The sequence below is a fragment of the Nostoc sp. FACHB-190 genome (assembly GCF_014696905.1).
GTDB lineage: Bacteria > Cyanobacteriota > Cyanobacteriia > Cyanobacteriales > Nostocaceae > Nostoc_B.
This window is the reverse complement of record NZ_JACJQW010000042.1, coordinates 1-57,671: the sequence shown is the minus strand read 5'-3', so window position 1 is coordinate 57,671 and position 57,671 is coordinate 1. Positions and strand designations below refer to the sequence as shown.

The 57,671-nt window shown below is 42.3% G+C and carries 46 protein-coding genes, 1 tRNA gene and 2 pseudogenes; 22 read left to right on the top strand and 27 right to left on the bottom strand.

What is annotated here, in order from left to right; translation table 11 throughout:
- Positions 1-130: 130 nt before the first annotated feature.
- The 3 genes and pseudogenes from H6G28_RS30020 to H6G28_RS30010 form a co-directional block, all read right to left on the bottom strand.
- Positions 131-465, bottom strand: a pseudogene (locus H6G28_RS30020) (XisI protein).
- Between the two features lie 34 nt (positions 466-499).
- Entirely contained in the window at positions 500-1,075 is a 576-nt protein-coding gene (locus H6G28_RS30015) for a Uma2 family endonuclease (RefSeq protein ID WP_190676381.1), read from the bottom strand.
- A 54-nt stretch (positions 1,076-1,129) separates the two neighbouring features.
- The gene (locus H6G28_RS30010) at positions 1,130-5,116 is read right to left on the bottom strand and encodes a magnesium chelatase subunit H (RefSeq protein ID WP_190676379.1); all 3,987 of its coding nucleotides are present in this window, start codon (positions 5,114-5,116) and stop codon (positions 1,130-1,132) included.
- Positions 5,117-5,572: 456 nt separating this feature from the next.
- Here H6G28_RS30010 and H6G28_RS30005 point away from each other — a divergent pair, with 456 nt between their 5' ends.
- On the top strand, positions 5,573-5,818 hold the full coding sequence (locus tag H6G28_RS30005; RefSeq protein WP_190676377.1) for a DUF2281 domain-containing protein: 246 nt from the start codon (positions 5,573-5,575) through the stop codon (positions 5,816-5,818).
- Positions 5,819-6,062: 244 nt separating this feature from the next.
- On the opposite strand, the gene H6G28_RS30000 is transcribed toward H6G28_RS30005, so the two are convergent.
- From H6G28_RS30000 to H6G28_RS29990, 3 genes are all read right to left on the bottom strand, one after another.
- Entirely contained in the window at positions 6,063-6,455 is a 393-nt protein-coding gene (locus H6G28_RS30000) for a DUF5615 family PIN-like protein (protein WP_190593244.1), read from the bottom strand.
- On the bottom strand, positions 6,452-6,826 hold the full coding sequence (locus tag H6G28_RS29995) for a DUF433 domain-containing protein (protein ID WP_190593243.1): 375 nt from the start codon (positions 6,824-6,826) through the stop codon (positions 6,452-6,454). The genes H6G28_RS30000 and H6G28_RS29995 overlap by 4 nt, the downstream gene beginning before the upstream one ends.
- A 128-nt stretch (positions 6,827-6,954) precedes the next feature.
- The gene (locus H6G28_RS29990) at positions 6,955-7,596 is read right to left on the bottom strand and encodes a hypothetical protein (protein WP_190676375.1); all 642 of its coding nucleotides are present in this window, start codon (positions 7,594-7,596) and stop codon (positions 6,955-6,957) included.
- 446 nt (positions 7,597-8,042) lie between these two features.
- Between H6G28_RS29990 and H6G28_RS29985 the strand changes: the two genes are divergently transcribed.
- Both H6G28_RS29985 and H6G28_RS29980 read left to right on the top strand, forming a co-directional pair.
- Entirely contained in the window at positions 8,043-12,011 is a 3,969-nt protein-coding gene (locus tag H6G28_RS29985; RefSeq protein ID WP_190676373.1) for a DUF2157 domain-containing protein, read from the top strand.
- Between the two features lie 666 nt (positions 12,012-12,677).
- Complete coding sequence (locus H6G28_RS29980) at positions 12,678-15,122, top strand: CHAT domain-containing protein (protein WP_190676371.1); 2,445 nt, start codon at positions 12,678-12,680, stop codon at positions 15,120-15,122.
- A 496-nt stretch (positions 15,123-15,618) separates the two neighbouring features.
- Here the strand turns inward: H6G28_RS29980 and H6G28_RS29975 are convergent, their stop codons facing one another.
- Positions 15,619-16,869: an HhoA/HhoB/HtrA family serine endopeptidase gene (locus H6G28_RS29975; RefSeq protein WP_190594648.1), complete on the bottom strand. Its 1,251-nt coding sequence runs from the start codon at positions 16,867-16,869 to the stop codon at positions 15,619-15,621.
- A 423-nt stretch (positions 16,870-17,292) separates the two neighbouring features.
- Here H6G28_RS29975 and H6G28_RS29970 point away from each other — a divergent pair, with 423 nt between their 5' ends.
- Complete coding sequence (locus tag H6G28_RS29970) at positions 17,293-18,036, top strand: hypothetical protein (protein WP_190676370.1); 744 nt, start codon at positions 17,293-17,295, stop codon at positions 18,034-18,036.
- A 199-nt stretch (positions 18,037-18,235) separates the two neighbouring features.
- On the opposite strand, the gene asnS is transcribed toward H6G28_RS29970, so the two are convergent.
- Both asnS and H6G28_RS29960 read right to left on the bottom strand, forming a co-directional pair.
- Complete coding sequence (asnS, locus tag H6G28_RS29965) at positions 18,236-19,627, bottom strand: asparagine--tRNA ligase (protein WP_190676368.1); 1,392 nt, start codon at positions 19,625-19,627, stop codon at positions 18,236-18,238.
- 2 nt (positions 19,628-19,629) lie between these two features.
- Positions 19,630-19,998 (bottom strand): sll0565 family protein, encoded by a 369-nt coding sequence (locus tag H6G28_RS29960; protein ID WP_190676366.1) that lies wholly within the window; start codon positions 19,996-19,998, stop codon positions 19,630-19,632.
- A 73-nt stretch (positions 19,999-20,071) separates the two neighbouring features.
- Between H6G28_RS29960 and H6G28_RS29955 the strand changes: the two genes are divergently transcribed.
- Positions 20,072-20,362, top strand: coding sequence for a DUF6439 family protein (locus H6G28_RS29955; protein ID WP_190676364.1), 291 nt, complete (start codon positions 20,072-20,074; stop codon positions 20,360-20,362).
- 105 nt (positions 20,363-20,467) lie between these two features.
- Here the strand turns inward: H6G28_RS29955 and H6G28_RS29950 are convergent, their stop codons facing one another.
- The 6 genes from H6G28_RS29950 to rlmD form a co-directional block, all read right to left on the bottom strand.
- Positions 20,468-20,872 carry a PIN domain-containing protein gene (locus H6G28_RS29950; RefSeq protein WP_190676362.1) on the bottom strand — a complete coding sequence of 135 codons (405 nt, stop codon included), beginning with the start codon at positions 20,870-20,872 and terminating at the stop codon, positions 20,468-20,470.
- On the bottom strand, positions 20,862-21,122 hold the full coding sequence (locus tag H6G28_RS29945) for a hypothetical protein (RefSeq protein WP_190676359.1): 261 nt from the start codon (positions 21,120-21,122) through the stop codon (positions 20,862-20,864). The genes H6G28_RS29950 and H6G28_RS29945 overlap by 11 nt, the downstream gene beginning before the upstream one ends.
- A gap of 100 nt (positions 21,123-21,222) precedes the next feature.
- Positions 21,223-21,519: a hypothetical protein gene (locus tag H6G28_RS29940; RefSeq protein WP_190676357.1), complete on the bottom strand. Its 297-nt coding sequence runs from the start codon at positions 21,517-21,519 to the stop codon at positions 21,223-21,225.
- A gap of 199 nt (positions 21,520-21,718) precedes the next feature.
- Positions 21,719-21,859, bottom strand: coding sequence for a hypothetical protein (locus tag H6G28_RS29935; protein ID WP_190589434.1), 141 nt, complete (start codon positions 21,857-21,859; stop codon positions 21,719-21,721).
- Between the two features lie 431 nt (positions 21,860-22,290).
- Positions 22,291-22,740 carry an ATP-binding protein gene (locus H6G28_RS29930; RefSeq protein ID WP_190594656.1) on the bottom strand — a complete coding sequence of 150 codons (450 nt, stop codon included), beginning with the start codon at positions 22,738-22,740 and terminating at the stop codon, positions 22,291-22,293.
- A gap of 432 nt (positions 22,741-23,172) precedes the next feature.
- Positions 23,173-24,534, bottom strand: coding sequence for a 23S rRNA (uracil(1939)-C(5))-methyltransferase RlmD (gene rlmD, locus H6G28_RS29925; RefSeq protein ID WP_190676356.1), 1,362 nt, complete (start codon positions 24,532-24,534; stop codon positions 23,173-23,175).
- 152 nt (positions 24,535-24,686) lie between these two features.
- On the opposite strand from rlmD, the gene H6G28_RS29920 reads away from it, so the two are divergent.
- Entirely contained in the window at positions 24,687-25,172 is a 486-nt protein-coding gene (locus H6G28_RS29920) for an allophycocyanin subunit alpha-B (RefSeq protein ID WP_190594658.1), read from the top strand.
- On the opposite strand, the gene H6G28_RS29915 is transcribed toward H6G28_RS29920, so the two are convergent.
- Together H6G28_RS29915 and H6G28_RS37525 are read right to left on the bottom strand one after the other, a co-directional pair.
- Positions 25,157-25,339 (bottom strand): hypothetical protein, encoded by a 183-nt coding sequence (locus H6G28_RS29915; RefSeq protein ID WP_190594659.1) that lies wholly within the window; start codon positions 25,337-25,339, stop codon positions 25,157-25,159. The genes H6G28_RS29920 and H6G28_RS29915 overlap by 16 nt on opposite strands.
- Before the next feature lie 165 nt (positions 25,340-25,504).
- A complete protein-coding gene (locus tag H6G28_RS37525) occupies positions 25,505-25,630 on the bottom strand; it encodes a hypothetical protein (protein WP_277883266.1) in 126 nt (41 codons plus the stop codon).
- A 628-nt stretch (positions 25,631-26,258) separates the two neighbouring features.
- Between H6G28_RS37525 and purL the strand changes: the two genes are divergently transcribed.
- Both purL and purF read left to right on the top strand, forming a co-directional pair.
- Positions 26,259-28,607 (top strand): phosphoribosylformylglycinamidine synthase subunit PurL, encoded by a 2,349-nt coding sequence (gene purL, locus H6G28_RS29910; RefSeq protein WP_190676354.1) that lies wholly within the window; start codon positions 26,259-26,261, stop codon positions 28,605-28,607.
- Between the two features lie 250 nt (positions 28,608-28,857).
- The gene (gene purF, locus H6G28_RS29905; RefSeq protein WP_190676351.1) at positions 28,858-30,348 is read left to right on the top strand and encodes an amidophosphoribosyltransferase; all 1,491 of its coding nucleotides are present in this window, start codon (positions 28,858-28,860) and stop codon (positions 30,346-30,348) included.
- Positions 30,349-30,706: 358 nt separating this feature from the next.
- On the opposite strand, the gene H6G28_RS29900 is transcribed toward purF, so the two are convergent.
- Together H6G28_RS29900 and H6G28_RS29895 are read right to left on the bottom strand one after the other, a co-directional pair.
- Positions 30,707-32,206 carry an MBOAT family O-acyltransferase gene (locus H6G28_RS29900; RefSeq protein WP_190676349.1) on the bottom strand — a complete coding sequence of 500 codons (1,500 nt, stop codon included), beginning with the start codon at positions 32,204-32,206 and terminating at the stop codon, positions 30,707-30,709.
- 120 nt (positions 32,207-32,326) lie between these two features.
- Positions 32,327-35,344, bottom strand: coding sequence for a DUF1574 family protein (locus H6G28_RS29895; protein WP_190676347.1), 3,018 nt, complete (start codon positions 35,342-35,344; stop codon positions 32,327-32,329).
- A gap of 217 nt (positions 35,345-35,561) precedes the next feature.
- On the opposite strand from H6G28_RS29895, the gene H6G28_RS29890 reads away from it, so the two are divergent.
- Together H6G28_RS29890 and ppc are read left to right on the top strand one after the other, a co-directional pair.
- Complete coding sequence (locus H6G28_RS29890; protein ID WP_190594663.1) at positions 35,562-35,801, top strand: hypothetical protein; 240 nt, start codon at positions 35,562-35,564, stop codon at positions 35,799-35,801.
- A gap of 100 nt (positions 35,802-35,901) precedes the next feature.
- Positions 35,902-38,955: a phosphoenolpyruvate carboxylase gene (gene ppc, locus H6G28_RS29885; RefSeq protein WP_190594664.1), complete on the top strand. Its 3,054-nt coding sequence runs from the start codon at positions 35,902-35,904 to the stop codon at positions 38,953-38,955.
- A 116-nt stretch (positions 38,956-39,071) separates the two neighbouring features.
- On the opposite strand, the gene H6G28_RS29880 is transcribed toward ppc, so the two are convergent.
- Complete coding sequence (locus H6G28_RS29880) at positions 39,072-39,443, bottom strand: hypothetical protein (RefSeq protein ID WP_190676345.1); 372 nt, start codon at positions 39,441-39,443, stop codon at positions 39,072-39,074.
- Between the two features lie 110 nt (positions 39,444-39,553).
- On the opposite strand from H6G28_RS29880, the pseudogene H6G28_RS37075 reads away from it, so the two are divergent.
- From H6G28_RS37075 to H6G28_RS29850, 6 genes and pseudogenes are all read left to right on the top strand, one after another.
- Positions 39,554-39,703 (top strand): annotated as a pseudogene (locus tag H6G28_RS37075) (DUF4090 family protein); the annotation flags it as partial.
- Between the two features lie 5 nt (positions 39,704-39,708).
- Complete coding sequence (locus H6G28_RS29870) at positions 39,709-40,620, top strand: Rpn family recombination-promoting nuclease/putative transposase (RefSeq protein WP_190594666.1); 912 nt, start codon at positions 39,709-39,711, stop codon at positions 40,618-40,620.
- A 39-nt stretch (positions 40,621-40,659) separates the two neighbouring features.
- A complete protein-coding gene (locus H6G28_RS29865; RefSeq protein WP_190676385.1) occupies positions 40,660-41,022 on the top strand; it encodes a four helix bundle protein in 363 nt (120 codons plus the stop codon).
- A 128-nt stretch (positions 41,023-41,150) separates the two neighbouring features.
- Entirely contained in the window at positions 41,151-41,456 is a 306-nt protein-coding gene (locus H6G28_RS29860) for a small RNA NsiR4-regulated ssr1528 family protein (protein ID WP_190676343.1), read from the top strand.
- Between the two features lie 302 nt (positions 41,457-41,758).
- A complete protein-coding gene (locus H6G28_RS29855) occupies positions 41,759-42,859 on the top strand; it encodes a glycolate oxidase (RefSeq protein ID WP_190594668.1) in 1,101 nt (366 codons plus the stop codon).
- Between the two features lie 60 nt (positions 42,860-42,919).
- A tRNA-Leu gene (locus H6G28_RS29850) sits at positions 42,920-43,003 on the top strand.
- Between the two features lie 855 nt (positions 43,004-43,858).
- On the opposite strand, the gene cas12k is transcribed toward H6G28_RS29850, so the two are convergent.
- A complete protein-coding gene (gene cas12k, locus H6G28_RS29845) occupies positions 43,859-45,778 on the bottom strand; it encodes a type V CRISPR-associated protein Cas12k (RefSeq protein WP_190676341.1) in 1,920 nt (639 codons plus the stop codon).
- Positions 45,779-45,859: 81 nt separating this feature from the next.
- Here cas12k and H6G28_RS29840 point away from each other — a divergent pair, with 81 nt between their 5' ends.
- Complete coding sequence (locus tag H6G28_RS29840) at positions 45,860-46,312, top strand: MerR family transcriptional regulator (RefSeq protein ID WP_190676339.1); 453 nt, start codon at positions 45,860-45,862, stop codon at positions 46,310-46,312.
- A 139-nt stretch (positions 46,313-46,451) separates the two neighbouring features.
- On the opposite strand, the gene H6G28_RS29835 is transcribed toward H6G28_RS29840, so the two are convergent.
- From H6G28_RS29835 to H6G28_RS29785, 6 genes are all read right to left on the bottom strand, one after another.
- Positions 46,452-47,123 carry a PEP-CTERM sorting domain-containing protein gene (locus H6G28_RS29835; RefSeq protein ID WP_190676337.1) on the bottom strand — a complete coding sequence of 224 codons (672 nt, stop codon included), beginning with the start codon at positions 47,121-47,123 and terminating at the stop codon, positions 46,452-46,454.
- Positions 47,124-47,251: 128 nt separating this feature from the next.
- A complete protein-coding gene (locus H6G28_RS37065; protein WP_277883265.1) occupies positions 47,252-52,174 on the bottom strand; it encodes a beta strand repeat-containing protein in 4,923 nt (1,640 codons plus the stop codon).
- Positions 52,175-52,313: 139 nt separating this feature from the next.
- Positions 52,314-53,414, bottom strand: coding sequence for an RNA-guided endonuclease InsQ/TnpB family protein (locus H6G28_RS29800; RefSeq protein ID WP_190592498.1), 1,101 nt, complete (start codon positions 53,412-53,414; stop codon positions 52,314-52,316).
- Positions 53,398-54,000: an IS607 family transposase gene (locus H6G28_RS29795; protein WP_190592499.1), complete on the bottom strand. Its 603-nt coding sequence runs from the start codon at positions 53,998-54,000 to the stop codon at positions 53,398-53,400. Before H6G28_RS29795 ends, H6G28_RS29800 begins: the two co-directional genes overlap by 17 nt.
- Positions 54,001-54,059: 59 nt before the next feature.
- Positions 54,060-54,530, bottom strand: a complete 471-nt coding sequence (locus tag H6G28_RS29790) for a hypothetical protein (RefSeq protein WP_190676335.1) — start codon at positions 54,528-54,530, stop codon at positions 54,060-54,062.
- A gap of 713 nt (positions 54,531-55,243) precedes the next feature.
- Positions 55,244-55,405 (bottom strand): ribbon-helix-helix domain-containing protein, encoded by a 162-nt coding sequence (locus H6G28_RS29785; RefSeq protein WP_190676332.1) that lies wholly within the window; start codon positions 55,403-55,405, stop codon positions 55,244-55,246.
- Between the two features lie 172 nt (positions 55,406-55,577).
- Between H6G28_RS29785 and H6G28_RS29780 the strand changes: the two genes are divergently transcribed.
- The 5 genes from H6G28_RS29780 to vapC all read left to right on the top strand — a co-directional run bounded on the left by H6G28_RS29780 (position 55,578) and on the right by vapC (position 57,447).
- Positions 55,578-56,135, top strand: coding sequence for a hypothetical protein (locus H6G28_RS29780; protein ID WP_190676330.1), 558 nt, complete (start codon positions 55,578-55,580; stop codon positions 56,133-56,135).
- Entirely contained in the window at positions 56,132-56,434 is a 303-nt protein-coding gene (locus tag H6G28_RS29775; protein ID WP_190676328.1) for a helix-turn-helix domain-containing protein, read from the top strand. The genes H6G28_RS29780 and H6G28_RS29775 overlap by 4 nt, the downstream gene beginning before the upstream one ends.
- Positions 56,435-56,523: 89 nt before the next feature.
- The gene (locus H6G28_RS29770) at positions 56,524-56,724 is read left to right on the top strand and encodes a hypothetical protein (RefSeq protein ID WP_190676327.1); all 201 of its coding nucleotides are present in this window, start codon (positions 56,524-56,526) and stop codon (positions 56,722-56,724) included.
- A 64-nt stretch (positions 56,725-56,788) separates the two neighbouring features.
- Positions 56,789-57,049 (top strand): hypothetical protein, encoded by a 261-nt coding sequence (locus tag H6G28_RS29765; RefSeq protein ID WP_190676387.1) that lies wholly within the window; start codon positions 56,789-56,791, stop codon positions 57,047-57,049.
- Complete coding sequence (gene vapC / locus H6G28_RS29760; RefSeq protein ID WP_190676324.1) at positions 57,046-57,447, top strand: type II toxin-antitoxin system tRNA(fMet)-specific endonuclease VapC; 402 nt, start codon at positions 57,046-57,048, stop codon at positions 57,445-57,447. Before H6G28_RS29765 ends, vapC begins: the two co-directional genes overlap by 4 nt.
- Positions 57,448-57,671: the final 224 nt, after the last annotated feature.

Here is a 57,671-nt window from a genome sequence, read left to right as displayed (position 1 = left end):
ACTGCTTGCTTGTTATATAATTTACTTTCTTACTTTCTCCGTATTTTCTCATAAGTAGTTTAGGATTGCTATATATTAATGTTATTAATATTTCAATTTAATTTTTACTTCAAGATTTACAAAACATCTCTTAACTCACTGCATAGTCTGTAAACTGCCTCATAAAAGGAGACTGAAAACCTAATACAATATCTTCCTTGGGAACTCCCGCAGCTACTAAATTAGCTGCGATATCCTCCTCTGTACCATTCCATTGCAGCCAAATTTTGCCACCTTTAATATCAATGTGAATGATACAAGTGTGTACCCAGTTTTGACCTTCTCAGCCTACATGAACTATTTGATAATGGTCGCGTTCTGTATCAGAAATTGTTTCAACCTCTATCTTTCCGTAAGCTGGTTTTTGCTCACTATATTCCCGTAATATTTGTGGACAAGCTGGCGATACCGAGTTAATTTATCCATTGGAAAATCACCTCTAGCTCTTCTACATACTAAATTACCAAATCATTGCTAGATTCAATACAAAACCATTTAAAATATCTTCCCCTGATACTGTAACAGGAGATTCCAAAACCTCAACTTCCTTACCTTGTCTATAAATTTCTACCTGACGAGATTTACGATTAATTAATAAACCTAACCGCACACCATTGTCTATATATTCCCTCATCTTTTCCTGTGCAACCTTCAAACTATCACTTGGGGAAAGTAACTCAATTACAAAATCAGGACAAATGGGGGGAAACTTTTCTTTTTGTTCGTCAGTTAAAGCATTCCATCTTGACAACTTTATCCAAGCAGCATCAGGAGAACGGTCTGCACCATTAGGCAATTTAAAACAAGTAGAAGAATCAAAAGCAATGCCAGTACCATCAGCATCAGTCCAATTCATTACTTGTTGAGTAATTCTAGCGTTTTTATTTCCCGTTTCTCCCCCCGTGGGTGGCATGATAATTAATTCTCCCGTAGCAGTGCGTTCAAATTTCAAGTCACGGTTTACTTGACATAGATTAAAAAACTGCTCATCTGTCAGTTCCAATACTGATTGAAGGTTGACGGTTAAAGCATTCATAGTGATATTCCAGACTGAAAGATTAAGGCAGGCTTTACGCCTGCCCATATCATCCTATTCTATGCCTTCAATTCGGTCTTCAACTTCTTGGTACAACTCGCGGAGGCGGTCTAAATTCTCCTCGCTAGTTTCCCAATAACCGCGACCATTTACTTCCAACAAAGTTGATACCATCTTGCGGAAAGAATGGGGGTTGAGGTTCATCAAACGTTTTTGCATTTCTTCATCTTTGATGAAGGTTTCGTTTGCATCCTCATAAATCCAGTTGTCCACTGCGCCGGCTGTGGCACTCCAACCCATTGTATTAACCAATCGCTTGGAAAGTTCGCGGACACCTTCGTAACCGTGAGACAGCATACCTTCATACCACTTGGGATTTAATAGTTTGGTACGGGCATCTAAGCGCACGGTTTCGGATAATGTGCGGACTTGGGCATTAGCTGTGGTGGTGTCTGCAATATAGGATGCTGGGGTTTTGCCATCGCCACGCAGACTTGAGACAACTTTGGTGGGGTCAGAGTCGAAGTAATGGGAAACGTCCGTTAAACTAATCTCGGAGGAATCCAGGTTTTGGAATGTTGCCTCAGCAGTTTTGAGGGTGCTTTCAAAAATCTTCCGAGATTGTTCCATAATGCCGGGGTTATCAGCACTGAAGGCGAAGGATTTACGGTTGAGGTACATTTCTTGTAACTCGGCTTCGCTATCCCAGGTGCTGTTTTCTACCGCCAAGTTGATATTTGACGAGTAAGAACCAGAAGCGTTAGAGAAAACGCGGGTGGCTGCTTGTCTGAGGTTAATTCCCATTTCCTCAGCTTGCTGCATAGCGTGTTTGCGGACGAAGTTCATTTCTGTGGGTTCATCTGCTTCCGCCGCCATCTTCACCCCTTGGTCTAGTAGGTTCATCTGGTTGATGAACAAGTCGCGGAATACACCAGAACAGTTAATGACTACATCTATTCTGGGTCGTCCTAACTCTTCTAAGGGGATTAACTCCAACTTGTTCACCCGTCCTAACGCGTCGGGAACCGGACGTACACCCACCATCCACATGATTTGCGCCAGTGATTCGCCGTAGGTTTTGATGTTATCTGTTCCCCAGAGAACACAGGCAATGGTTTCTGGCCAGTTACCGTTGTTTTCGGCTTTATTTCTTGCCAAAAGTCTATCAACAACGATTTTAGCTGATTGGACAGCCGCAGCCGTAGGGATTGATTGGGGGTCGAGGGCATGGATGTTTTTACCTGTGGGTAATACATCCGGGTTGCGGATGGGGTCGCCACCAGGGCCGGGAAGAATGTATTCGCCTTCTAAGCCTTTGAGTAATGCGCCGAGTTCGTTATCTGCACAAACTTGTTGTAAGCAGAATTCTAAATACTCGAACAGGGGTTTCAAGGCGGAAGCGTCAACTTTGGGATACCCGGCTTTGTGCAGTGCTTCTACCCAAGGTTCCTTTTTGCCCATGTTGAAGAAATTCAACTTGGAAACTAAGGAAACTCTGCCTTCTGCGTCTGTTTGTTCTTGTACTAAGGCGCGGACGGCGGCGCGAGTAGATAGGGTGATGTCTTGTAGGAGTTGGACATCTTCTAAGATACCGCGATCACTATTTTGGTAAATTTCGTCAATATCGCGCCCAATACTGCTGGCAATGATGCGAGGTAAGCTGAGGATTTCTTCTTCCTGACGGTCTAAGCTGGCGATATTAACTAGAGTTGCAATGGCTTCTTCTGCACTTGGCGGTTTACCAATGACGTGTAACCCACAAGGTAACAACCGCGATTCGATTTCCATCAACTTACGGTAAACGCTGCCGACAATATTATCCCGTTCTTCCGGGGTCATGTCTTTAGCATCGGTTTCTGGCAAATTAATATCTTTATCCAAATTAACGATACGGCATTTATCCATGATCGTGTTGACGATGGGGATACCGCGACCGCTATCTTTGAGGGTTTGGTAAGAAGCAATTAACTCGCTGAGTTCCTTCAAACCTTTGTACAAACCAGCGTTTTCTGCGGGTGGTGTGAGGTAAGAAATTGTCTCAGCGTAACTGCGGCGTTTGGCAATTGTCGCTTCGCTGGGGTTGTTGGCGGCGTAGTAGTAGAGGTTGGGAATTGTACCGATTAAGTTGTCGGGGTAACATTCACCCGACATCCCCATTTGCTTACCGGGCATGAATTCTAAGGAACCATGTGTACCAAAGTGGAGTACCGCATCCGCGCCCCAAACTCTTTCCAGGTAGGTGTAGTAAGCCGCAAAGCCGTGGTGAGGGCTGGCGGAACGGGAGAACAACAACCGCATGGGGTCGCCTTCATAACCGAAGGTAGGTTGAACACCAATGAAGACGTTACCGAATTGCTTACCGTAAATCAGCAAGTTTTGTCCGTCGCTGTTGAGGTTTCCTGGTGGTGGCCCCCAGTTTTCTTCTAGGCGTTGGGAATATGGTGTCAGTTCCTCGTATTCTGGGACTGACATCTTGTAAGCAATGTTGAGTTCGGGGCTGGCGTACTGTGCTTGTGCATCGTGGATGACTTGTTCCATCAACTCTTTCGCGTTTTCTGGGATGTCCTGCACGTCGTAGCCGTTGTTTCTCAACGCTTTCATGACTTCGTAGATAGAACCGAATACATCGAGGTATGCGGCTGTACCGACGTTGCCTTTGTCGGGGGGGAAACTGAAAACGGTGATGGCAACTTTTTTATTTAGTTTGGGTTTGCGGCGCAGGTTAGCCCATTTCAAAGCCCGTTGTGCGACGGCGGCGATACGGTCTTGGAGTGCGATCGCCTTTCCTGTTGCCCCATCTCTACCCGATAATATAATCGGTTCAATTGCTCCATCTAATTCAGGAATCGCAATTTGTAACGCTACTTGAATGGGATGTAAGCCTAAATCGCTATCTAACCACTCTTCCGTAGTTTGGAATACTAAAGGCAAAGCCACCATGTAAGGGCGATTCAGGCGTTTGAGTGAGTCAATTGCTTTGGGGTGGTCTTGTCTAGCAGGGCCGCCTACCAACGCAAAACCTGTTAAAGATATGACTGCATCAACTAACGGGGTTTTAGTTGTGGGTTCGTAGAAGTAAGCATCCACAGGTTTGGAGAAATCCAAACCACCTGCAAACACAGGTACTACCCTTGCGCCTAGTGCTTCCAGTTCCTGCACCATCGCCACGTAATGGGCATCATCGCCTGTGACTAGGTGAGTGCGTTGTAATACTAACCCGACACAGGGTGCTAAAGGATCTTTTAAATCTTGGGGGATATCCCGGCGGGCGCTATACCAGTTGAGATATTCTCGAACATCCTCATACATGGTTGTGGCTAAAGGATGCCAAATTCCCATGTCGGGATAAACTACTGGTGCTTGATATTCTAAAGATGCAGCTTTTTGTTTTTCGACATCTTTTAATACATATTTATCAGCCAGCATCAGCAAGAAGTTTTCCAGGTTTTCTGGAGAACCACCCAGCCAATACTGGAAACTCAGCATAAAATTGCGTGCGTCCTGTGCTTTATCTATCGGTAAGAACTTCAGGACTTGGGGCAGTGTCCGCAATAGTTTCAGCATTCCATCTTGGAATCCTGCACCGGATTTTTCTTTGCGTTTCTTCATGAATTGTGCGATCGCACTCTTCGATTGACCCAACTGTGCCAAGGAAAAACTGCCCATTTTATTTAGGCGCATTACCTCTGGCATCGAGGGAAACACAACAGCAACGTCTAGATTATCGCGGTGTGGTTCTACTGCTGCTACTACTTTCTGTGCTAAGTCTTCGATAAAAATCAGAGAGGCAATAAAAATATTGGCACTTTGTATATCGCGCTGGAACTCTTCGTAATTTTCAGGATCTCTGAGTTCCTCAATCAAGTACCCACTGATTTCAATCGCAAGGTCAGGATTGTTGGCGTTAATTGTACGAACCGCTTGCGACAATGCACTCTGGTACTGGGACTCAAGCACGACATAGACCACCTTAATGAAGTTACGTCCGCCCAGGTTATCAGGCGCAATGTGTCTAATGGTGGACTTGACGTGGGTGAACATGCTTCCTCTGCTCCTTTGATGCGTGTTCTCGACTGGAATTGCTTTGCGGCTAAGTTGCCCACAAAGTTTAACGATTTTTTTCGGCAATAAGAGTTTTTTATCAGAAAAACCTTACCAAATGGGCATTTTGTCGCTTAACTGACATAAATCGATATAAAAATCGCAAACTTTGTTAACAAACATTAATAGATAATAAAAGCAAATGCTCACTTAATGTAACAAAAACTTAATATTTTTCGATATATTCTGGCAAATTTGTACTTTTGAGGCGTGATATAGCCAAATATATAAATATGTAATTTTGTCAAGTATTATCTGGGAAGTTTAGGCGATGAGAATGAGGAGGTCAGGATTCGCGTAGTGTTTCCCCATATATTCATAGTAGTACCAAATCAAGAGCGATCGCTTGACTAAAGAACTAACATAAAATCAGATGTACCAAAGGGAGAAGGTGAGATGACTGCTCAAGTTGTAGATACCACCTCAGAATTAATTGCCAAGTTGCAAACTCTAGCACCAGAACAGCAACAGCAAGTCTTAGATTTTGTGGAATTTTTAATGCAAAAATATGCTCAACCTGAAAAAACTCAAGAAACTCCTCAGCAACGTATCCCAGACTTAAATCGAGGCGAAATCTGGATGAGCGATGATTTTAATGATCCTTTACCTGATGAATTTTGGATGGGTGAAGGTGCAGTATGAAATTTATTGTTAGACACTTATGTACTTATTTGGTCAGTAGGAGAGCCAAAAAAACTATCTGACAATGTTAGAACCCTATTAATGGATACTAACAACTCTTGGTTAGTTAGTATAGCTAGTACAGGTCGGCGTAAATCAACAGACCATAAAAAATTGCTACAAGGCTTGTGGTGTAGTTGTTATTTATTTTTACTTTTGCTTTGTTGTACTAGTATTTTATATAAAAAAAGCTCATTACTCAGCTTTACGGAATAAAAACTCGACCGACTCCTAGATAGTTTTCTATATCAAACACAATCTCAATCAGGCGAGTGGCACACTTTTGCCGATAGTTAATTTCATCAAGTCTATCAGGGTTTCCGATTGTCAAAATTGGTAGAGAAATTGGTGTATTTTCCTCACGTATTGTCTGTTCTAGAGAATCATCGCCCTTCATATTTCGATTCGCTGTAATCAAAATCATCTGGTTGGTTTGAGCAAATTGCCAAACAACTCGGTCGCTACTATCCATCGGCAAACCGACTTCCTGAAATGTAAAGAAGCGGATAGGTAACAAATCCAGCCATCCTTCCGCAGAGAGTGTTCCCCAGAATAGAACAGCATCGCCTGTTAAATTGTAGTCAATAAGAAAATTCATGACTGCGCTTCAATGCGAGCTTTCCAGGCTTGTAGTTTTGCACGTAGGGCTTCTTTATCTGATTTAGGAGGCATTGCAGAGATTTTTGCAAAGTGTTCTCGATTTCGCTCTTCCCAATATTGCCGAATTTCCACTGCTGTTTGCAGACATTCTTGGTATTCTGCCTCAACTTCTGTCTGATGAGTTTCAATGTATGCTAACGCTGAATTAATCTGCTCATCATTGAGACCAAGCTTCTCACGAATCAGTTTTGGTGGATACTGAGCTTTTAGATAATCCATCACGTCGTAAAGTGTGATGCGTGTACCGGCGATCGTCAATCCACGTTCTGTGCGAATGATTTTTGGTTCTTGCTTGGATGCTGCTACCATAAAGATTTCTCATCAGAAGCTAATTTCATCATATCGCCAATGTAACTTTTCAGCAGACACAGGCGATCGCTATTGGGTTTTGATTGAGATTTGGAAGTTAACTAATTTATAAAGTAATACAAACCTGCTTATCGACGTATTTTAGGTATAAATGTCTTTTCCAGCTTTTCTGCGATTCGGAAGTATGCAATTAATGGGTTCCCCAGCCCAAAAGGTAATGCTTTGATGATATCTCGATCAAGACGATAAACTCTAGAACCAAGTCGGAGGATAACATCTCCATCTTCACGAGCTTTTACACGCTCTCTTAAGCGCCGAATTTCTTCACTTATAGCACTTTCGCCTACCTGTTCATCTATTAAGATTATTTCTCTATCTAGATTTTCGAGTTCAGCTAAAATTCTAACAGCATCACGCTCTAAGCTATCTATTCTATCCAAGGCTGCTTGTCGTCGAGATTCAATTTTTACAATTTCCGCAAGCCGCGAACGTTCTGCTTCGAGAACTTGAATCTTTTCCTCCTGAGTTTTAGCTTGCTCAATTAGCCTTTCGATCTCTGGAACTTTGGAAAGTCGCTGTAGGATTTCGTCATCAGATCGGCTAATTGCATAGCCAAATAAGGCTAGACCAACGGGAGCAGCAGTAGCAGACGCAATGCCAAACCAAACTACAAAACGATTATCTTTTCCAGATTGAATTCCAAGATAAACGGTTCCGGTAACAAGACCAGTCGCAATAAACGCTGAAATAATTTTCCTTATCAAAACCACTAGAGTAATTAAAAAATGAATTGTAAAAGTATATTTGTCTAACGATTTATTGTACGGTCAATTTCTATCTATTACCCATATTTCGTCTTCAGAAAAGCAATGTTATGCTTATAAACTTGAAATTCAAACTTCACAACCTCAAACTTCTGTTTCAGAACTCGAAGATAGAAATTCAGATGTTAAATTACTGAGCAAAAAAATTGGAATGTGAGTCATTTTGAGATGATTTGCGCTATGAGACTTAGAATAAATTCTGGGGCGGAATAGGTATTTGCAACAAAACTCCTGTTTACTTAGACATTCAGCAATTGCAGGGGATTTAAGGAGCATTCGATTCCACTCATCTTAAAACATTCTAGCGATCGCTCCCGGAACTGGCACAAGTTGAGTCAAGATATACGTTACCCTCATCAAGACTTAAGTATATACCTATACGGCTGCTGCTTATGTCATCTTCTCCAGAGCGTCCGTTAAAAATTAACCTCACCCTACCATCATCCCATCCGCAGTTATTGGAGGGATTGGATTTATGGCTGCGCTTAGGTTTGATATCTGATGCCCAAGTTAGGCAGTTATGTAAAGAATATCTCAGTTGTACGGTGGTGCTACAGCCGCAAGTCGAACCGGAAGCTGTGGTAGCGGGTGCAACTCCCAAACAGAAGCCATTAATTGCTTATGCACCAGCACCGCCAAAACAACCTTCTCAACCCAATTTTGTCACGAGGATGTTGCAATCTTTGGGGGAAGAATTGAGTGTACGCTGGCTACTATTTTTAGGTGTATTTTTAGTAGTGCTGTCCTCTGGGGTATTGGCTGCAAGTCAATGGGAAAGATTTCCCGCATCTGGACAGTATGGGGTGTTATTTGCTTATACTTTAACTTTTTGGGGTTTCAGTTTTTGGACTGGGAGACAAGCAAACCTGAGATTAACCACTCAGACGCTATTAATTGTCACGTTATTTTTAGTGCCTGTAAATTTTTGGGCAATGGACAGTTTCGGATTATGGCACAATCCGCTTAACTGGTTGACAGTTGCGATCGCTGCTCCTACCCTGACTTTTATTACAGTTTTACTGTGCAGTAATCGTACAGTTTTTCCCAACTCCCCCACAAGAAAGTTACCGCTAATTAATATCCTGGCGCTGAGTTATTTACATTGGGGTTGGAAAATCGCAGTCTTTCCTTTAATTGCTGTGTATGCAGCGATGATAGGCACAACTCTACTAACTGTCTATGACATTCGTCGTCAGCGACGTAATACTGGTGAAAATCAACTCAGTTTATTTGCCACCGTCATTGTTTACTCATTAATTGTACTGTTGTCACGGGCAATTTTTGTTGCTGGTGTAAATGTCACCCAACTAGGGTTAGCCATTGGGATTTGTGGTTGGTTGATTACGTGGTTAGTACAGCAGGGAAGGGAGCAGGGGTACAAGGGTATAGGGGTGCAAGGGGGACAAGGGGGACAAGGTGGACAAGGTGGACAAGGTGGACAAGGTGGACAAGGTAGCTATCTTTCTCCCTTGTCTACCCCCTCTCCCTTGTCTCCCCACTCAGCACTCAGCACTCAGCACTCAGCACTTCACCCCGCTTGGGAAATCTTAGGTAGCCTTTTACTCTTCCTCGGTTGGGCTGTGGCGGTAATAGATTATCCGGGACAAGCTTTGGCTGTGAGTGGTTTGGCTTTGTGGTATGTGAGTCAGCGTTTGCAGAGATATAGCCTCAAGCTTGATTTAGCGGTGCTGTTTTTGGTTGGCTTACAGTCGATTTGGCAGGGTTGGCGAGTTGTACCGCTAGAAACACGGAAATCGATAATTGCTACTGCGGCAAATATTACCCAGGCGCACAATGAACCTTGGGCGTTGTTGAGTGTGGCATTATTTCCTTATTTAATATTTATGGTATGGTTTTGCGATCGCCTGCGTCATGCCGAGAAACGAGATTTGGCAAATTATGGTGAAGCGATAGCCGTGATGTTTGGCAGTTTTTTAACTGTCTTGTCCACAATTAATCCTACCTTGCGATCGCTAAATCTAGTTTTTTCTACTATTACTTTGGTTGTTGTTACTAAACGCCGTTCGCCATCTTCCACGCCATTAATTTACCTGACTCACTTCATCGGGTTACTGGCACTTTTCTCAGTCATAGACTGGTTTTTCCCCAACCTCCCCCATTATGTCTGGGCAACGGTGATCTCAGTTGTGATGGTGGCAGAATGGGGATTTAGTCTTGGTAATGGTAGCTGGCAAAGTAGTGCATGGTATTTCGGCTTAGTATTATCCATTGTCAGTTTTAGTTTATTTTTTGATGCCACTTTTAAACAAATTAACCAACAATATTGGGGCGTGATTTGGTTAATTACACCCTTATGTTTGACTTTTTTAGCTAGTCGCACCACAGGCAAACCCCGCACTATCAGGGCTTTTTTGAGTGGGGTGGCTGTGTTTGCGGTGCAGTTTTTAACTATTCTTGTACCAGAAACTAGATTTATGAGTTTGGCGGTGGGTACGGGTGTAATGTATCTCAATACCCGCTATTTAAGAAATGAAGGATCTGCCGCTTTTACCATTGGTTTAGGACTGAGTTTTGTAGCGGCGTTGCTGTGGGAAGGAATACCAGGATTACCCCGCCTAGCTATTGCAGGTTGGTTAGTTGTAGGTGCGATCGCCTCTTTTAGTTTATGGTTAATGCGAAAATTACTGCAACAACGCAACCATGATTTAGCAGATATATATGCAGATGCTAGTGATAAATGGGCGATCACTTTATGTTGTACTGTACTCTTAAGCCTGACAATCCACTCATATTTAGTTTATGATGCCGTCGTCATCCCCGGAGTTTGGTATTTAGTCGCCAGTGCAATTACTTTACTCGCCATTGTTTATCGTAGCTGGCGTGAACCCACAGATTGGGCATTTTACGGTATTGGTTGGTGTGTAGAATTATTCATCGCCGAAGTGTTGAGCTTTGGGGAACGTTCTACAATCAGAATTGCGATCGCTAATATCGCTTTAGGTTTATTCACCCAACTTTTAGGCGAATGGTGGAAAAGACGATATCATCCCGCCGTACTTCCCAGCAGTTTACATATTCTGCCCTTAGTTTATGGTGCGTTGAGTGTTGTTCTGCGGTTAAATGTTTTTACAGAGTGGACTGGTTTATCTAGTTTGGGTGTGGCTTTAATTGTCATTGGTATCGGCAGACGACAACCAAACTTTAAACCTCTGCTGTACTGCGGCATTATTGGCGTATCAATTTCTTTTTATGAACTATTGTTTTATCAAATGTCCCAAGCTAAAGGCGGTGCATTGGGTGATGGCTTAATTGCTATGTCCACTTTAGGAACAAGCATCATGCTAGTTTACAACCGATTAGCGCCTTGGTTGAGCCGATATTTACGCCTCAGTTTGCTAGAAATCAAAGGTATTGCTCATCTGCACTGGGCTTGGAGTAGTGTATTATTAACCCTGGCCATTGCCCTGCCAATTCAAGCTAACCGCCTTGTTGGGTTGGGTACAGGGGGATTATTAATTATGTATGCCATCTTTCAAGGAAGAGGTAATAGTAATACACCAAGGGTTTTTGGCAGAATCACCACAGAAGAAATGTGGGTGTATCTCGGCTTATTAGAAGTATTGGGAATGCGGGTTTATTGGCGAGAAACCGCCGTCGGACAGTGGCTAACCGGGCCGTTAGTCCCTTGGAATGGTGCGATCGCTTGTGTGATAGCCTACTTCTTATACAGCTTACCCTGGGAAAATTGGGGTTGGTCAAAAAGACCTTGGCAACTCGCCGCCTACATTTTGCCATTAATGATTTTGTGGGAAACCAAACTGCAAGTTTACCCCATCACCCTGCTCATCGCGGCTGGATTTTACATCATCTTAGCCAAGGTGAGTGAAAATATCCGCCTCACATATATTAGTATCGCCTTAATTGATTGGGCAGCCTGGAAATGGTTATCTCAATTAAATATTACTGATCCCTTGTGGTATTTTACCGCCACTGGACTTTCGCTGTTATACATTGCCCAAGTTGATCCACAGCTAAAACTGCCAGAATCAAAATCATCGCGGCACATTGTGAGGCTGGTAGGTATCAGTTTAATTTGTGGATGGGCTGTGGTATTTCATCAAGATACAGTCATCATTCCCGGAATTTTCAGCCTCATCGCTATTTTTGCTGGATTAACTTTGCGTATTCGGGCTTTTTTGTATGTTGGTACAGGTACTTTCTTAGTTACTGGTATTTACCAATTAGTCATTTTTAGCTTACGTTACTCATTTTTAAAATGGGTAATTGGCTTGCTAGTTGGCATTTTGCTGATTTATATCGCCGCTAACTTTGAAACTCACCGCACCCAACTTAATAGCTTACTTCGCAACCGCAGTCATGAATTGGATGAATGGGAGTGAAGAAGGTAGGAGACAGCAACAACTTAGATTTGTGTAGGTTGGGTGGAGGAACGGAACCCAACATTCACGCATACTGATAGGTATCGCACTACATCCAAATCTTGCTCATTCATAACTGTGAGATTTTAAACACCAAGTCTACACTGCTGCATCTGCCTGAGAGGAATTTGAAAAAAAATTATACGCAAATGCGATCACACAAACAATTCTCCATGATGCGAGTAGTTGGTTGAGCGAAGTCGAAACCAACGACATCGGTATATTTATTCTTGTAAATCGCCTAATGAGTCTTGAATACTCACGGACGAGTCTTGGAACTCCATTAATCAGTCTTTGATACTCGCGGACGAGTCTTTGATTCTCGTGAATGAGTCTTTGATACTCGCGGACGAGTCTTTGATTCTCGTGAGCGAGTCTTTGATTCTCGCGGATGAGTCTTGAATACTCGTGAATGAGTCTTTGATACTCGCGGACGAGTCTTGAATACTCGCGGATGAGTCTTGAATACTCATGAATGAGTCTTTGATACTCGCGGACGAGTCTCTGATACTCACTCAGCATTTTGCCATATCACGGGGTGAGAAAATAGAATTTTAATCTCAGGCTAATTTTGGCAATCTGTGGTGGTATTAAAATAAACTTTAACCCTGGCAACAACTCACCGCGATGCACTTCAAACTCTGCAAATATGCCCTCATCGCCTTGCTGACTGCGACTCTCAGCATCAACTTAGATTTACCCAAACTAAATTTTCTCCTCAACTCCAATTCAGTCGCTTCAGCACAAACCCCAGACCCACGGAAAACAGAAGCAGATAAACTGTTTGTGCAAGGTAGTCAGCAATTTGACACCAGTCAATTTGAAGCAGCATTGCAGTCTTGGCAAAAAGCACTTAATATTTACCGAGAAATTAAAGACCGTCAAGCTGAAGGTGCAGCACTAGGCAGTCTCGGTATTGCTTACTATTCACTAGGAGACTACCCCAAAGCCATAGAATACCAGCAGCAGAGTTTAGGCATCGCGCGGGAAATTAAAGACCGTCTGGGTGAGGGCAATGCACTGGGAAATCTCGGTCTTGCTTACCATTTACTAGGAGACTACCCCAAAGCCATTGAGTACCAGCAGCAGAGTTTAGGCATCGCGCGGGAAATCAAAAACCGTCAGGGTGAGGGTGCAACACTGGGAAATCTCGGTATTGCTTACTATTCACTAGGAGACTACCCCAAAGCCATAGAATACCAGCAGCAGCATTTAGCGATCTCGCGGGAAATTAAAGACCGTCAGGGTGAGGGAGCAGCACTAGGCAATCTCGGTGTTGCTTACTATTCTTTAAGAGACTACCCCAAAGCCATTGAGTACCAGCAACAAAGATTAGTGATCGCCCGTGAAATTCAAGACCGTCTCGGTGAGGGACAATCACTAGGCAATCTCGGTGTTGCTTACTATTCTTTAAGAGACTACCCCAAAGCCATTGAGTACCAGCAACAAAGATTAGTGATCGCCCGTGAAATTCAAGACCGTCTCGGTGAGGGACAATCACTAGGCAATCTCGGTGTTGCTTACTATTCTTTAAGAGACTACCCCAAAGCCATTGAGTACCAGCAACAAAGATTAGTGATCGCCCGTGAAATTCAAGACCGTCTCGGTGAGGGACAGTCTTTAAACAATCTAGGACTTGCTTTCTACAAATCTGGTAATCTCGCCACAGCAGAGAAAACGCTGTACGAAGGAATTAAAGTGTATGAATCTCTGCGAGATAAAAAATTATGGGAATCTCTGCGAGATAAAAAATTAGCTGATACCAATAAAGTCTCAATTTTCGAGACACAAAGAAGCACTTACCGTACTTTACAAAACGTCCTCATTGCCCAAAATAAAACCGATGCAGCTTTAGAAATATCAGAACGTGGACGCGCTAGAGCGTTTGTGGAGTTACTATCATCTCGCTTGAACAAATATAACAGTGAAATAAAATCGCTCTCTACACCAACAATCAGCGAGATGAAACAAATTGCCAAACAGCAAAATTCTACCTTGGTGCAGTACTCAATTATTTACGATGACTTCAAAGTAGAAAATCAACAACAATATAAAGAATCAGAACTTTATATTTGGGTAATCAAACCTAACGGTGAAGTCACATTTCACCACCAAGACCTCAAACCATTGTGGCAAAAACAAAACACCAATCTGGCAAATTTAGTTAAAAGCATTCTCGGCACAAACACTCGCCTTTGGAAAAAACCTCTACAGCAACTCCATGAAATTCTGATTCAACCAATCGCTCAAGAATTACCCAAAGACCCTAACGCTCATGTTATCTTTATCCCTCAAGCATCTCTATTTTTTGTGCCTTTTCCGTCCTTAAAAGATGCAGACAATAAATACCTCATTGAAAAACACACCATCCTCACCGCACCATCAATTCAAGTATTAGATTTAACTCATAAACAACGCATCCAAACACGAAACCCATCTAATCAAAACGCCCTAGTTGTTGGTAATCCCATCATGCCCCGTGTCGCTTACAAACCTGGAGACACACCCGAACAATTAGATCCTTTACCCGGTGCAGAAATCGAAGCCAAAGAAGTTGCGCGGCTATTAAATACCAAAGCCATCATCGGTAAAGATGCAACCAAAAACCAAATTTTAAAACTCCTCCCCAAAGCCCGAATTATCCATTTAGCAACTCACGGATGGGCTGATGATACTCGCGGTTTAGGAAGTTGGATTGCATTAGCACCAAACCCAAAAAATCAAAATGAAATAGGTAATGGCTTACTAACTGCTGAAGAAATCCTCGATTTGCGACTGCAAGCCGAGTTATTTGTCATCAGTGCTTGTGAAACTGGAAAGGGACGCATCACCGGCGATGGCGTGATTGGTTTATCTCGTTCGATAATTTCTGCTGGTGTTCCCAGTGTGTTAGTTTCCCTGTGGTTAGTTCCCGATGAAGAAACCCAGTTACTCATGACAGAGTTTTATCAACATCTGCAAAAGAACCCCGATAAAGCCCAAGCATTACGCCAAGCTATGCTAGGCAGAATTAAAGAAAATTCTCTACCAATTAACTGGGCAGCTTTTACATTAATTGGTGAAGCTGAATAAAGCAAACTTTGTCTTTTAATATCAGTAAGTCAGTGGAAATAAACCAAACTATATAGCAGTCCTAAATCATATCATGTCCGGTTAATTAGTTATGATTCCCACAGTCATTGCACCCCACCCCCTAACCCCTCCCCGTTCACGGGGAGGGGAGACAAAACATAGTTTTGGCGGGGTGGGGTTCTTCGGTTTTTATAAGTAATCAAGCGGACATGATATCATTCGTAAACTAAAAGATCCCCGACTTCTTGAAGAAGTCGGGGATCTGAGCCTCTCGATGTTTACAAATCAAATAGGGTTGCTATATTACGAATGCTATTTTTCCTCAGCACTCAGCACTCATCTAGGACTTACGCAAAAAAACGAAAAAATAAGGTTTTAGAACAGGGTACAGGGGTATTAGGGTGTAAGGGTGTAAGTATTCAAAACCCTTACACTCCATACCCTTTCACCCTCACACCCAATCCCCACAGAAAATTTTGATGCGTAAGTCCTGTCATCATTGCACTTGAGTGGGGAAACTACCGGGACGCACAGATAAATTCAGTGTTTGTCCATTACGGCGTAACTCTAAGCGCAAATCTGCACCAATTTGGCTTTTATCAACAGCTTTTTGGACGCTTTCGGCTTCTGTGACAGCGTTACCTTCAATCTTTTGGATGACATCACCTGCGCGTAACCCGGCTTTGGCGGCGGGTGAATTAGGCAGAACTTTCACAACTAAGACACCTTTATCTTCATTAATACTCAAACCACTATTGGGGTCAGAATTAATATTTTGTTTGATTTGTGGGGTTAACCCAATCATTTGAATGCCAAGATAAGGATGCTCGACTTTACCTGTAGAAATTAATTGGTTAGCAATACGTTGTGCTGTCGCAATCGGAATTGCAAAACCTATACCTTGCGCTCCTTGAATAATAGCTGTATTCATGGCAATTACTTCACCACGGGCGTTGAGTAATGGCCCGCCAGAGTTACCAGGATTAATTGCTGCATCAGTTTGAATAAAATCTACTCGCTTATCAGATGCGCCAATTTGGTTGCTGCTGCGTCCGGTGGCGCTGATAATGCCTGTGGTGACTGTATTATCTAATCCTAAAGGATTACCAATTGCGATCGCCCATTCTCCTGGTTGCAATTGTTCAGAGTTACCTACGGTAACAGTCGGCAAATTGTTGGCTTGAATTTTGACAACCGCAACATCTGTTAATTCATCTTTGCCTAAAACCTTACCTTGAAAACTCCGCCCATCTTTGAGAATAACTGTTACTGTATCTGCACCATCAACAACGTGAGCGTTGGTGAGAATTTGACCATCACCACTAATAATAAACCCAGAGCCAGTACCCCGCTCTACTCTTTCTTGGCTTTCTGGTAGTTGTGAACCAAAAAAGCGGCGGAAAAATGGGTCGTTAAATTCTTCTGGTAATTGACTTTTAACAGTACGAGAAGAATTAATTCGCACTACGGCTGGCCCTACCTTCTGCACTACCTGAGTCACAAAATTAGGATCTGTACCCGCAACAATTGGCGGTGCAGCATTCACCCGACTCAAAGCCAAATTTGATGCACTTTGCGACACCTGCGACTGATGGTTAGCCAGATAACCACCAGCTAAGGTCATACCAGAACCTAGCAACACCAATGATAGAGAAGCCGCCGCCTTTCTCCAAGGTGCTGGTTTACGGTATTTGGCATCTGAAGTGCTATTTAATGGGTTATTTCCGTCTGGTATTTGATTTTGCATTGCCGTTTAAAAGGTTATTTTGAATCTATTACTAATGTAGACAGGGTTTATTACACTTTTGTTACAGCCCTGTAGCAAAAGTGTGAAAATGTGACTATTTTCCTACTCAAGAGCCTTTCTACTAGCTTACACACCTATACTCTTACCCCTATGCACCCATTCTCAACCGTCTTTGTGCATAAGTCCTGATTTATCTAGTAGTCTGCCAAGGAAACTTTGCGTTGTGGTCAGCAGAGGAGCAGAGGGGCAGAGGGGCAGGGGGGAAAGACTTACTGCAAGTTTCTCCCCTGCTCCCCTGCTCCCTTGCTCCCTTGCTTACCTCCACGTAGCAATTTTGGGTTGGTACACTACTAGTGCAGAATTGGCACTGAGAAGAATTTGTGTTAAGGTGTCGTCTTTTACAGGGTTCCCTACTCACAAACCATGACGAAGCGCCACCAATTACCCAAATCTCTAGCATTTTTATGTTTATTCGCAGCATTAGGAATTGATTTAGTCAATCCTCAAGTTGTTGCCCAAACGAGTATTAGGACATCTTTTGGCAAAGGTGTAGCATTTACCTGCAATGACAGCGAAGCCAGCATCAAAGCGAAAAATGGGCCAAAAATATCAATAGGTGCAAAAACTATTTACATTGGTTATCAACAAGTAACATCCCTAAACAAAGACCCCCGCATCATTCGCTTTGATAATGGTGTAAAAAAATGGTGTCGCAATGACTACGAAACCACCAATGATGATGGTACAGGCTATGGGTTGTTATGGGATGGCAATAACGTTTTATATGGCGTTTTTTCTTCGACTGGTAGCCAGACTGGTAACGATTTTCGTCGCTTTGCTAAGAACGGTTGGCTATCTTCTTATGGTAGTGGTGGCGGTGCCAAAGTAGCCGTTATTGCCAGGATTAATCCTAGTAATGGTAGCGTTTTATCTGCGACGTTTGTCTCTGCAAGAAAGCCAAGTGATGGGAAAAGTAATTCTTTAGCAGTAACTAACTTATCATGGAACGGCACAACCTTAAGAGTACTGGCAGATTCATGGTCTAATCCACGGCGTGCTGATAAAAATTCCATGACTTGCGCTGGTGCATCACCTTATAAATACACCGCCGTATTTACTGGTGATTTAACAAAAGCAAACTCGGCTTCCGCAGTTAATTGTAATTAAGAAGGTTACGGGTTACAGGCAATACGGTTCAGTTAAGAGAATAGTAGGTTGGGTGTAGCGATAGCGTAACCCAACAAAGCCTTGAAAATGTTGGGTTCCGTTCCTCCACCCAACCTACACCTGCTCTACCTATCAAATAATGAACTCCCCACACCTCCCACACCTCCCACACTCCCCACACCTTCTTTTCTATCCCTAACTAAAATTCAGCATTTTGTGGTGTGCGGGGGAATGGAATCACATCACGAATATTTCCCATACCTGTCATAAACTGCACAAGTCTTTCAAAACCTAAGCCAAAACCCGCATGAGGTACAGTTCCAAAACGGCGCAAGTCTAAATACCACCATAAGTCTTCGGGTTTCATTCCTTGCGCTATTACCCGACGTTCCAGCACGTCTAAACGTTCTTCTCTTTGGGAACCGCCGATAATTTCCCCAATTTTGGGTGCGAGAATATCCATTGCCCGGACGGTTTTTTCATCGTCATTTAACCGCATATAAAATGCTTTGATTTGCGCGGGATAATCTGTGACAATTACTGGCTTTTTAAATAATTGTTCTGCTAGATAACGCTCATGTTCTGATTGTAAGTCTAAGCCCCAACTTACAGGATAATCAAATTTAACATCTGCTTTTTCTAATAGTTTGATAGCATCTGTATAAGTCAGACGTTCAAATTGATTGTTAACAATATTTTCGGCTGTGGCTAAAACTGTATTATCAATGCGTTCGTTAAAAAACTGCATATCTTCTGGGCATTTTTCTAATACATAATTAAAAATATGTTTGAGAAATGCCTCGGCTAAATCCATATCACCTTCTAAATCGCAAAATGCCATTTCTGGCTCAACCATCCAAAATTCTGCGAGGTGGCGAGAGGTGTTAGAATTTTCAGCGCGGAAGGTGGGGCCGAAGGTGTAGACGTTGGAAAACGCCATCGCCATAACTTCTGCTTCTAACTGTCCACTAACTGTTAAATATGTGGGTTTAGCAAAAAAGTCTTGAGTGTAATCTATAGCTTGGTTGTCAGTGCGGGGGACGTTTTTGAGATCGAAACTGGTGACGCTAAATAATTCACCTGCTCCTTCGCAATCACTGGCGGTAATAATGGGGGTGTGTACCCATAAAAATCCGCGTTCTTGGAAAAATTGGTGAATGGCTGTGGAACAAGCGTTTCTGACGCGGAACACTGCACCAAAGGAATTGGTACGCGATCGCAAATGTCCAATTGTGCGTAAAAATTCAAATGAGTGGCGTTTCTTTTGCAATGGATAAGTTTCGGGATCAGCTTCACCGTAGACTTTCACCGCCTCGGCTTTTAATTCAATACGCTGTCCTTTCCCTTGGGAAGCTACCAATACACCGTGAACTTCCACCGACGCACCTGTATTCAGTCTTTTCAAAATCGCCTCATAGTCTGGCAAATCTTGATTGATGACAACTTGCAAATTCGCTAGTGATGAACCATCATTGACTTCAATAAAGGCAAATCCTTTCAAGTCACGCTTTGTTCTTACCCAGCCTTGAACTACAAGAGACTCATCAGGTTGACCACTTCGCAATATTTCTGCAACTCGTCTATTTACCATATTTACCCAGCACAGGATTTTAATATCCAGCCTATGATAACGCCCATTCCACCAAAGCGGACGGCTTGCCAGAAAGGTTTTTTCAAGCTACGCCAAGAAAATAACCGACTTTCTAAATTGATTTCTAGCAAATCCAACTGCTTTTGAATTTGTTTTAACTCAGCTTTGATTTCTGGCGTTTGGGGTTTATTGTCCCTTAGTTCTTGTTGGCGTTGTTGCCATTCTGCCTTTTGCTGTTGATCCTGCTTAACTTGAGTGTATCGTTCTTTAATTAAGATGAGCGATCGCTCTACTTCTGCTAATTCTTGCTCAAAATCCGGCTCTTGATTTTCTTCGGCTGAAGGATTATGTGATTTTTTAGGCGGCTTCATTGACTGATAGTAAATTAAGATTAATCTAATGCCAATAGTTGAAAGTTACTAATCAATCCCCAAATTTATAGATATGGAATCTCTTAATACTCAGCACTCAGCACTCAGCACTCAAGAACTCAGCACTCAAGAACTAGCACAAGTCCTTATGGAAAGACTCACCATCTCTCCTAACGATTGGCATCGCCTCAAGTCTAACCGCAATTCTCGTGCTAGTGAACAAGTGGCGGCGGCGCTGGTATATCTCCTCAAAAACCAGCCAGAAGAAGCCCTTCCCCGCTTAGAACAAGCTGTAGGTTGGTTAGATAAATCAATATCTGCACCCCCATGTCCGACACATGGACATAAGGGACAAGGAAGTTAACTAGTTTTTAATAATACTGTTGATGAGCGATCGCATTTCTTACTTTACCGGAGAGTGCGATCGCTTTTCCCTTAATTGCTCAATCGGAATTTAGGTTTATTGAAATCAAATCGAGATAATTTGGAGAGCTTTAACTCGGTGCATTGGCTTGGTTGGTTTTTCAGTAGTAATTAGTTCATCAGCTTTGAGCCAAACAGTAGCAGCAACATGAAGTGCATCCATCGCCGCTAAACCGTAAATACAGGCCAGTTGATGAGCATCTTTTGTGATTTGCTCCAAGTCTATCGCCCAATCACTAACAGCATTGAAGAAGGTTTCGTAGAAGTCTGTTTCGTTTTGCTGTTGGTTATAAATTGCTTTGGGGAGTACTTCTAACTTGACAAATTGACTCGATACAAATTCTCTATTTGCGTCATTGAGAATGCTATTTGCTCGAATACTGATTGATTCCACTCCCCTAAAAGCAGTGATCAGAACTCCAGAATCGATGTAAGTTTTCTTACGACTCACTGTATCCACCCCGACGTTCAGCAAGCTCTTGTTCAATTTCTGCTTCGTTAAGTAATTTTATTCCAGAGGCGATCGCTTGTTGACGAATTGCCCACAATTTCTTGGCTAAAGGCGTTTGTGGAATATATTCTTTGTTGATTGCTGTTGTTTTTGATTGAGATTTTAGGGTTTCAACAAACTCTAAAACCATTTGCTGCTTTTCGGGGGTGAGTTCTCGCCAGCTTTCAAGTAATTGTTCTTCTTTTCCCATAATCCAACTCACTATAGATGTTTTAATTGTGCCTCATATTGTTGCTGAATATTTGAAAATCACCCCGACTGTAGAAAAAAGCCGGGGTAGTTGTGGTTAGTTATGCAACTAAAATTTGACGGATTAAAATACTCATCACTTGATTAGGGTTGTCGGTTGGAATGAGTGGACTCCAATCGCCCACCTCTGCATAACCGATCGCCTGCAAATAATGTATTGTACTGGTGACAGCTTTGGGTGAACCAATCAACAAATGTTTAATGGGTTCTCTGTTGGGTAATGGCTGTTGATTAGATGCTTTGGGAGTATGTGCATCAAAATTTTCCCTTCTCAAAAATTGCTCTGGTGGTGTTTGAGCAGAATTTTGATCATCACCGAATTTATGTTCTTGTGCCATGATAATAATCGACTCCTATTTAGGTGTTGGAAGAAAGGCGATTGCAGACTTTGACAGGACGGCGATCGCCTTTCTCATGCTATCTATAATAAAGTATAAAAGTATACGTGTCAACTACTTGCTTAAATATTTTTATAAATGATTAAATCTGGATAAATGTCAGTTTATAAAGGTATTGGAATAAGGATGAGAAAAATTTTTAGGATTTATTGATTGTATTAAAATAAAAAGCATATTCAGCAATTTCAAGTAGGTTGGGTGTAGCGATAGCGTAACCCAACAGAGTCTTGAGAATGTTGGGTTCCATTCCTCCACCCAAGCTACACCTGAATTGAGCCATAGCATCACAACTTTATGTTGTAACGACAGAATGTTTATTAGATAATGCTGTTGATGAGCGATCGCACTGATTTGTAGTGTTTACAAAGCGAATCGTAGACACCCGGAGGGTGGCTTCCCGCAGGGTAGTGAAACCCAAGAAATGCTATGAATAAAACCGCAAAACTTTCAATTAAACAAATATCTCAATTCTCAGGGTAAAATTGACGCTGCAATTATTTTACTTATTAAAATATTCTCTCAAAATATCATAATTTGATGTTGGGTTACGGCGCAATCTATATTTGCCGTATTGTTTTCAATAAGTTTAGGTATTCATAGAATAATGTAGAGACGTTACATGTAACGTCTCTACATATTTTTGGGTTTTATGCTTGTACCTTATGTACCCGAAACATACGGTATGTTAAATTTCACACTTCACCCGTTTCCTCATCGCCTTAAAGACAACCGGGGGCGATTTTCCATTTGTTTACACAATCGTAATTCTGTACCTCTGCGGCTCCATTCTACTTGATCAAAAATTTGATGGAGCAAACATAAACCGCGACCACTTTCCGATTCATCTGGTGGTAAATAATCTACCGCTTCTTTATCAGAACTTGGTTCTGGTGTAAAGCCTTGACCTTGGTCTGAAATTACCCACCAATATTGATTATCTATCAACGAAAAACGCACTACAACTCTTTTACTAGGATCAAGATTATTACCATGTTTAGCGGCATTGACTAAGGCTTCTTGGAGTCCTAGCCGCAATTCTGCTTGTAATTTAGCTGGAATTTCTGCCAGCAGTAAATCTAGTATGGGACAAAGATAGAGAGTAGAGGCAAAACTAAGTGTGCCCCAATAACGTCCGACTGGACGAAGCGAAATACTAATCACAAGAGAAACCCCATAGCTTTCAGTTAGCTAGACATCAGTTTGCTTGTACGCGCACCCTGACAAAGTTGGAGGTGGTCATGCTGCCTTCAAACTTGCGTCTTTTATACTAGTTTTGAAAATGCTAGGGAGCATTTACTCTGTTTATGAACTTTGATTGTCGATACATAAAACGGCTTTTGAAATTCTGCGATCGCAGCCAGCAAATTAAAATATGCTGAAAGTTTTTGAGAACTATAAAAGTGAGTTTTGTATTGCCGATTCTTATATCAGACAACCTTATTCATAATCAATGAGAGTCTATGCAACTTTAGTTGTTTTAACAAAATCATTTCTATGTTTTAGGTTAATTCGATTTTAGCATTGTTACTATGCAAGAGACTACAAATTTGCAATTTAAGATTTTGATAAAGAGTTAGTACTCTTATTTAAATGTCATAACACAAGAAAGGCAGCAGCTTCTACATGAGAGGTTTGTGGAAAAAAATCAGCAGGTTGCACCCTTGTAACTTTATATATGCCTCCTTCACATAACAACTTCAGGTCACGCGCAAGTGTGGCTACTTTACAGCTGACGTAAACGATGCGGGCAGGTTTCGATCGCAGTAATGAATCGATGACAGTGCGATCGCATCCCTTACGTGGTGGATCAAGTATGACCACATCAGGTATTATTCCCATTTGCGGCAGTAAATTCTCTACCGCACCGACTTGAAATGTAACGTTATGTATACTATTGCGATTCGCATTCAAAATTGCTTGTTCAACTGCTTCGGCTTGTAATTCCAGTCCAAATGCTTGGCGTACCTGCTGGGCTAAAGGCAGTGTTAAGGTTCCAATGCCACAATAAGCGTCAACTAGTACCTCATGTCCTTGGAGGTTAAGTTCTGTCTGAATGACTTCTAAGAGTGCTTCGGCTGTTTCAGTAGAAACTTGGAAAAATGTATCGGGGCGGACTTGAAATTCTAAATTGGCGAATTCTTCTCTCAGATAAGGAACTCCAGCAATAGTGCGAGTTTCCCTACCAAAAATGGCATTAGTGCGTTCTGGGTTGCGATTTAAAGAAACTCCCACCAATTGGGGATATCGCTGCAACCAAACCTCGGCTTGTTCCGTAATTCCCGCTAAATTCCACTCAGTAACCACCAAAGTCAACAGCATTTCTCCCGTGCGGCGGCCGATGCGTAAACCTAAATGGCGAATTTGCCCTTGGTGACGTTGTTCGTTGTAAATTTTCCAGCCACGTTTTTGAATGTCTTGCTTGACTTCTGCAAGCAGAGGATTTAAGCGAGAATCCTGCACAGGGCATTGATTTAAGTTCACTAAATGGTGACTACCCTTTTGGTAATATCCAGCCTGTACTTGCCCGGTAGTAGAAACACTGACCGGATAAGTAGATTTATTGCGGTATCCCAGGGGTGACACAGCCGCCAATACAGGCTCTACTGATGGTGCAGTAAAACCACCGATACGCTGCAAAGCCTGAATAACTTGATTGCGTTTCGCTTCTAGCTGATATTCATAATCAATATGCTGCCACTGACAACCACCACACTTATCAGCCACAATGCAGCTTGGGCGGATGCGGTGGGGTGATGGCTGCAATAGCTGGATGAGTTTGCCGTGAGCATATTTTGGCTTGACATGCAGTAAACGTACCACGACGCGATCGCCAGGGACAGTATCTGGCACAAATACCACACGCTCATCATAGCGACCGACCCCATCACCAGTGTCACTGAGGTCAGCGATCGCAACTTCAATTAATTCACCCTGTTTCCAAATATTGTTCGTCATTTGTCAATAGTCATTTGTCATTTGTCAAGAGATTGAAGTTTAATTTCATACTTCATACTTCACACTTCACACTTCATACTTTGATTTCCCTTCCCCTCTGTACCTCCAACTCGTTAAACTAGCAAATAATATTTCTCGTGATTACAATAATCATGACTGTAATTAGCCAAGTTATTCTCAAAGCCGACGACGAACTGCGTTATCCCAGCAGTGGCGAACTCAAAAGTATCAAAGACTTTTTGCAAACAGGTGAGCAACGGACTCGTATTGCTGCTACCCTTTCCGAAAATGAAAAAAAGATAGTTCAGGAAGCCACCAAGCAACTTTGGCAGAAGCGCCCTGATTTTATCGCACCCGGTGGCAATGCCTACGGTGAACGCCAACGTGCATTGTGTATCCGTGACTTTGGCTGGTATTTACGCCTGATTACCTATGGCGTACTTGCTGGTGACAAAGAACCAATTGAAAAAATCGGTTTAATTGGTGTGCGCGAAATGTACAACTCCCTTGGTGTTCCCGTTCCTGGAATGGTAGAAGCCATCAGTTGTCTGAAAAAAGCCTCCCTTGACTTACTCAGTGCAGACGACGCAGCAGCAGCAGCACCATACTTTGATTACATCATTCAAGCGATGTCATAAGCCAAAGTTTGTTTTGCTTCTTTAGATGTGTCTTCCTGAGTTGAAAGTGCTGAGGAGCCACTGCGTTGGGCGGCTCTGCCGACTCCCTCAGTGGCGTTGCTGAGTTGAAAGTGCTGAGTAAACACACTAGTCGCCCTTTCATGCTTGGCTTTTGAAATCAGTTTCATCAGGACTGTCTCTTAAAGTGAGTGCTGAGTGTTAGCACTCAAAACATAACAACTCTAATTTGATCATACTCTCCCCACATTTGGTAGTGGCTTTGGCCATCTCTGTGTCTAGCTATCAACCAACTGTGGGGAAATTTTATTTGGTCATTAGTCATTAGTCATTAGTCAATGGTCACTCCCCACACTTCCCCCACTCCCCACACTTCCCACACTCCCCACACCTCCCACACTCCCCACACCTCCCACACCTCCCACACTCCCCACACCTCCCACACCTCCCACACCTCCCACACTCCCCCCACTCCCCCAACTCCCAAATACAAAAAGCCGACAGTTTTTTATCAAAGCTGTCGGCGATTAGTGTGTTCCCTATTAATGACTCGGCTAGAGTTCAGTTGTATGTAATTATGCCAATTTGGCAAAGGGCGAGAGACGATCTCAATCATGTTTCTATGTGATTGTCGTCACTTGAGTGTTACTATCGAGCGGTATCTACTTAAGTGTGTAACAACGGACAAGCTTAGAGCTACAACAGCAGTTACAGATGGGGAAAAACAAAGCACAAATAGCCAATGACTTAGGACTTACGCATAAAAACGAAAAATCAAGAGTTTTGGCGATGGTGTAGGGGTAGAGGGTATAGGGGTGTATGTATCTAAAACCTTTACGCCACAAACCCTTACACCCAATCTTCATAGACAATCTTTGTGTGTAAGTCCTGTGACTATAGGACTCATAATTTGATTTATGAAAAAAGCCAGTACGCCCAAATAAGACTTCTTGCCTACTCCCTACTCCCCACTCCCTACTCCCCACTCCCCATTCCCTGCCCATACAACTAGATTCAGAAATCAAACCGAATTTTTATATTGACCATTAACTATAAAATAGTCTTCTGTCCCCTTGGTGCATTATTCCCATGACCACCACCCCCAAAGATCCGTTTTCTCCCAAAGAAATTGCCGCCGAAGGTATTAAGCCCGAAGAATATGCAGAAATTGTGCGACGTTTAGGCCGCCATCCTAACAAAGCAGAACTGGGAATGTTTGGGGTGATGTGGTCAGAACATTGCTGTTACAAAAATTCCCGACCCTTACTCAAACAATTTCCGACCACAGGCCCCCGCATTCTCGTAGGCCCTGGTGAAAATGCGGGTGTGGTTGACCTGGGTGAAGGACTACGCCTCGCTTTTAAAATTGAATCTCATAACCATCCCTCTGCCGTTGAACCCTTCCAAGGAGCTGCCACAGGTGTCGGTGGTATCCTCAGAGATATTTTTACAATGGGTGCGCGTCCCATTGCTTTGTTAAACTCATTGCGCTTTGGTTCTCTCGATGATCCGAAAACCCAAAGGCTATTTACTGGGGTAGTAGCAGGAATCAGCCATTATGGCAACTGTGTTGGCGTAGCCACAGTTGGTGGCGAAGTATACTTTGACCCTGCTTATGCAGGAAATCCTTTAGTTAACGTCATGGCTTTGGGATTGATGGAAACGCCGGAAATTGTCAAATCTGGGGCATCGGGCATTGGTAATCCTGTATTGTATGTGGGTTCTACCACCGGACGCGATGGGATGGGTGGCGCAAGTTTCGCCAGTGCCGAATTAACTGATGCGTCAATGGATGACCGTCCGGCGGTGCAAGTCGGCGACCCATTTTTAGAAAAGTCGTTAATTGAAGCTTGTCTAGAAGCGTTTAAAACTGGCGCAGTGGTTGCCGCCCAGGATATGGGTGCAGCCGGTATCACCTGCTCTACCTCAGAAATGGCAGCCAAGGGCGGTGTCGGCATTGAATTAGATTTAAATAAGATTCCGGTGCGGGAAACTGAGATGGTTCCCTACGAATATTTACTGTCGGAATCGCAAGAACGAATGTTGTTTGTTGCCCACAAAGGCCGGGAACAGGAGTTAATTGATATTTTCCATCGGTGGGGGCTTCAAGCGGTTGTGGCTGGGACAGTAATTGCAGAACCCATCGTCAGGATTTTATTCCGGGGGAAAATTGCGGCAGAAATTCCGGCTGATGCTTTGGCAGAAAATACGCCACTTTACGAACGTGAGTTATTGGCAGAACCGCCAGAATACGCCCGCCAAGCTTGGACATGGACAGCAGATAGTTTACCTGCTTGCACAACTGCGGGGATCGGTAGCCACAGTTGGAATCATATCTTATTGACTTTACTCAATACACCCACGATCGCCTCGAAAAATTGGGTATACCGTCAGTACGACCATCAAGTACAAAACAACACTGTCGTCCTTCCCGGTGGTGCAGATGCGGCTGTGGTGCGTTTAAGACCATTAGAAGCCATCCCCAATCTCACATCACCAAATCTGAAATCTGCCGTTGCTGCTACGGTAGATTGCAATCCCCGCTATGTTTACCTTGATCCCTATGAGGGTGCTAAGGCTGTCGTTGCCGAAGCCGCCCGCAACCTCAGTTGTGTGGGTGCAGAACCATTAGCTGTTACCGATAACCTGAATTTTGGCAGTCCCGAAAAACCCATTGGTTATTGGCAATTAGCTGAAGCTTGTCGCGGTTTAGCAGAAGGTTGTCGAGAACTAGCCACACCAGTCACAGGGGGAAATGTCTCTCTTTACAATGAAACTGTCGATTCTCAAGGCAACCCCCAACCAATTTATCCGACTCCTGTGGTGGGAATGGTGGGTTTAATTCCTGATTTCACTAAAATTTGCGGTCAAGCTTGGCAAGCAAGCGGTGATGCGATTTATTTACTAGGGTTAACTGTACAGTCCAAAGTGGAATTAGGCGCATCAGAATATCTGGCTACCATCCACAATACTGTAGCTGGCAGACCACCAAGGGTAAATTTTGACTTGGAACGCCGTGTGCAGCAGGTTTGCCGTGATGGTATTCGTTCTGGTTGGGTGCGTTCAGCCCATGATTGCGCTGAGGGTGGATTAGTTGTGGCTTTGGCAGAATCTTCGATTACTGGCAATTTGGGAGCAGAAGTACAATTAGAAATTTCGCCAAATCAGTTACCGCGTTTGGATGAAGTGCTATTTGGTGAAGCTGGCGCAAGAATTATTGTTTCTGTGGGATCAGAACACCAAGAAATCTGGGAATCATATTTACAAGAACATCTGCCTCAAGAATGGCAAAAATTAGGCATCGTTGGTAATTATGGTGCTGGTTTGACGGTTTTAACTACCGATAACCAGACCTTAATCGCAGTTAGTATGGAAGATATGAAGGATCGTTACAATCATGCGATCGCTAAACGTCTAGCTGCACACACTCAGTCCTAAAAAAGTATCTCGTCTGAAGTCAAAAATTTCACACTTCAGACTTCATACTTCAGACTTCTTAGGGTACTGTTTTAATAAGTGGTTAAAGATTTGTTAAGAATAGACCATAACACTTTCAAAAAGTGAATGCGGAGACGGATTGCTCAAAAGGTTACATACTCACCGTTTGACAACCCAAAATCCCAAATGGTACAGCCACCTCAAGCCATAACCCCAGTGACTTGACACCCCAATCAGGAGCAAAGCCAGCATGATTCCCATTGATTCTGTGACTTCGGATGAATACCCCGAATCTCATTTCAACTCAAATAATGACCGTCCTGACAAGCCCGAAGAAGCTTGCGGTGTCTTTGGAATTTACGCACCAGGAGAAGACGTTGCCAAACTAACCTACTTTGGATTGTATGCCCTCCAGCACAGGGGTCAAGAATCTGCTGGCATTGCCACCTTTGAGGGGACAAAAGTCCATCTACACAAAGATATGGGCTTGGTGTCTCAAGTCTTCAACGAATCTATTTTAGAAGAATTGCCGGGAAATCTTGCTGTTGGTCACACCCGCTATTCCACCACTGGTTCTAGCCGCAAAGTGAATGCTCAACCTGCTGTAGTTGAGACTCGCTTAGGCAATTTAGCTCTAACACATAACGGTAATCTTGTCAATACAACACAATTACGTGATGAATTGGTTAAGAGCAATTTTAACTTAGTCACGACAACTGACTCAGAAATGATTGCCTTTGCGATCGCCGAAGCAGTCAACGCTGGTGCAGATTGGCTAGACGGCGCAATTCAAGCCTTTCACCGTTGCCAAGGAGCCTTTAGTTTAGTTATTGGTACACCAGTTGGGGTAATGGGAACCCGTGATCCTAATGGTATTCGTCCTTTGGTAATTGGTACCGTGGGGACAAATCCCGTTCGTTATGTCTTGTCTTCGGAAACTTGCGGTTTAGACATTATTGGGGCTGAATACCTACGAGATGTTGAACCGGGAGAATTAGTTTGGATAACCGAAGAAGGTTTGGCTTCCTTCCATTGGAGTCGAAAGCCGCAACGTAAATTGTGCATCTTTGAAATGATTTACTTTGCCCGTCCTGATAGCGTGATGCACAACGAAAGTTTATATAGCTATCGGATGCGCTTAGGCAGACAACTCGCGGCTGAATCTAATGTTGAAGCTGATATTGTGTTTGGCGTACCTGATTCTGGTATCCCCGCAGCGATAGGATTTTCCCAAGCTTCCGGTGTTAGTTATGGCGAAGGCTTGATTAAAAATCGCTACGTTGGGCGCACTTTTATTCAACCAACTCAAAATATGCGCGAGTCTGGTATTCGGATGAAACTCAACCCGCTTAAAGATGTCTTGGCGGGTAAACGAGTTGTGATTGTGGATGATTCAATTGTGCGGGGTACTACCAGCCGCAAATTAGTCAAAGCCTTGCGTGATGCGGGTGCGGCTGAAGTTCACATGCGAATTTCTTCACCCCCTGTCACTCATCCTTGCTTTTATGGCATTGATACTGATAGCCAAGATCAATTAATTGCGGCTACCAAATCCGTTGCCGAAATTGCCCAACAATTAGAAGTAAATTCTCTCGCCTACCTCAGTTGGGAAGGAATGCTGAAAGCAACAGGAGAAGACACCAATAGTTTTTGTTCTGCTTGCTTTACAGGAGATTACCCAGTGGCTATTCCTGAACAAGTGAAGCGTTCTAAATTGATTTTAGAGAAGGTGGTAGTTTAAATTCTCAAAAGAATTCAGAATTCAGGAGTCAGAATTCTGAATGAGAATAGTCTCTAGGCGCTACGGTGTAAACACACATCTGAGTTGAGTGCATCTGTCCCGCCTCGGAATTAATTCCGAGTCTCATAGCGCAAGTTCTCTAAAGAGAACTCAAAAAGGATTTTATTCCAGTCCACTTGAGTGGACTTTGGCTATGAGCCTGGAACTTTAGTTCTAGGCGGGAAGGGCTTCAACATAGAAATTTTGGACTTGTGTATGCGCCGCAGCACCTTTTAGTAGAGGGAGGCTCTTAGGAAAATTTCTATAGAATTCAAGTTAACCTGTAACCTGTAACCTATCACCTATCACCTGTCATAAACTAAAAATCAAAATAGATGTAAGGTAGACCGCCTTCGGGAGCTAGTAACCAGACAATATAAAAACATAAAGGTACGAAAACCAGCTTGATAGGCCAGTTTAACTCTAGTTTTAATCGACCGTTCACAGCATAGACCAAGGCCATACAAGCCGCTAAAATTCCCAATAACCAAGAGAGTTGATAAGGGCTAATAGTTAAAGCTTCTACATATACTTTTTGGGCGAACTGTGCATCAGCTTTGTAACCCCAAAGGTGTTGAATTGCTAAAGAAGAATCTTGAAGATTGGGTAAACGAAACCAAATCCAAGAAGTGAAAACCATCAACTGTGTCAATAGCCAAGCAATAAATATACCAATAGGATTTTGCCAGAATTGGGCTAGTTTTTCGTTGCGATCGCTCCAATCATCTGTGATTCGATGTACGGCTAAAGCAATACCGTGGAGAATACCCCACACAAAGAAACCCCAGGCGGAACCGTGCCAAATACCTGCAATTACCATCACCAGGAATAAATTCCAGCAGGTACGCATCAAACCGCGACGAGAACCACCCAAAGGAAAGTAAACATAGTTCCGCAACCAATCACCTAAAGTTATATGCCAGCGTCGCCAAAAATCAGCAATGCTAGTACTAAAGTAAGGAAAATCAAAATTTTCTGGCAAAACTAAACCAAATAGCAATGCTGTACCACGGGCAATATCTACATAGCCATTAAAATCTAAATACAGTTGCAAACCATAAGCAAAAGTCGCCAACCACAAATCAGTACTACCTGCGCGGGGCAAATTCCCAAAACATAAATCAACAAAAATCCCCAAATTATCTGCCAAGAGTCCTTTTTTAATTGCACCTCTAGCAATTAACCATAATGCTTCTGTACCTCTCTCGGCTGTGGGAAATTGCAGTGTATTAAATTGAGTTGCTAAGTTGTGATAGCGGGTAATTGGCCCGGAAATTAGTTTGGCAAAAAAGAGTTTATATGTCGCAAATTTGAGAAAATGGTCAGTAGCCGGAGCGCCACGATAAACATCGATTAGATAAGCAATACACTCAAAGGTAAAAAATGAAATTCCCAACGGTGCAATAACTTTAAAAGATGTTTCCGGTGAACTTGATTGGATAGGAAAAACTAAGTTTAATATCGGCGAAATATATTTAAATCCTAGAAGTAATAAAACATTTAATACTATACCTAGCGATAACAATTTCAGACGGCGACTATTCCAATCAGCATTGGCATATTGCCATTCTTCATTAGATATGCGCCAATCAAGACTATGGTCTCCCGGCGAAGTATTTTTGCCGATTTCTCTACCTAAGCGAAAGTTAATAAAGGTCAGTGCTAATAACAGTGGGATGTATTGAATACTCCAAGAAGCATAAAAGGCAATACTAGCAATTAATAAAATCCACAATCGCCATTTTTGTTCGGCAACAGTCCAGTAAATGCCTAATATACTCAGCAGAAATATGGCGTAAGAAATTGAAATAAAGTTCATATTTTGGTCATTGGTCAATTGTCATTTGTCATTTGCTATAAAGCAGGAGGTAGTGGTTCGGCTATACCTCATTACTCAAAACGTACACTGAGCGGAGTCGAAGTGTACATTACTCAGCACTTACTTTGTAGGCCAAGAAATCACCGGGTCGATCGCTAATTTTTTCGAGACTTCGTAAGCACCAAAGCGATTCAGATGGCTGGGGTCAGAGAAATAGTCATTTTTCCTGGGCCAAAGTTGGCTAAAATCCCGATAAATAAAATTAGGATTTGTGGCTAACCGAATCATATATTGTTGAAATTCTTGCTCGTATTTTTTGCGAATTGGATCTAAATATTCGGCGGTGAGAGGCATATTAATAAATACGAGAGGGATTTGCTGTGCCTGCGTAAACTTCAAAACTTCTTGAAAGGCGGCATCTTGATTGCCTTCGATCTGAAATGATTTGTAGTCATTGTCATAATTACCTGTGACTCTGGGATGTTTTTGATAGTATCGCGCTGGGTTGAAACGCACAGATAAAGGTAAGAAGCCATCAAAATCAACTGATTGCAGTGAAGTTTCATCATCTGAACTTTCAGTAACCGATTCTGTTGATTGATTGTCTTTGGAATTGCGATCGCTAATTAATGGCAAACTATCCAGTTGTTGATGTAACAGAGATTTAAGCTGGTTACGATTTTGATAGGTACTGGAAAAAGCTCCTAAAATTTGATTTAACCCATTATTAATAGCTTGATAGCTAGTAACTTCATCGGTTTTTTTTGTGTTTTTTTGCTTGTCTGGTGATTTTGCTGGATTGTTAGCAGCTTCTTCATTAGCGTCAGTATTCTGGGCTTTTTCCAGGATTTTTTGATAACCGGGGGAAGCCGCGATCGCATTAAAGGTAATATCGTCTCGACCACTGTTAAAAGCGCGAGAACCATCAGCCCACAGAATCACTTTGGGTAATTCTGATACCTCCAGAACTTGACGAATAATAAAATCGACAACTTGGGCTGTTGCACCATTCACCCCAAAGTTGAACACCTGAATATTTGGGTATCCTTGTTTGGCTAAACCTTTGGCTAATGCCGCCGGGTCAACACCGCGCAAAGCCCGCGAAGAACCAATAATTAAAATATCTGGGGGACTGCCTTTAATGTTTAATTGTTGGCGGTATAAAGCTAGTTGTTCGTCTAATTGCCGCGCATTAAAACTGGGCATTTGCGATCGCGCTGCTAATAAAATTGCCGATGCTGTGGCTTTTTCTTTTAATGGTGCGGCTGTTAAATCTGTTGCTTCTGGATCATCTTCATTCACAGTAAACCCAGAAGCGTTGAAGCCAGAATTTTTCGACCCTGATAATTTCTGCCCAGAGGAATTATTCAATAATTCGATTTTTTCTTGATGTTTGGGTTTGCGTGGGGGCTTTGGTTCGGCATGGGCAGCCGCTACACTAGCCTGTGGTGGAGGTACTGTCCGCGCCACAATTTGACCGCTAATCCAATCGGTTTGCAGTGTCAGCAATAATCCTAATGTTCCCCAAACCAAAGCCACTTTCAGTCCGCCTTGTAAATCGGGGTCGGCGGCGCTTGACTGACCAGATTCAGTAAATATTTGTGTACCTAAGAGGAAATTTTTAATTGCCGTGCTAGTGCTGACAACCCAATCTCGCGCGACTTCTGTAACAAAATTTTGAACTTCTTCGGAAGTTAAATCAGGGCGAAAAATCGGTTCTTGACCGTCTTTAACTATCAATTCACCCACATATTCCGAGGTGGCGGCAAACTCTGGGGTGGCTTCGGGTACTAAACGTTGGCGTTGGACAAAATCTGCGCCATGATGCCAAACTGGTTCTTTATTACCAGCCCGACGACCGTAAACCCTCACCCCAGTGATTCCAGGTAACTTTAACTGCCGGACAAACTGGGTAACTTTATTGGCGACTTGTTTGCGGTTGGGACAGACAGGCGCATCACACATAATGTGCAGCAAGTCGCCTTTGTGAAGTAAAAGGACACGTATCCCGCCTGTTTTCAAGCGCCATTCTAAATCGGTATTGAGTAAGCGTTCTAATAAGAAATGCGTGGCTGGTTCATCGCCCCTAGTGGCTAACTCTAAAGCGGAAGTCGCCAAGGCTGGATGTTGTGCCGCAGGTAGGGAAATCCAATCAATCCAAGCTGGTTGCTTTTGGGCAGTTTTTTGACCGTATATCGTCGCGCCAAGAATGCCTTGAGGTGCGATCGCTTCTAGGTGCGATACGATGATATCCAGACATTGAGTTTTATCGGGTGCGGGTGCATCTTCTAGCGGATCAAACGCAGGGGAGCAGAAAAGGTGTAAAGTTGATTCTTTGAGAGATGCTTGGACGGTAACTTTAAATTCTAATAATACTTCTGTTAACAGCCGAGCGATCGCTTGTATATCTCCCCAACGCGCCCATTCTTTCAGCATTACCTCTGGGGGCGTTAAATCTACCCGCAGTACCCAATCATTATTTGTTTCACCACTAACTTGGGCGGTAATGACTGCATCTTGATAGCCCGTCAACTTTAATAGTCGCAGTTTTTGGGCAATGGTTTCGGCTAATAAGGAAGAATCTGGACTATAGACAGATTGACAAAAAACCCAGAGACGATTTGTGGGGGCTTGGGTTTTGTCTTTGGGTTGGTGTGGCTTAATTTTGACTTGAACTCCCACACCCAAAGAACTGAGAGTTTCACTGAGATAATGAGCGATCGCATTCGGGTCGCCGCGACGGGCTAAACTCTCATTTGATATAATTAGCGACCCACCCGGCTGTGATGCTTCCGCGTCTTTGAGGGCTTGTTCTACCTGTTCTAAATGCTTGTCTAATTGATTTAGATGTACCCGATGACACCATTCGGGGCGATTTTCGCCCTTTTTTCGCCCATAAACCAATACTTGGTATATTGAGGGTTGTTCGTTATTGGTTAAGACATCTAAATCTGTTTGCTGGAGTGCGTGAAGCAAATCAGCAAGAGTGCGCCAGCGTAGAGGACACTCTATCGCTTCACAAAGAATGTGTAGGTCATTTCCCCGCAACCGGACTTTCACCCCTAAAGTGTTAATCCCTGTTGCTTGGCTTACCCATTGCACTAATATTTGCTGGCTATCTACTAATAGTTTTTTCATGGGCAGTTAACTTTACAGGAAGCGAGTATTCGGGGGTATTGCCTGCACTTGTAAACTAGAACCATAATGTCTATCACATTTTGCTGTTTTTTTTTAACACTTTTGTTACCTTCTGTGCTTGCAAAATAGGCCAAGATAGTCTTATATCGTTGCAAGTCATACAGATTTTGAGTTTTGCGTTTCATTTTCCTCGTTCGCCAACCACCAAAAATTAGCAATGCCTCCTATCACCTCCCAATCTTCACCCAACCCCGGACTAAATCTGGTTTTGTTTAGCATTCCCCAATCTTTTATCCTCGAAATAGGTACAGCGTCTATACTACTGCTGCTGACCAGCGAAAAGTTCACACTCAAAGCCCTAGAATCTATCGGGCAAGCAAGTGAAGAATTGTTTCGCGGCGATCGCTTACCGATTCTTCCCTTTCCCAGTCACAATGAATTAACCAATAAAAGCTAAAACTTATACTTTAAAAAATAAATCGCTCATAGAAAACAATGAGCGTAAATCACAAAGTTCAAAAATGTAAACAGTAATTGGCTTTACAAGAGAAGCAAATATGAGTTCGCTTTTATACTCTGTGTCACACGCTGCGAATTATTACCCTGCATCAGAATTGTTTTTACGTCGTCGTCTCCAAATCGTTGAAGAATTATGGGAGAACGTCTTGCGGCAAGAATGCGGACAGAAAATGGTAGATTTGTTGGGGCAGTTGCGCGATTTGTGTTCGCCAGAAGGACAAGCCACCAACGACCAAGCATCCGCCGCCGTTAAACTGATTGAACAACTGAATATTAATGAAGCCATTCGGGCAGCAAGGGCTTTTGCGCTTTATTTTCAGCTAATTAACATTATTGAGCAAGAATATGAGCAGAAGCAGCAACTTACCCGCTACTCCGAAATAGACGATCAAATTACCACCACTTCTGACACCATGTCAGAAAGTACCTATTCCTCCAACGATAAAGAAGATGATGCCTTTGTCAACAAAGGTATCGGTTCAGATTTGTTGGCTAAAAGCTGGGTGGGCAAAATGCAAAATAAACAAAAAGGCACTTTTGCCACGCTGTTTCCTTATTTGTATGATTTGAATGTCCCACCCCAACAAATTCAGCGTTTAATTTCCCAGTTAGATGTGCGCTTGGTGTTCACCGCCCACCCCACAGAAATTGTCCGTCACACCATCCGCGATAAACAAAGACAAGTTGTCAATCTCCTGCAACAAATGGACGCAGTGGAAAATCGTGTTGGTGCGTATCCTTGGGAGTCAGGGGAGTTACGCGAAAAGCTACTAGAAGAAATTCGCCTCTGGTGGCGTACCGATGAACTCCACCAATTTAAACCCACAGTGTTAGATGAAGTAGATTACGCCCTGCACTACTTCCAAGAAGTCTTATTTGATGGTATTCCCCAACTGCATAAACGGTTTAAATATGCTTTGGGTAAAACCTTTGATTGGTTAGAACCGCCCCGGAAAAACTTTTGTTCCTTTGGTTCTTGGGTAGGTTCCGATAGAGATGGGAACCCCTCAGTGACACCGGAAATTACCTGGAAAACAGCTTGCTATCAGCGCAAAATGGTGCTGGAACGCTATATTCAGTCAGTCAAAAAGCTGATTGAATTATTAAGCATCTCGATGCACTGGAGTGATGTTTTACCAGATTTACTCGAATCGCTGGAATTAGACCAGTCACAGTTAAGTGATATATATGATGCTTTAGCGTTGCGTTATCGCCAAGAACCTTATCGGTTGAAGTTGTCTTATGTATTGAGACGGTTAGAAAATACCCGCGATCGCAATTTAGCATTATATAAACGGGAAACGCCCAGCAACGAAGATGCACCAATGTATCGTTCTGGGGCAGATTTCTTGGCAGAATTACGACTAATTCAACGCAATTTGAGCGAAACGGGCTTAAGTTGCCGAGAACTGGATAATTTGATATGTCAAGTCGAAATCTTTGACTTTAACTTGACACAGTTAGATATCCGCCAAGAATCGACCCGCCATTCGGATGCGCTAAATGAAATTTTGGACTATCTGCAAGTTTTACCCCAAGCATACAACGACCTCTCAGAAGAACAGCGCGTGGCTTGGTTAACTTCCGAATTGCAAACCCGCCGCCCCTTAATTCCGGCGGAATTGCCATTTTCCGAAAAAACCAACGATATCATTGAAACCTTCCGAATTTTGCGAACGCTGCAACAAGAGTTTGGTGTTAACATTTGCCAAACTTACATTATTAGTATGTGCCGTCAAGTCAGCGACGTACTAGAAGTTTTACTCTTAGCCAAAGAAGCAAGATTATTTGACCCAGCCATTGCTGTTGGCACAATTCAAGTTGTACCGTTATTTGAAACCGTAGAAGACTTACAGCGTTCCCGCAGCATTATGCGTCAGCTGTTTGAACTTCCCTCGTATCGGGCTTTATTGGCTGGCGGCTACGAAAATATTCAGCAAAGGCTTTCTGATGCTGAAGCAAATCCCCATTCCACAATTACACCCGACTTACAAGAAGTCATGTTGGGATATTCCGACAGTAACAAAGACTCTGGCTTCTTAAGTAGCAACTGGGAAATTCACAAAGCCCAAAAATCATTGCAGAAAATCGCCGAAGAATATGGTGTTGATTTAAGAATTTTCCACGGTCGCGGCGGTTCTGTGGGTAGAGGTGGCGGCCCTGCTTACGAGGCGATTTTGGCACAGCCAGGCCACAGTATTAACGGGCGAATTAAAATTACCGAACAAGGGGAAGTCTTAGCTTCTAAATATTCCTTGGTGGACTTGGCGTTATACAACTTAGAAACCGTCACCACTGCGGTAATTCAAGCCAGTTTGCTGCGGACAGGGTTTGATGATATTGAACCTTGGAACGACATTATGGAAGAACTAGCAGCGCGATCGCGGCAACATTATCGTGCTTTAATCTACGAACAACCAGATTTCATTGACTTTTTCAACCAAGTCACCCCCATTGAAGAAATTAGCCAACTGCAAATCAGTTCTCGCCCCGCACGTCGTCCTTCAGGAAAGAAAGATTTAAGCAGTTTACGGGCGATTCCTTGGGTATTTAGCTGGACACAAACCAGAGTTTTACTACCTTCTTGGTATGGTGTTGGAACAGCTTTGCAAGAATTTTTGAATGAAGAACCAGAAGAACACCTGAAATTACTCCGCTACTTTTATATGAAGTGGCCGTTCTTCAAAATGGTTATTTCCAAAGCAGAAATGACACTGGCGAAAGTCGATATCCAAATGGCGCGACACTACGTCCAGGAATTATCCAACCCAGAAGACAAAGAACGCTTCGAGGTAGTCTTTGAGCAAATCGCCAGTGAATACTATCTCACAAAAGATTTCGTCCTGAAAATCACTGGTCACACTCGACTGTTAGATGGTGATCCGGTATTGCAGCGTTCAGTACAATTACGTAATGGGACAATTGTACCGCTAGGGTTCATCCAGGTTTCATTACTCAAACGCCTGCGCCAAGCCAAAAATACTACAGCTACCTCTGGTGTGATTCACTCCCGTTACAGCAAAGGCGAATTACTCCGGGGCGCACTGTTAACCATTAATGGTATTGCTGCGGGAATGCGAAATACTGGCTGATTTGGTTTGGGGAGTCCTTTGTCAATGGTCATTCGTCCTGGTTTAGTGATCATTGACAAGGGAGACAAGGGGGACAAGGTAGAAGACTTCAGACTTCACACTTCATACTTCACACTTCAGCCCCGCGATCGCAAGTTATTCAAATTTTTCCAAGAATTGGTACTAGTATCAAAACAATGCCAAGTACCGTCCTTGGTATCCTGATAACAAAACAACGTGCGATCGCCACTGTATAAATTATCGGTTAAATAGTATACTAGCCCCCGGAATGGATATGTTTTGCGACTTAAACGTTTAGCTACAGCTTGATTGGGGCATTCCACAATAAATACTGGTTTTTTGTTCAAGTGAGCTAAAGAGAATATACACATACGCAAAATCGCTCTTAGCCAACTTTCGGAATTATCAAAATAGTCATCAATAATCCTGTTAGTTAGTGCTTTTTCGAGGGTGCGATCGTTGTTTTGAGAGATGTGAGCCTCAGACATAGCCTCACCTATTCCTATACCGATGGTTCGAGGTTAATCCAAAATTTCTCAAAATGCCAAGGGTCTAGTCCTGGTAAAATCTACCCAGAGCAAAGAAAGAGCAAATAGCCATAACTGCTGAAACTAATCAAGCAAATTCCCCAACTACAGGTGCAGATGCCATTGACCAAGCGATCGCTAAAGGGATAGATTTTGATGGAACGCCCATTCCTAGTGCCAAGCTAGACCTTTATCATCAAGTCATATATTCCCACAGCAACCCTTCATGCGCCGAGATTCGATTTTTTACAAATTATTCCAACAATCTCCTACTTTATTATTTGAACTCTTAACAAATCCTCCAGCAAATGCAGGTGAATATAAATTTGACTCAGTAGCTGTCAAAGAACCTAAGTTTGAAATTGATGGAGTATTCTTACCACCAGAAAATGCCAGTCCGGGTATTGTCTATTTCTGTGAGGTGCAGTTTCAAAAAGATGAAAAGCTTTATGAAAGAGTATTTGCAGAATCTTCGCTGTATTTTTACCGCAACCGTGACAGATTTAGTGATTGGCAAGCAGTGATAATTTATCCATCACGTAGTATTGAACAGAGTGATACTCATCCTCACAGAACATTACTCAACGGCAACCAAGTACATCGAGTATATTTGGATGAGTTGGGAGAAATTCGTTCTTTACCTTTGTGGGTAGCGGTAATGGTATTAACTACCCTAGAAGAAGAACAAGCCCCCACAGAAGCTAGGTATTTATTAGCAAGAAGTCGTCAAGAAGCTTCTTCATTAACAAGTCGTGCCATAATTGAAATCATCACGACAATCATGACATATCGGTTTGAGCAACTGAGTCTAAGAGAGGTGGAGTCAATGTTAGACATCACACTGAAGAAAACGAGAGTTTATCAGGAAATTAAAGAAGAAGTTCAAGAAGAAGCACGAGAGCAAGGACGAGAGGAAGGACGAGAGGAAGGACGAGAGGAAGGACGAGAACAAACACGAGAAGCGACAGCGAATATTATTATCAGACAATTAACCAAGCGGTTTGGAGAACTTACCCAAGAGACGCGTTCTATGGTTGCGGGTTTGCCATTGCAAATGTTGGAAGATTTGGGTGAAGCATGGCTCGATTTTACAGGCGTAGCTGATTTACAGGCTTGGTTACGGGCGCGAATTAATTAAATGTACAAAATTTGAGAGTAATTTTACTGTTTGGTGAGCATGGGCGATCGCTTGTTGTACTTTACCAAAGAAGGGCGATCTCATTTTTATTGTCTCACTGTGAGAATATGGAATCATGAGAAAAAACTTCTTCATCATACTGACCAAATTCGTCGCTCCTCTCGCTCTGTCTGTGCAAATATGGCAGAGGCTTGGAGAAACCGGCGATATAAAGCCGCTTTTGTCGCTAAACTCAATGATTGTGAAGCAGAGGCAGCAGAAATTCAAGTTTGGTTAAAGTTTGCTGTGAAATGTCAATATCTTACCGTTGAACAAGGAAGAGAACTCTACGCTCCTTACAATCAAGTCCTTAGTGGGTTAGTCAAGATGATTACCCATGCAGATGATTGGTTACTTGACTAAATTCCCAAACCTCCCACACCCCCCACACTCCCCACACCTCCCACACTCCCCACCCCCAGCCTCAACAGATAATCTTTGTGCATCAGTCCTGGTAAAATCTACCCAGAGCAAAGAAAGAGCAAATAGCCATGACTGCTGAAACTAATCAAGTAAATTCCACAACCAAGGGTGCAGATGCGATTGATGAAGCGATCGCTAAAGGGATAGATTTTGATGGAAGTCCCATTCCTAGTGCCAAGCTAGACCTTTATCATCAAGTCATGGCCTTAGAAGCAAATAGACAGCGTAGTGGCGTTTCTAATACCATGCGATCGCGGATTGTGCGAATCGGTGCAAAACATATCCCCCAACCAGAACTTGACCAAAAACTCATCGATGCTGGTTTTGCGCCCTTAAAGGAAAAAGAAATCGCCTTTTTCTACGGTGGGAAGTAATTAATTCAGGACTTACATACAAAGTTGGTCTGTCAAGAATGGGTGTAGGGATGGGTAAGGCGCACCAAGATTGTCTGTTGAGGCTGGGTGTATGGGTGTATGGGTTGGGTTTACAAAGATTGTCTGTTGAGACTGGGTATAGGAGTGTATGGGTTTTGCTCACCTAAACCCCCCGGTTACTGAGCGCAGCCGTTCGCGGAGCGTCTCGCAGAGAAGTACACCCTCACACCGTTCTCAAACACCCTCACACCCTTACACCCTTTTCAAACAATCCTCTCCCAAACCTTTGATTTTTCGTCATCATGACAGATGTCTCTTTACCCATTAACCTCTGGGAATATGAACAGTTAGCCAAACAGCATCTCTCGCAGATGGCTTTTGATTATTACAGTAGTGGTGCTTGGGATGAAATTACACTACGAGATAACCGCACTGCTTTTGAACGCATAAAATTGCGTCCTCGGATGTTGGTAGATGTGAGCGATCGCAATTTAAGCACCGCTATTTTAGGAAAGCCTTTACAACTACCCATATTAATTGCACCGATGGCGTTTCAGTGTCTAGCCCATCCCCAGGGAGAACTAGCCACAACCTTAGCCGCAGCTACCGCAGGTGTGGGTATGGTCTTGAGTACAATGGCTACCAAAAGCTTAGAAGAAGTTGCGGCGGTAGGTTACAAACATAATGCCTTGCAATGGTTCCAACTGTATATCCATAAAGACCGAGCCTTAACGCGGAATTTAGTAGAAAGAGCTTACGCCGCAGGTTATCAAGCCCTGTGTGTAACTGTGGATGCGCCAATTTTGGGACGACGAGAGCGAGATGTGCGGAACACCTTTAGCTTACCCCCTGGATTGCAATTGGCGAATATTACCAATATTTCCGGGTTGAATATTCCCCAAGAATCAGCAGAATCTGGATTGTTTACTTATTTTGCCCAGCAATTAAACCCGGCTGTAACTTGGCATGACTTGGAATGGTTGCAGTCCTTATCGCCACTACCTTTGGTACTCAAAGGTATTTTACGCGCTGATGATGCGATGCGAGCAGTTGAGCATGGAGCCAAAGCAATTGTAGTTTCTAATCATGGTGGCAGACAACTCGATGGTGCGATCGCCTCTTTAGATGCACTGGCTGAAATAGTTGCTGCTGTAGATAATCAAGCCGAAGTGCTAGTAGATGGCGGGATTCGTCGTGGTACAGACATCCTCAAAGCCTTGGCTTTAGGCGCAAAAGCTGTTCTAATCGGTCGCCCCGTACTCTGGGGATTAGCTGTAGCAGGACAAGTTGGCGTATCCCATATCATCTCCCTGCTACAAGATGAATTAAGTGTAGCGATGGCTCTGAGTGGCTGCACATCCATACAAGATATTGACCCTAGTTTAGTCACTTTCAAACACTAACCCGCAAAATTACTTGCAGAGAAGTTGATGGATATGCTATATTAGGAAAGTTGCACCCAAGGGCGGGTGGCGAAACTGGTAGACGCACCACACTCAAAATGTGGCGACCTTGCGGTCATAGGAGTTCGATTCTCCTCCTGCCCATTATTAAAACTATTTTGTTACCCTTAGCTGTTGTTTTACAGTGACTTATTATTTGTCATCGGTGACACATTATTGTCGTTGGTGACAAATTCTTGTCTTCTTAGGCTCAATCCCGGTTGTAGGGAACTAGTGACAAATTATTGTCAGCTTTAATATGCTTTTCATTAGCATACTTCTTAAAGTAACTGCTCAAATAAGCTTTGTAAACTTGATTTTGCAAAAAAATATATAGTAAGAGAATCGAACTCCTATCTTTCAACCCTCGATTTAAATTGGCAATCTCTCAATTACAAGTCAATCTTTTAACCTATCCTGTGCTATTAGAGTTATTGTCTCTTGACCACTGTGATGTATGGAAGAGAATACGATTATCGCTTTCAACCCACCCTGTACTAGAAGGGTTGTTGTCACAACCTAGCTCTAAAACACTGTGCGGCAAAGTTTCTAGATATCTCTAGCGCGGATGTTTTCCAATTTTCTATTTGCGCCTCAGCCTAAAAAATCATGTTCTGGTAAAAAACGATGAAATTCAGTCTGGACAAGCAGTTTGGAACTGACGCGGAACTCTTCAAAATTTTGCCTTAATTTAAGCCCTTCAAATAAAGAATTAGGGAGGGTTCCCCCTTGATCGGGGGTGATTTAGTAGCCACTACAGCAGTACATCCGCGCCCTTATTGCTGGGAGCGCACCTATCCTATCCGAAGATAGCAGCATCAGGGTGAGCAGCTACCAGGGTCAGAAAGCAAGACTGTATTGCTACAGTCAAACTAACCCTCATTTAACACAGTTTAGAGGCTGCAAGCAGCATGAACTGCGGCGCTATTGATTATTTTATTGTCAAGGTTCAGATATTTGTCAACTTCGCCTAGCTAGGCGGAGATTATAAGCACAGAGGGCTAATTCTTTTGCTTTATCCTGGGGGCTGCCACGAACAGGTTGTTGTCCTTCCTCAATCACAATTCCTATCTGAGCAGCTTTACTTTGAATGCTTTGGATTAATCTGCCATAGCTCCATGAATGGACATTGACTCGATATTGTTTGGCGTATTTTTGCTGGATTTCTACGGAGCCGGGACATTTTGTTTCAGCTATGGCTTGAATTTCACTTTGGAGAATCTCTCGCATATCTCCTAATTTAGGCAAAACTATACTACCAGCTTTGTAAGTTTGCGCGATCGCTACAATTTCTTTAGCTAATAATCTGTCTACATACTGTCCTAACTCAGATGTACCAAACTGATTAGGAGAAAAACTTTTTTGTGCTTTATGGCGTTCGTGGGATAACGAACGCTGTTGTCGTCGCTGACGATTTAGCAAGTCATAATTGTCCCCTAGTAATTGCCTGATGCTATGGTAAGCCAAAACTTTGTTTGCGATCGCATCTACTACAGCTATAGTTGCAGGTTTTTCTAACCCCAAGCTTACTCCAACCAATATGTGTGATTGACCTTGGTACAGGGGTTTACTAGGACGCTCGAAGGAATTATTTATGCGAGTTAGTGTAGATTGTTTACGCTGAATAAAAGCTTGCTGAGTAATACTCAAATCTGTCTTCTCATTCATCTTGGTGATGAATTTGGTAATCTCGTGTGCTTTCTCTTGGCGAACTTGTTCTGTTCCTTCAGCAGTCCAAAGGCGAGTATCAACACAGCAATAAAGGGTCAATCGGTTAATTTGCCAAGGTTCACCTTTACCTTCACCTTGTTGCCAAGCTAAACGACTATTTCTGAGAGTGAACAAACCACTAGAATGTTGATTTTTGCTTTGGCGTTTAGTCTGTTGGTCTTCTAAGAAGCGTTTAAACCAATGTAGTTGACGGCGATCGCAGTACACTTCAAAAGTTAAATCACTCAAGCCGTTGAAGTGAACACACAGCCTACCTTTTTCGTTTTTTGACCAAACAAGGTCTTCGTTAGTTTCAAAAATCAAGGGAAATGGCAGAGAACTTGACTGAGTTAACAAAATATCTTGCCAGCGTTTAGCTTCGGCATTGTCTTCTGGAACAGTTGTTGTAGCAGTAAAAAGTGTTTCTAACCATTTAACATTGGTTAAGTCCCGACCTTTAGGAATTCGACTTGTTAGTTTTTCTGTGAGTCTTTGAATTTGGATTTCTAATTTACGGCGGCGTTTGGCAAATTTTTCTGAGTCTTCTTCTTTATTATTGAGTTTGCAGCCATTTTTCAGCAGATAGCTAATAGCACTACGACTGAGTATCTCGTCAGTTTGTTTGTAAGCGTCAAATAATTTATGAGATAAACTCCTGTCAAGACTGGAAGTGGATGAATTTTTTGATTTCTTTGTCTTTCTTCTTTTAGTGTCAGGAGTATTATAGTCAGATTCTGGTGTAGCTATTGCCAGAATTTCAGCAGCTTTAGTACGAATAGCCTCTAAGCTGCAACCACTAATTTCTACTAATTCAGCATCACTGTTAAGCATTTCTAGCCAGCGTATTTTGCCGTCAAGCTGCTGCTGTAGGCGTTTTTGAATGGTTAACCAGGATTTGTAGATGTAATCCACAACATGAATTGCAGATAAATACAAACGGCTTGGTTGTCCTGCAAAACGAGGGTCAGTTTTTAGAGATTGGCAAAGTTTGTTAACCACAGTTGAGGGCAGTGTGCCATTTTTTCGCCACTTCTCAAAATCTGGATGTTTACTAAGCTTTTGAAGCAGTTCGTTAATTAAGGGTGTGTTTAATTCTGCCATCAACTTCCAGAGTTGTTGGCGGGTAGATTCACTGGTAACTAGACGACACTGAATAGTAATTTGGCTCATGAAATTAGAATAGCACATAAACACATAATGTTATTTAAAAATATGATGTGTTTATGATCAGGCTTCTATAGGATGTATCTTATGGAAGACAAGTTCTACACAAGCACAGAAGCATCAGAAATTACTCATTGCTCTCGCCGCCAGTTACAGTATTGGCGAGAGAAGGGAGTTATAGTACCTACGGTTAACAGTAGTGGCAAAGGTCGTAATGTTTACTACTCTAAAGCTGATCTACTGGCATTAACAGTAATGGAGCAGTTGCTGTCAATTGGTTTAAATTTTGAGGTTTGCCATGCAGCATTGGAAACACTGCGGAAAAAGGAACCTTGGTTATTTGATGAGTCTGTTCCAGAAGAAAAGATGAAGCAGCTAATGTTATTACCGACGCGATCGCCTGAACAACCTTTACAATTGGCAGAGTTCGACAAGCAAGTTGCACTAGAAGCACTTTGTCATGGACAAACTGTGATTCCATTTTGGGGCGATCGCATTCATCAACAATTAAGGGAGAATCTTAAAAGCTTCAGTAGCTAACTTGAGTGAAAGATTTTGAATAATGCAAGGAGCGATCGCTTCCAGCTTACTTTGATTACTGGCTGTGGCGATCGCTCTCATCCTTAGCTAATTGAACTTAAACCGCTAAATTAGCGAAAATTGTACTTTCTTTGCTGATTTAATTAGGCTGTTTTGATGTGTTATATCTTCTTCTCAAGAAAACTGCAAACCCACTAGCCAAAATAGAACTGAGTGTAGTTAAAGGTTCAGGCACTGGTTGAGCATTGGGATTTGTTAACGAAGCATTTGTTAACGACAATATTGATGAGCCAGCAGTGTCATCCACATCAACAATACCAATACCAATGTTGTAGATGCCAGATGTAGCAAATGTATAGCTAAAAGGGGAACTTCCCGTTAGTGGGATAATTGAGTTGCTAATGGTAACAAAGGCGCGATCGCTGGAAACAGTATCATAAGTTAAAAATGAATAATCAAAGCTGAAAACATCCCCTGCCAGGACATTTAAAGCTCTGTTAATCGCAGAACCTTCGGTGGCATCAAGACCAAGATCACCTAGATTGAGAGCTAAAAAAGTTTCTAAGTCACTAATATAAGTAGGGTTACTGCTGGAAACATTGTAGTTGTTAAAATCGTCACTGCCATCAGCCACAGCATTGGTTAGTGTCGCTTGGTTGGGAACTGCAACCACATCACCTGATTTGTCCCAAGTGCTGAAATCAAGACTAACAGCAAGAGAAGGAGAGACAACAGTAAAACCGCTCAAGCTCAAGAAGCCAAAAACCACTGCCTTCTGAATTTTTTGTTTAAGAGCATTTGCATTCAACATAGTAAGACTCCTACAAATTTATGAACAAGTTGTGTGAATGAATATCTGAGTAGCTATTAGTTGGAAAGATTGAATGTGAGTAATCCCTAGCCATTCCATCTCTTACTAGAATGGCTAAGGATAAAGCCCTAAAATACAAAATTGTTGGGGTTATTAAGAGAGCCAGTACCAGCTACGTTCACTGTAATAAATGGTCGGAAGATGTCATTACCTGTGGGGCCATCAGCATCAATTTGTACGTTAAAGCTACTGTTACTACTACCCTGCACGACTCTCACATAGCCTTCAGTTATGGCATTGTTGCCGTTGTAGCCTCCTGCTACTAGGCTATCGAGCAGTTGGGTAAATACAATCTTGTCTTTGCCTACCTCAAAATCTGTAATTGTGTCGCCGCGATCGCGGATGTTAGTGTAAACAAATTCGTCATTACCGCCACCACCGATTAGTGTATCTGCACCTTGTAAACCGATGATGCGATCGCTGTTGTTAGTGCCAATCAAAACATCACGCCTTGGTGTACCAATAATTTCATTGGGCTGATTGGCAGGATTAACAGTAACCGCTACTGTGGCTGTACTCGTACCACCATTGCCATCACTGACTGTGTAATTGAAACTTGCTCCGCCACTAAAATTCAGAGTAGGAGTAAAAACAATATTGCCTTGTTCTATGTTGAATACAACACTACCATTAGTGCCATTGTTAACACCAGTGATGCTCAAAGAATCACCGTCAATATCACTGTCATTTGCTAGTAAGTCGGCAATAGAGAGCGTTAGCGGAGTGTTTTGGTCGGTAGTGGCGGTGTCGTCAGCAGCGATGGGTGCATCGTTGACGTTGATAATTTCTAAGTCAAAGACATCTTCAACGCTTGCGCCAGCATTGTCTGTGGCTGTTAATTTGATGCTCAGAATGCCAACATCACTGTTGGTTGGTGTGCCACTGAATGTCCGTGTGGCGGCATCAAAGTTGAGCCAAGTTGGTAAAGAATTACCATTAACTAAATTTGCTGTGTAGCTTAAACTATCACCTGCGTCTACATCATTGAAAGTGTTGGCATCGAAGGTGAAGTTAAAAATTTCATCTTCTAACACTGTTTGGTCAGAGATCGCATTTTCTACTGTTGGTGCATCATTAACGGGGTTAACGGTGACAGTGAAGATATCATCGATGAATTGTCCGTTAGCTGTACCTCGGATAGTTATTTCTGCCGTGCCTGATTGATTTTCTTGATAATCAAGGATTAGTTGATTATTTACAATAGTTGCAGTGACTAAACTGGTGTTGTTGTTAGTAAATACTGATTTAGCAATCCCATCTCCATCTATATCACTGAAAACGTTGGTTAAGTCAATTACAGTATTGTCTGCATCTTCGTTAACGCTGAGGTCAGCGATCGCATTTTCTACTGTTGGTGGATCATCAACGGGGTTAACGGCAACAGTGAAGATATCATCGATGAATTGTCCGTTAGCTGTGCCTCTGATAGTTATTTCTGCCGTGCCTGATTGATTTTCTTGATAATCAAGGATTAGTTGATTATTTACAATAGTTGCAGCGACTAAGCCTGTGTTGCTGTTAGTAAATACGGATTTAGCAATCGCATCTCCATCTATATCACTGAAAACGTTGGTTAAGTCAATTACAGTATTGTCTGCATCTTCGTTAACACTGAGATCAGCGATCGCATTTTCTACTGTTGGTGGATCATCAACGGGGTTAACGGCAACAGTGAAGATATCATCGATGAATTGTCCGTTAGCTGTGCCTCTGATAGTTATTTCTGCCGTGCCTGATTGATTTTCTTGATAATCAAGGATTAGTTGATTATTTACAATAGTTGCAGCGACTAAGCCTGTGTTGCTGTTAGTAAATACGGATTTAGCAATCGCATCTCCATCTATATCACTGAAAACGTTGGTTAAGTCAATTACAGTATTGTCTGCATCTTCGTTAACACTGAGATCAGCGATCGCATTTTCTACTGTTGGTGCATCATTAACGGGGTTAACGGTGACAGTGAATATATCATCGATGAATTGTCCGTTAGCTGTACCTCGGATAGTTATTTCTGCCGTGCCTGATTGATTTTCTTGATAATCAAGGATTAGTTGATTATTTACAATAGTTGCGGTGACTAAACTGGTGTTGTTGTTGGCAAAAACAGATGTGATAATCGCATCTCCATCTATATCACTGAAGACGTTGGTTAAGTCAATTACCGTATTGTTTGCATCTTCGCTAATACTGAGATCAGCGATCGCATTTTCTACTGTTGGTGGATTATCAACTGGTATTTGTTCATTATCCACAATCGTCACAACAGCTGTACTCTGTTCGCCAATTGTCACACCACCTGTGGGGTTGGTAAGGCTGAGTGTGATGGTTTCTTCACTTTCAAATTGCGTGTCATCAATTATGGGAATCGTGACAATTTTTGAGGTTTCGCCATTAGCAAAGTTAACAGTAATGGGCGTATTGTCGTAGTCATTAGGTTCTGTTGCAGTTCCGTTGCTGGGGATTAAAGTAATGCTAACTTCACCATTATTTCCGCCAGTACGAATGAGGGTGACGGCAGTAATAGGTGTACCATTTTCATTAACACTATAATTAGCGTCACTGAAAGAAATTACCCCTGGTACAGCATCATTATCAATAATTGTTAATGTCGCGGTGTTTTGTGCGCCAATGGTCGCCCCATTAGTAGGATTAATGAGAGTTAAATTAATAGTTTCGTCTGGTTCAAATACTCCATCATTCACAATAGGAATATTCACCGTTCTCGAAGTCTCGCCATTAGCCAAATTAACAGCAATAAAACTGCTGTTATAGTCTTCTGGATTCGTTGCTGTACCATTGCTTAAGCTAACAATTGCACCAACTACACCGTCACTTCCTCCAGTCCGAGTGACAGTGACAGCAACAATTGGTGTGCCATCTTCATTGATGCTGTAGTTTGCTTGAGAGAAGGCTAAAACACCTGGAATCGCGTCATTATCAATAATGGTTAATGTCGCTGTTTGTTGACTACCTAATGTTGCTCCATTTGTGGGATTTGTCAGAGTTAAATTAATCGTTTCGTTGGCTTCAAAAACACCGTCATTAATAATCGGAATTGTGACTAATTTGCTAGTTTCTCCATCTGCAAAATTAACAACGATATTCTGATTGTTGTAATCATCTGGTGCGATCGCTGTACCATTTGTTAAGGCAATGGTGGCACTTACCTCTAAATCACTACCACCAGTACGAGTGACGGTGACAGCAATAACAGGTGTGCCATCTTCATTGACACTGTAGGTAGACCGACTAAAAGCCAGAGTTCCCGGTACGGGTGAATCATTATCAACAATGGTGAGGACGGCTGTATTTTGTTCTCCCAAGGTAACACCAGTACTGGGGTTAGTTAGGGAAAGGTTAATGGTTTCGTTGGGTTCAAAACTACTGTCATCAACAATGGGGATGGTAACAATTTTGCTGCTTTCTCCATCGTTAAAGGTTACGGAGATGGGAGCATTATTGTAATCTGCCGGGGCTGTTGCTGTACCATTGGTTAGGCTCAGGATAACGCTAATTTGACCAACGGTGCTACCAGTGCGGCTGAGGGTAACTTGGGCTGTGCCGTTTTCGTTAACGCTGTAAGTTCCACTGCTAAAAGCGACTTCATTGACTGGGGCAACATATTCAAAGGCACTGGAAGTAAGATTTAATCCGGTAACATTTTGGAAGATGGCAATTAATTCATCCGGTTCGCTACCAGCTTTGTCAACAAAGAGATTAGTATTGCTACCAGAGACTTCTAGGCGATAGTTACTAGCCGAACCCTGTAACTGCACCTTATCTTCGTTGGGGTTAAAGTCGGTGATGGTAGCGAGATCATTGCTGCCGTTAGTGGAAATATTGCGATCATCGTAGTAAATGTTAGCACTATCGCCTAGGATAAAGCGATCGCTCCCCGTCCCTCCGCTTAGGTTGTCTCTTTCACCGATTCCAGGGTTGTTGCTGTTGGCATTAACTCCAATGAGGGTGTCATTTCCCGCTTCACCAAAGAGTTGGTCATTCCCCGCACCACCAATGAGGGTGTCATCTCCACCACCTCCACGCAAATCCGCAGAACTGGAGGCACTGACATTGATGTTATCGTTACCTGCTCCACCTTGGAAATCGAATTGTTCTACTCCTTGTACCGTTGCACCTGTGGAAAATGTGCCAGTCCCATTGTTATCTGTGTAGCTGAGGCTCAAACCTGCATTGCCAGAGGTGAATTCTAGCCTATCCGTCCCTGCACCACCAATATATGTATCGACTTCGATGGTTTCTCTAGTGCCAAAGCGATTACCAAAGTTATCATTACCATCTCCCCCATCCACGATGTCATTGCCTGCACCGCCATAAAGGAAGTCATTGCCTGCATTGCCTACTAGATTGTCATTCCCCGCTTCACCAAAGAGTTGGTCATTCCCCGCACCACCAATGAGGGTGTCATCTCCGCCACCTCCACGCAAATCCGCAGAACTGGAGGCACTGACATTGATGTTATCGTTACCTGCTCCACCTTGGAAATCGAATTGTTCTACTCCTTGTACCGTTGCACCTGTGGAAAATGTGCCAGTCCCATTGTTATCTGTGTAGCTGAGGCTCAAACCTCCATCGCCAGAGGTGAAATTCAGCCTATCTGTCCCTGCACCACCAATGTATGTATCGACTTCAATGGTTTCTCTGGGGCCGAAGCGATTGCCAAGGTTATCATCACCATCTCCCCCATCTAGGGTGTCGTTCCCTGCACCGCCAAAGAGGAAATCATTCCCTGCACCACCGTTTAGGGTGTCATTCCCTGCTTCACCGGAGAGGTTATCATTACCGCCCAAACCCTGAATAAAATCATCTCCGGCTGTTCCTGTTATGTTGTCATTCCCTGCCGTTCCGATAAAATCTTGCTTTTCTATCTCAATAACCTGCCCATCCAAGGTAATTAATTCTTGGTCATTTTCCGTCTTTAGTTGCTGTAGAGTATCTTGAGACAGACTTTCCGTTATATAAAACTTACTCAAACTTATCTATTTAGACTTTTCTAGAAAAGATAACTTGTACTAAATAGAGTTCGATGTTTACTTTCTGCTTCACTCTGGTAATGTCGGCATTATCCAGTCCACAGACTAACACTGTCTAACTGACAGCACTTCGACAGGCTCAGAGTGCCACTTTTGACAAATCAATCTTTGATAAATTGATTGCTGCGTTGAAATCTCTATCACACTCAAATCCACATTTTTCACATTTAAAAACTCTATCACTGAGTGTGAGATTTTCTTTTTTAGTTCCACAATTGGAACAGGTTTTAGAACTTGGATACCATCTATCAACTATTACAAGTTCGGAACTATATAATTCACACTTGTAAGTTAGTTGACGACGAAATTCATAAAACCCCATATCGGAAATAGCTTGTGCTAACTTTCTGTTAGCTAACATTCCAGATACATTTAAATCCTCAATTACTACTTTGCTGTGGTTCTTAGCTAATAGTGTGGTGAGTTTATGTAATGTATCTTTACGGATATTAGCTATCTTCAGATGTAACTTAGCTATTTTTAATTGGGCTTTTCTCCAATTATTTGAATTGATAATTTTATTTCGATTTAACCATTGGAGCCTACTTAATTTAGATTCATATTTTTTGTAAGATTTTGCACCTTCTATTATTTCACCTGTTGATAAAGTAGCTAGGTTTTTTACGCCTAAATCTACTCCAACAATACTATTCACATTATTTTCTTGTTTTTCTATATCCAACCTAAAACTGATAAACCATCGATCAGCTTTACGACTGATAGTTACTGATTTAATTTCTTTCTGAGGCAATCTCTCATAAGTTTTTAGAACTCCTATTTTTGGTACTTGAATTTTATGAGAACCTAAGACTTTTACAGTACCTTCCAAGGTAAAACTATCATGTTTACCTTTCTTTTTGAATTTTGGTACTCCTGATATTTTCTTAAAGTACCTATCCCATGCTGTTTTTAAAGCTCTTAGTGCCTCTTGTGGTGCTGATTTTGAATATTGATAATACCAAGAGTTTTCCGACTTAACTAATGCTACTAACCATTTGTGTAACTCTATAGCTGTAGGAAATTTTATTTTAGAATCAGGATATTGTTTGTTGTGATCAAGTATTTGCTTGGTTAGTGCTAAACCCCAATTCCAAGCATGACGAGCAACACCGCAATGTCCTATCAATTGAGTACGCTGATCATTATTTATGTTTAACTCAGTTTTAAATCCTATCAGCAACTTCTTTTAGTTCCTCGATAATTTTCTTGTTTTTGTGGCTTCTAGAACCGTAAAGTCTTGCTGAAAATACTGTAATTATCTCTAGAACATCTTGAGCTAAATCTTCTTCAAAAGTAGCATCTTCAGTTCGGTTAATAATTACAATTTCAGTACCAAAATGTTCACAAAGACTAAAAATTAATTCACTACCAAATCTTATCAGTCTATCTTTGTGGGTTAAAACAAGACGTTCAACTTTACTATCAACAATTAATCGGATTAATCTTTTCAATCCTTTTTTACTGTAGTTTAAACCTGAGCCTAAATCTTCTATGATTTCAAATTGCCAACCATTTTGATAACAAAATAATTCAACGACTTGTTTTTGTCTTTCTAGGTCTTCTTTCTGGTCATGACTAGAAACTCGACAATAACCAATTGTGTAAGACAAATCGGGTTTAATTCCTAGCAATTGAGCTAAATCATATCTTCTATGACCACTAGCTGTTCTCTCAGGAATTAATTTACCTTCAGATTCCCACCTTCTAAGCGTGGAAACACTTACACCTTTTAATTTTGCTGCTTCCGATATTGACAATTTACTCATATAAACACTATAGCCTAGATTTTAGGTAGATATGAGTAAAATTAGATAGAAAATTTTACTCAGTTATTAGCCCCCTGCACCAATGCCGAGAAAATCGCCCCCTCATCTCCAGCACTATCACTGTTATTCAAAACACTATCAACTCGATGCCCAATTTCCTCTAACAGCAACCCAACAAAATTCTGTGGATTCGCCTGATTTACCTGCAAAAACTCCCAAGACAGATAAATTCGGTTAGTAAATGCGCCATAAGCCCCATTTGCACCATTGATATCTGCTGCATTGCGAATGGCTATCGTGGGAACAATACTCAAATCTCCTGCCAACCATGCTGTTCTTAAAGAGTCAGTATCTGCCGTATCTCCAAAAGCTACTGCGATTTTTTGAGCAAATTCTGGTTCACCAGCAAAAGCCTGTAATCTTTCTTGCACCAGAATCAGAGCTTGTTCTAAAGCTACTAATGTAGTTGTGTCAACACTCAAGGGAGATTCGACAACTAGATTGTTATGAAGGATGTAAGTATTATTCATAATCCGTAATTCCTAAATTTAAACAGCCAAAGTTAATCAAGAATTCTGAGATGATTGCTCATCTGCTTGCACAGTTTCGATATATTGTCAAAAGGTTGGATTTAGTACGGCGATCGCAATACCCAACACCTCAACTTTCTTTGCCTTTGAATCTTGAAAGTCAACAAATATGATGTTATTAACCTTATGTAGATTAACTAGCTTTTTTAAGTTGAAATAGCCAATTAATCCACTGAATAGGGAACTCAAAATCTACAGACAAAAATACAATTAGACGCATAAAATCACGGTCATTTTGTTAATGACCGTTCCAAACGTACTTATAAAATAGGTAAAGCTCACTTCAGCAAACAATATCATTGTTTTTAAATCCAACCTAGTATTTTTACGTAAACTTTATATCTTTTATAAAGGAAAAATTTAAGTATTTTTTATCCAACCAACAAATAATAATTGCAGCTTTTACAGTATTTATCCTAGAAAATGCCAGCAATTAGGCAGTTGCTACTTATAACTTTCACAATTAAATAGGCTAACTTGTGGTAATGTATACATTCTTTGGGATACACCAACACTCTCTATTAGCTTGTGAAGCGATGCCTAAGCATTCTCCTAACTTAGATGCGATCGCCAATGTTAGAGTTTAGGCGATCGCACTCTCCCAACTTTTGAAAACTTATCAAGATGCGATCGCCTCTTCAACCAATTACAAATTATTTCGGCGTAATAGTCCCGTCATTCTGAGCTTGTTTAATCGCTCGTTTCAAAATTAACACCGCCATTTGAGACAAAGAACGCTCCTCTGCATCAGCCAATTGTTGCAGGGCTTCTTTATCTTCTTCTTCCATATAAATAGTTACAGTTACTTTTGCCATATCATTATCATCAGCAATTTTACTTGTTTTTATGTTAAATACATTAAAAAACACTAATTAACATAAAAACACTTCATTTTAGCGTATAATTACTTATAAGTCAAAAGCCAGCCATCAACTTTCTCAGGGCGGATGCTGGCTTTTGGCCCCCATATCACAGGAGACATATACAATGTTAAAGCCTGTTAGCTATAAAACAGATCAACACCGAGCTTATCAACAAGCTTTAGATGATTTCGGCATTACAGAATTACTAGCCAACCTCAAAAACTACTCTGACGCAGACTTTGATAGCACCTGGATGCAACTCCAGCAGCAAGAAATAGAAACTCTAGCGGCAATTCTGATTTCTGCGTTAACTGAGAGTATTGATGGTAAATTGATTGCCGCTTATCTCCATCTCATCCGGCACAATCACCAAGATATAGCCCCAGGTTTGATTAACCTCAAATACCCAGACGCATCTATTGAGCTTCCCACTAACTTTCCTGAAGTAGCCAAAACACCCAGATTTTTATATGGCGATCGCTTGCATTGGCTCTCAACTGAAAGCGATACTGACTGGGGTATTGTCATTGGTCGATTTTATAGCTTTGCAAGCGATCGCTGCTGCTGGAGTTGGTGCTACCTGATCTGGTTGAGTAAAGATAGCCCCAGTGCAGCTTGGATATCTGCGGATATTGCTTGGGAGGAAGATTTAGAACCAATCAGTGAGGAAACAGAGTTATGAATCCTCACCCACTCAAGCAGCGAGAGCAAGATTTGATGCAGTTCTACAGTTATTGCCAGTTGGGTATGACTCCCAAGCAGTTTTACACCAAGTGGCAAGTGAATTACGAAGAAATGGCGCAGATTTGCTCTCGCTCCCTGTCCACCGTGCGACGCTGGTTTGCCAGAGGTAAAAACTACCGCCGCCCCATGCCAGCCGATTTACGCCACCTTGCACTGATGAACTTTCTACTGGAACACTTTGAAGAGATTCCCGAAGAACTTTTGAAGAACCTGTGTTTCCCAGACGAAAGTGAGTAGAAATTGCATCTAATTGCAATATCAAAATGATATTTCTTGCCAGCCTATATCTCAGTAGGCTGGCTTTTATGCTTTTTCTTTTGACTTTTATGACATATCTTGAAAGGCTCAATCCTTGGTGTATAGTCCGGCTTTTACCTAATATGCAAAACCAGATTGTCGCTCGTTTTCGTCGCCGCAGCGATGCCGAAGCTCATTTACAAGTTTTGCGCCGACTTATTCCTAGTGCCAAGTTTACAATCATTTTCGATGTGGGGTTAGAACAAAAAGACTTGACGGCTTTAAAGTAAGTAGCGATGCCTGGGTTGTAATACGCCAAAGTAAAATGAAATTATCCTCCACTTAAGCCTCATCATGGTTGCCCCAGAACTTGAACAACAACTCCTTCAGCTTTCACCTGACGATAAACTTTATATTATTCAAATCCTGGCACAAAGCCTGACTACACACAATCACAACATCCATTTACTAAAAACCCTTATCGAGTCTCTACAACCAGCAATTCCAGCCGAAATTGCTGAATATCCCCGTCCTCAATTCTATGGATGTATCCAAGATGAAACATTCTTCCGCCATCCCCAAGGACAACAACCAGAACGCGAACCAATCCTGTGAAATTCCTGCTCGATACTAACACCTGCATTATCTATATGCGGGGTAAAAATTCTACTTTGAAACAGAAATTAGAATCTACTGCCACTAAAGATATTGCTGTTTGCTCAATAGTCAAAGCAGAACTATTTTATGGTGCAATGAAAAGTGCTAACCCACAACGGAATCTTACTTTACAACTGCAATTTTTAGCTCAATTTATATCACTACCCTTTGACGATTTAGCAGCAACAACATTTGGTACAATTCGCTCTCAACTAGAAGCTGTAGGTACTCCCATTGGAGCGTATGATTTACAAATTGCAGCGATCGCACTGACAAATAACTTAACCCTCATTACCCATAACACTAGAGAATTTCAACGCATTCATAATTTGTTGATTGAGGATTGGGAGATATAGCGATAAGCCTAATGGCATAGCTTCGCTTACCGCCTAAATCACCATTGCGTAGGCGTAGCCAGCCGCAGCGATCGCTTTGTTACAGTTGCGGTTTTTAATTGCAATAGCTACCATTGGTGACAAGTTAAGGAAAAGGAGAAATTGTCAAGTGTGGTATTTGCAGTGGTCAAAAATCGTGTAAAACTCAATCTAGACAAGTAATTGAGCGATTGATAACAGCCATG

What these genes read in the sequence shown, in the direction of transcription:
- H6G28_RS30015 (WP_190676381.1), bottom strand. Translation starts at nt 1,075, where the DNA reads ATGAATGCTTTAACCGTCAACCTTCAATCAGTATTGGAACTGACAGAT.
- H6G28_RS30010 (WP_190676379.1), bottom strand. Translation starts at nt 5,116, where the DNA reads ATGTTCACCCACGTCAAGTCCACCATTAGACACATTGCGCCTGATAAC.
- H6G28_RS30005 (WP_190676377.1), top strand. Translation starts at nt 5,573, where the DNA reads ATGACTGCTCAAGTTGTAGATACCACCTCAGAATTAATTGCCAAGTTG.
- H6G28_RS30000 (WP_190593244.1), bottom strand. Translation starts at nt 6,455, where the DNA reads ATGAATTTTCTTATTGACTACAATTTAACAGGCGATGCTGTTCTATTC.
- H6G28_RS29995 (WP_190593243.1), bottom strand. Translation starts at nt 6,826, where the DNA reads ATGGTAGCAGCATCCAAGCAAGAACCAAAAATCATTCGCACAGAACGT.
- H6G28_RS29985 (WP_190676373.1), top strand. Translation starts at nt 8,043, where the DNA reads ATGTCATCTTCTCCAGAGCGTCCGTTAAAAATTAACCTCACCCTACCA.
- H6G28_RS29980 (WP_190676371.1), top strand. Translation starts at nt 12,678, where the DNA reads ATGCACTTCAAACTCTGCAAATATGCCCTCATCGCCTTGCTGACTGCG.
- H6G28_RS29975 (WP_190594648.1), bottom strand. Translation starts at nt 16,869, where the DNA reads ATGCAAAATCAAATACCAGACGGAAATAACCCATTAAATAGCACTTCA.
- H6G28_RS29970 (WP_190676370.1), top strand. Translation starts at nt 17,293, where the DNA reads ATGACGAAGCGCCACCAATTACCCAAATCTCTAGCATTTTTATGTTTA.
- asnS (WP_190676368.1), bottom strand. Translation starts at nt 19,627, where the DNA reads ATGGTAAATAGACGAGTTGCAGAAATATTGCGAAGTGGTCAACCTGAT.
- H6G28_RS29960 (WP_190676366.1), bottom strand. Translation starts at nt 19,998, where the DNA reads ATGAAGCCGCCTAAAAAATCACATAATCCTTCAGCCGAAGAAAATCAA.
- H6G28_RS29955 (WP_190676364.1), top strand. Translation starts at nt 20,072, where the DNA reads ATGGAATCTCTTAATACTCAGCACTCAGCACTCAGCACTCAAGAACTC.
- H6G28_RS29945 (WP_190676359.1), bottom strand. Translation starts at nt 21,122, where the DNA reads ATGGGAAAAGAAGAACAATTACTTGAAAGCTGGCGAGAACTCACCCCC.
- H6G28_RS29940 (WP_190676357.1), bottom strand. Translation starts at nt 21,519, where the DNA reads ATGGCACAAGAACATAAATTCGGTGATGATCAAAATTCTGCTCAAACA.
- H6G28_RS29935 (WP_190589434.1), bottom strand. Translation starts at nt 21,859, where the DNA reads ATGGCTCAATTCAGGTGTAGCTTGGGTGGAGGAATGGAACCCAACATT.
- rlmD (WP_190676356.1), bottom strand. Translation starts at nt 24,534, where the DNA reads ATGACGAACAATATTTGGAAACAGGGTGAATTAATTGAAGTTGCGATC.
- H6G28_RS29920 (WP_190594658.1), top strand. Translation starts at nt 24,687, where the DNA reads ATGACTGTAATTAGCCAAGTTATTCTCAAAGCCGACGACGAACTGCGT.
- H6G28_RS29915 (WP_190594659.1), bottom strand. Translation starts at nt 25,339, where the DNA reads ATGAAACTGATTTCAAAAGCCAAGCATGAAAGGGCGACTAGTGTGTTT.
- purL (WP_190676354.1), top strand. Translation starts at nt 26,259, where the DNA reads ATGACCACCACCCCCAAAGATCCGTTTTCTCCCAAAGAAATTGCCGCC.
- purF (WP_190676351.1), top strand. Translation starts at nt 28,858, where the DNA reads ATGATTCCCATTGATTCTGTGACTTCGGATGAATACCCCGAATCTCAT.
- H6G28_RS29900 (WP_190676349.1), bottom strand. Translation starts at nt 32,206, where the DNA reads ATGAACTTTATTTCAATTTCTTACGCCATATTTCTGCTGAGTATATTA.
- H6G28_RS29895 (WP_190676347.1), bottom strand. Translation starts at nt 35,344, where the DNA reads ATGAAAAAACTATTAGTAGATAGCCAGCAAATATTAGTGCAATGGGTA.
- H6G28_RS29890 (WP_190594663.1), top strand. Translation starts at nt 35,562, where the DNA reads ATGCCTCCTATCACCTCCCAATCTTCACCCAACCCCGGACTAAATCTG.
- ppc (WP_190594664.1), top strand. Translation starts at nt 35,902, where the DNA reads ATGAGTTCGCTTTTATACTCTGTGTCACACGCTGCGAATTATTACCCT.
- H6G28_RS29880 (WP_190676345.1), bottom strand. Translation starts at nt 39,443, where the DNA reads ATGTCTGAGGCTCACATCTCTCAAAACAACGATCGCACCCTCGAAAAA.
- H6G28_RS29870 (WP_190594666.1), top strand. Translation starts at nt 39,709, where the DNA reads ATGCGCCGAGATTCGATTTTTTACAAATTATTCCAACAATCTCCTACT.
- H6G28_RS29865 (WP_190676385.1), top strand. Translation starts at nt 40,660, where the DNA reads ATGGGCGATCGCTTGTTGTACTTTACCAAAGAAGGGCGATCTCATTTT.
- H6G28_RS29860 (WP_190676343.1), top strand. Translation starts at nt 41,151, where the DNA reads ATGACTGCTGAAACTAATCAAGTAAATTCCACAACCAAGGGTGCAGAT.
- H6G28_RS29855 (WP_190594668.1), top strand. Translation starts at nt 41,759, where the DNA reads ATGACAGATGTCTCTTTACCCATTAACCTCTGGGAATATGAACAGTTA.
- cas12k (WP_190676341.1), bottom strand. Translation starts at nt 45,778, where the DNA reads ATGAGCCAAATTACTATTCAGTGTCGTCTAGTTACCAGTGAATCTACC.
- H6G28_RS29840 (WP_190676339.1), top strand. Translation starts at nt 45,860, where the DNA reads ATGGAAGACAAGTTCTACACAAGCACAGAAGCATCAGAAATTACTCAT.
- H6G28_RS29835 (WP_190676337.1), bottom strand. Translation starts at nt 47,123, where the DNA reads ATGTTGAATGCAAATGCTCTTAAACAAAAAATTCAGAAGGCAGTGGTT.
- H6G28_RS29795 (WP_190592499.1), bottom strand. Translation starts at nt 54,000, where the DNA reads ATGAGTAAATTGTCAATATCGGAAGCAGCAAAATTAAAAGGTGTAAGT.
- H6G28_RS29790 (WP_190676335.1), bottom strand. Translation starts at nt 54,530, where the DNA reads ATGAATAATACTTACATCCTTCATAACAATCTAGTTGTCGAATCTCCC.
- H6G28_RS29785 (WP_190676332.1), bottom strand. Translation starts at nt 55,405, where the DNA reads ATGGCAAAAGTAACTGTAACTATTTATATGGAAGAAGAAGATAAAGAA.
- H6G28_RS29780 (WP_190676330.1), top strand. Translation starts at nt 55,578, where the DNA reads ATGTTAAAGCCTGTTAGCTATAAAACAGATCAACACCGAGCTTATCAA.
- H6G28_RS29775 (WP_190676328.1), top strand. Translation starts at nt 56,132, where the DNA reads ATGAATCCTCACCCACTCAAGCAGCGAGAGCAAGATTTGATGCAGTTC.
- H6G28_RS29770 (WP_190676327.1), top strand. Translation starts at nt 56,524, where the DNA reads ATGACATATCTTGAAAGGCTCAATCCTTGGTGTATAGTCCGGCTTTTA.
- H6G28_RS29765 (WP_190676387.1), top strand. Translation starts at nt 56,789, where the DNA reads ATGGTTGCCCCAGAACTTGAACAACAACTCCTTCAGCTTTCACCTGAC.